The organism is Myxococcota bacterium, from assembly GCA_039030075.1.
GTDB lineage: Bacteria > Myxococcota_A > UBA9160 > UBA9160 > SMWR01 > JAHEJV01.
The window spans coordinates 56,782-106,795 of sequence record JBCCEW010000020.1; the positions used below are offsets into that span (position 1 = coordinate 56,782).

Below are 50,014 nucleotides of genomic sequence, written 5' to 3' on the forward strand. Positions count from 1 at the left end.
GCGCGTTCGAAGGGCTCGAGTTTCGCTAGGAGATCGACCCACCGTGATTCACCGAACCATCAGAGCGCTCGCGATGGCAGCCACGATGGGGATCGCAGCGACGGGCTGCATCTCCGACGGGGAGTCGGTGGTGCCCGAGGGGCAGGGCGTCCTTACCTTGGACGCCGGAACCTTCGAGGCCTTCCCCTTGCCGGCGTACGTCGCCGACGACGTCTCGGGCGCGTACAAGAGCTACTTCGTCGAGGTGGAGCCCGGAATCAAGGTGCACGTCCTCGAGGTGGGCTCCGGGTTCCCGATGTTCCTGCAGCACGGCAACCCGACCTCCGGCCTTCTGTATCGAAAGGTGGCAGCCGCCCTCCCGACGAATCGGGTGCGGGTGATCATGCCGACCCTCGTGGGCCTCGGCTTCTCGAGCAAGATCCCCGCAAGCCAGCACACCCTCGAGAACCACATTCGCTGGATCCAGGCAGTGCTCGAGCAGCTCGGGTTGACCGAGCTGGTCTATGCCGGCCAGGACTGGGGCGGGCCGATCGGCATGGGGGCGCTTGCGCGTTCGCCCGGCCTCTTGAGAGGGGCGGTGGTGATGAACACCGGGTTCAACGCACCCACGGAGGAGACGAGCCTCTCTCGTGCACATGATCTCGCGAAGACTCCGGTGGTGGGTGAGCTCCTGATCGAGGGCCTCGTCTCGATCTTCGATCGGCTTCCGGACATGCAGGGCGACCCCGACTCGATCCCGCCCGATGTGGTCGAGCTCTATGGCCGCCCGGTCGAGGAGAGCGGGAACGACAAGGCGCCGCTCGCGATGATGCGCATGGTGACGGACGGGCCCGAGCACCCGAGCGCCGCGGCCATGCGGGAGATCGAGGCCTACGTCCAGGGGTTGGAGATCCCCGTGGAGCTGGTGTGGGGAATGAACGACCCGATCCTCGCGAAGGGCCTGCCGCGCATGCAGGAGAACTTTCCGGAGGCACCGGTGACCGAAACCGAAGCCGGGCACTTCCTGCAAGAGGAGGTGCCGGAGGAGATCGCGGCGGCGCTCGTTCGGGTGATGGAGCGGGCAGGTGCGCCCAGGGGAGGCCCTTCGGGCTCGGCCGGAGGTCGCTAGCGACTCTGCCCAGGGGGCGAAATTCGTCATCTGCACCAAGGGTTTAGGGAGGTTCCCGTGGTGGTTCCGGGTGCCCTCGGTTGCCCCTGCGGTCGGCCTCAAGTATGAACTGAACTTCATGTCAGAAATGCCCCTCGCGCCCGAGGCCGCGGCCAACGGGCATACGACACGCCGTCTCGAGACCCGGCGCCGTTTGCTCGAGGCGGGCACCGAGCTCTTCGCGCGGGACGGCGTGCGCGCCGTCACCACGAGCGCGATCGCGCGCCAGGCCGGCGTCGCCACGGGGACCTTCTATCTCCACTTCCCGGACAAGCACGCGCTCTTCGAAGAGTTGGCCGACGCGGCGCTCGAAGAGATGCGACCGCAGCCCGATCGCGACCCGACCGGGCGCGTGAGCCCGAAGGCGCTGCGGCGTGAGCTCGCGCGGATGGTGGAAGTCGCGGAACGCCGCCGAAATCTCATCCGCGCGGTCTTCGATCGCGGCGAGGGGTCCGGGCTGGCCGAGCGGATCCAGGACCGGATTGCGCGCGGACTCGAAGAGACCTACACGCGGCGTTTTCGCGAGGAAGGCATCGATCTCCACGCCGTCGCCGCCGCCCAGGCACGCGCCGCCGTTCTGGTCCGCGTGATCGCGTGGTGGGCCGAAGACCCCACCCGCGCGTCCCGCGACGAAGTCGTCGACGTCTTGATGGAAATGACCCCCCGAAGGTTCCAGGAGGACTCCCCATGAGCGACCCCGCGATGCAGCCGATCCCGCCGGCTGGCCCGACCTATCGCACGCCCGAGCAAGAGCAGGCGGCGAAGGGCAAGGGCGTGGCCCCCGCCGACGAACTCGCGCTCGAAGTCGTCAACCCGCTCAACGCCCATCTGTTCCGCGAGAACCGCTGGCAGGGCTACTTCGAGCGCCTGCGCCGGGAAGATCCGATCCATTTGAGCGAGATCGAAACCGCGGGTCGCTACTGGTCGGTCACGAAGTACGACGACATCAAGACCGTCAGCACCCACTGGGAGACGTTCTCGTCGTCCTACGGGATCACCCTCGGCTTCAAGCCCGGGACCGACGCCAACTTCATGCAGCTCGGATCGGCCCCGGCGTTCATCCAGCAGGACCCGCCCACCCAGACCGAGCAGCGCAAGACGGTCCGGCCCTCGGTCGCCCCGCGCAACCTGGCGAAGCTCGAGCCGCTGATCCGGCAGCGCACGGTCGAAGTGCTCGACGCCTTGCCCGAGGGCGAGACCTTCGATTGGGTGGACACCGTGTCGATCGAGCTGACCACGCTGATGCTGGCGACGCTCTTCGACTTCCCGCTCGAAGATCGCCGGAAGCTGACGCGCTGGTCCGACATCGTGTTCGCGATTCCCGAGCCGGGCGGCGTCGTGGAATCCATGGAGCAGAAGCGGGAGGAGCTCTGGGAGTGCGTGCAGTATTTCGGCCAGCTCTTCGAGCGGCGGCGGCGCGACCCGGGGGACGACCTCGTCTCGATGCTCGCGACGGGCGCGGCCACGAAGGACATGACCGCCGTCGAGCACCTCGGCAACCTGCTGCTCCTGATCGTCGGCGGCAACGACACCACGCGGAACACGATGACGGGCAGCGTCTATTCCCTGACCCATCTGTTCCCGGACGAGCACCGAAAGCTCGCCGCCGACCCGAGCCTCATGCGCAACATGGTGTCGGAGGTGATCCGCTGGCAGACGCCACTCTCCTACATGCGGCGCACCGCGCAGCACGACACCGAGCTCGAGGGACGCCAGATCCGCAAACACGATCAGCTGCTGCTCTGGTACGTGTCGGGGAATCGCGACGAAGACGTCTTCGAGAACGGCGACGTCCTCGACATCGAACGCCCGAATGCATCGCGGCATCTCTCCTTCGGCTACGGCGTGCACTTCTGCATGGGGAGCCGCCTGGCCGAGATGCAGCTTCGCGTCCTGTGGGAGGAGATCTTGCAGCGTTCCCTGCGGATCGAGGTCCAGGAAGAGCCCAGCCGGACGTTCTCGTCCTTCGTGAAGGGCTACACGAAACTCCCGGTGGTGGTGACGCGCGGGTAGCGCGGCGGCGACGCTAGGCCGCGCGCAGCACCGAGATCTCGACCGCGTCCGGTAGATCGGTGTACTCGATCGTCGCCTGGCGGTGCTCCGAGTCGTAGCGCCCGCAGCTGCGTACGTACGCGAGGTACTCCCCCGGGTCGAAGAGGTCGCCCACGTTGTCGGCGACGACGATGCTGCCCGGGCGGATCAGGCCGCGCTCCTCGATTCGCTGGAGGTCCTGCTTGTAGAGGTCCTTCCAGTGGTCGAGGAACACGAGGTCGAAGGGGCCCTCGATGGAGTCGAGCATCTTCGTCGAAGGGCCGTGCACGAAGGTGATCTGGTCCTCGAGCCCGGCGAAGGCGACGTTTGCGCGAGAGCTCTGCACCGCGGCTTCGTCGATCTCGATCGAGGTGATGCGCGCTTCGGCACCGAAGGTGTCGGCGAGGAGGATCGAGGAGTAGCCGCAATACGCGCCGATCTCGAGGATGCGCGCGCCCGGCGGCAAACGATCGGCGAGCTCCTGGATGAGCGGCCCTTTGTCGGGCCCGATGTTCATCAGCCAGCGCTCTTCGCGTGCGAATCGATCGATCGTGCGCAGCACGTCCTTCGGGTCGCCCTTGCGCGCCTCACGCTCGACGTAGGCCGCGACCTGCACCGGTCGAGACGGAGCGCCCTTGACCTTGTCGACGAGGGCCTGTCGCAGGGTGCGGGAGGTGAACCCCCACATGTGGGGAGCCAGGAATCGCCAGAACTTCACGTCGTCGCCTCCGGGGCCATCGGGCGCGCGCCCCAGACTACGCTCCCAGCTCTCCGGAATCTATGCGCTCGACGCCATCGGAAAATCCGCCTCGACGCCGGCGCGAAGCGCCTCGAGCGTGCTGACGCGTGCGCGCAGCTTGCTGGCGTGGTGCGCGTCTCGATGGAGCGACGCCAGGCGTGTGGCGGTCTCGCGGCAGACGGCGGCGAGCGCGTCGGGCGGCACGACCTGGTCGAGGAACCCCGCCGCGAGGGCCTCGTCGGGCCTGAAGTCGGCGGCGGTGGCGATCGCGCGATCCGCTGCGGCCGGCGTGAGCTTGTACTGCAGCACCGCCACGGCGGGGAGCGGCATGGTGAGCCCGATGGCCACCTCGTTCGCCGACAACCGGTGCGCTCCTGCCGATCCGATGCGCACATCGCACGACAGCAGCAGGAACGCACCCATCGCGATCGCATGACCGCCGCAGGCGGCCACGGTGGGGATCGGGAAGGAGAGCAGGCGCTCGGCCAGCTCGAAGCCCCCGCGCAGCATGCCGAGTGCCGGGTCGCCGCCGGCGCGCAGGACGCCGAGATCGAAGCCGGCCGAGAAGAGACCTGATCGGCCCGTGAGGACCACGACCGCGGCCTCCTTCTCCGCGCGGTCGAGGGCAGCATTCAGCTCGGCGAGCATCGCCGGGGACATGGCGTTGGCTTTGCCGTCGTCCATCGCGATCGTCGCGATTCCGTTCGTTTGTGCGTAGTCGACGCGCTGCATGGGGAGTTCCTTTCGCGGCGGAGCGGTCCCGGGCGCGAGACCGCATGCAGCCGGTGGTGGGGGAGACGGTCTCGTTCGCGCTGGACGAAATAGACCGGTCGTCATAAAATAGACCGATCATCATAGTCGCACCAGGGGTCGACCCCGTTCGACCCGACCCGGTCCGACCCGACTCGATTCGACCTGGATCGAAGCAGGAGAAGAGCGCGTGGCGAACGCAGCGATGCATCGAGAAAGCCTCGTCCGCACGGCGATGCGCCTGTTTCGTCGCCAGGGCTACGCGTCGACCGGGCTCCAGCAGATCCTCGTCGAGAGCGGGGCGCCGCGCGGATCTCTCTATCACTACTTCCCCGACGGCAAGGAGGAGCTCGGCGCCGCCGCGGTGGAGCTGGCGGGAGCCCTCGTCGACGAGATGCTCAGCGACCTGGCGAAGCGCCACGCGTCGTCGGAAGCCTTCGTGCGCGCCTACGTGCGGGTGATGGCCGGGTGGATGGAGGAGTCCGCCTTCCGCTCGGGCTGTCCGATCGCGACGACGCTCCTCGAGTGCGCGCCCGAGTCTCCCGCCATCACCGAGGCGGGACGTGCGGCGTTCGATTGCTGGATCGGGACGATCGCCGCGGTCTTCGAGCGCGACGGCACGCCCCGTCGCGAGGCGCGACGGGAGGCCGAGCAGCTCATCGCCTCCGTGGAGGGCGCCCTCATCGTCAGTCGCATTCGCGGCGCGGGGCGCCCGATTCTCGACGTGGCGCGGCGGTACCGATCGGCGCGCAGCTAGGCGGGGCGACTGGCGGGTACCGGAGCGCGGGGTCCGCTCACCCCAGCGTGATCCCGCGGTAGCCGACGTCGGCCGCGTCCTGGATCAGTTCGGTGTACTTCGGCGCGCCGCCGAAGTAGGCGACGTGGCGGATGTTGCCGACCTCGTGGCCGGGCACGTTCGAGTTGTAGCCGGTGAACCAGCCCTGGCTGTTGCGAGCGAGCAGGCGCTCGTAGCAGCGGGCGACCTCCTCGCCCCATTCCTTCTCGGCCTGCGCTTCGGCCTCGAAGCGGGTCACGCCTCGCTCGCGTACGTGGGTGAGGAAGTGGGTGACCCAGTCCACGCCGGTCTCGATCGCACGCGGGAAGTTCGTCGAGCCCGAGACGCTCTGGGGGCCGGCGACCATCAAGAGGTTCGGGAAGCCGTGGGTGAAGAGGCCGAAATAGCTGCTCGGTCCGTCGTTCCACTTGTCGCGAAGGGAGGCGCCACCGACGCCGCGGATGTCCATGCGGTCCCAGGAGCCGGTCATCACGTCGAAGCCCGTGGCGTAGACGATCAGGTCGAGGTCGAAGTGCTCCCCGGTCGTCTGGATTCCCTTGGCGGTGATGCGCTCGACGGGCGTCTCCGAGAGGTCGACGAGGTGCACGTTGTCGCGGTTGTAGGCCTCGAAGTAGCGGGTCTCGAGGGGCAACCGCTGGGTGCCGAAGCCGTGGTCCTTCGGGATCAGCTTCTCGGCGAGCAGCGGGTCGTCGACCCGCTGTCGGATGCGCTCGGCGACGTAGTCCGAGATCTCCTGGTTGGCCGCTTCGTCCATGTAGATCTCGGGGAAGTTGCGGGCCAGGATCGCGAAACCCGGTGTGGCGTAGAGTTCGTCCCAGAGCGCCTTGCGCTCCTCCGGCGTCACGTTCCAGAAACCGCGGCGGTCGGGCAGGTGCTCGAAACCGCCGTTGGTGCGCGCGCAGGTGGCGAAGATCTCGTCGTAGCGTGCGCGGATCTCGTCCATCTCGATTTCCGAGATGGGCGCGTTGTTGAGCGGGGTGCTCCAGTTCGGTCGGCGCTGGAACACGAAGAGCTGATCGACCTTGTCCGCGATCTCGGCGATCACCTGGATGCCCGTGGCACCCGTGCCCACGACCCCGACGCGGCGACCCGCCAGCGCCACCGGCTCCTTCGGCCACCAGTAGGTGTGGAAGGAGTCGCCGCCGAACTCGTCCATGCCCGGGTAGCGTGGCAGGGTCGGCGCGCACAGGACGCCGATCCCGGTGATCACGAACCGGGCCGTGTAGGTCGACCCGTCGGCGACCTCGAGCTGCCAGAGCCGCGCGTCCTCGTCCCAGCGCATCGCTTCGACACGCGCCTCGAAGCGCATGAACCGGCGCAGGTCGAACTTGTCGGCGACGTAGTTCAGGTAGCGGAGGTTCTCTGGCTGGGAGGAGAAGCGCTCCTTCCAGTGCCACTCGTCCAGCAGCTCGCGCGAGAACGAGTAGCCGTAGGTGTAGCTCTCCGAGTCGAAGCGACAGCCCGGGTAGCGGTTGCGATACCAGGTGCCGCCGAGGTCCTCATCGGCCTCGAGGAGCAGCGCATCGAGCCCGAGATCGGCGAGGCGCTTGATCTGGTAGATCCCGGAAACGCCGGCTCCGATGACGATGACTTCGTGATGGCGGGGGTCGGTCATGGGGCCTCGGGATGCGGGGGCGTCAGCGCGGTGGGTGTCCTGCGCGGCGGGCGTCCAGGGTGCCGGTGCCTGGGGTGTCTGTCCAACCGGTGGGGCGGGGCCCAGGCTCTCGCGACCGCCGGGAGCATCGGGCGGAAACCCGGGGGTCGCGTTAGCCTGGCGACGCAACCATTTCGAGGACCCCCATGGCTTCCGTCTCCGTCGACATCGTTCCCGCCCCCCTGATCCTCTTCAAGACCCGCACCAACACCGAACTGGGCGCGGCGAGCGTTTCCTTCGAGGACGACGGCACGGTCGTCTTCAGCGCCGTGAGCAAGAAGGTGACCGAGGGCATGCTGACCTCGTACCCGCGCAGCGTCCTCGGCGAGTGGACGCCGAACCGGATCGCCCTGCGCTACCCGGCCGAAGAGATCGCCGATCGCAAGGTCCGCAAGTTCGACTCGGGCGAGCCGCTCGACGCCGAGGCGCTGAAGCAGCTGGCGAGCTGAACCCCGCAGACGCGGCGAGAGCGCGTCTAGATCACCGAGGCCCCGGACGGATCCGAGCCCAGCAGCAGGGCACCGACCGCTTCGAGCCCTTTCTGTTGGCCGCACAGGTGCTGACAGGCGGTCTGCATGTCGCGCATGTGTCGATCGAGCGGGCTCTTCTGCGCGTAGATCGCACTTCCGCCCACCGTGTCGTATAGGAGCGACACGGCCTTGCGGGCCGACTGGAATGCGTTCGTGCGCGCCGCCCAGACATCGGCGCGCGCCTCGACCGACGGCTCTTCGCCGGCCTCGATCTGCTGCCACTGCCGCTCGAGCGACGTGAAGACGTAGCTCCGCGCGGCACCGTAGAGTGTCTGCGCTTCGGCGGTCGCGAGCTGCACACGCGGGATATCCTTGTAGGCGACACCACTCATGCGATCGATCTTGTCGCCGAGCTGCGCGCGCGTGGTTTCGATGGCGTCGGCCATCACGCCGAGAGGGACCCCGGCCATCTTGCGCAGGAAGTGATCGGGCCGCGCCCAGATGGCGCCCTCGCGCCGCGGTTCGTCGAGGAGGCTGAAGGTGCGTTCCTCGGGGACGAACAGGTTCTCGGCGCGGTAGTCGTTGCTACCGGTACCCCGCAATCCGGTGGTGTACCAGTTGTCGAGAATCTCGTAGTCGTCGCGCGGGGCCATCATCACGCGCCAGATGGGGCGACCGTTCTCGTCCAGGACGGGCTCTCCGTTCTCGAACACGACGCAGCCCGCGACGAGCCAATCGCAGTGGTTGCTGCCGCTCCCGAACATCCACTGGCCGCTCTCGATGCGATACCCGTCCTTCTCCCGGTGCGCGGGCACCACCGGGTACACCCAGCCCGAGGTGGCCATGTCGAGTCGGGGGTACATCTCGCGGGCGACGCCGTCGTCGAGATAGCCCGAGTAGATCCCCGAGTCCGTCCAGATGAACGAGCACCAGGCGATCGAGGCATCGGCGCGCGCCAACGCTTCGATCACCTCGACCTGCTCCATCGGGTTCATCTCCGGGCCGCCCCAGATCTTCGGCATGTTCATCCGCATGACGCCGGCCGCCCGCACTTCCTCGACGATGTCGGCGGGGAGGCGCCGCAGGCGGTCGTACTCGGAGGCGAGGTCCTTGTCGTGGACGCGCGCGGCGAGTTCGCGTGCGTTGGCCAGGATTTCCGAACCGGAGAGGGGAGGGCCCTCTTGCGGGATTACGTCGGTGGCTGCGGTCATCGGAGGGCTCCTTTCGCCTTGGAGTCGCGCTCGCTCTCCGCGAGCAGGTGTTCGCCCGTGGCTCGAACGCCAGTCGCGATCAGCGCAAAGGCGCGCTTCAGGTCGGTGGTGTCGGGCTCGATCTGGCTGGCCACGAAAGCGCCGTCGAAGAGCATGAGGGTGAAGCGCGCGAGCTCTTGTGCGATGCGATCGCGTGTTTCGCCGTCGCGTGTGTCCAACACCGCTGCGTAACCCGCGGCGAGACTGTCGGCGGCCGTCGTGCGAACGCGTCGCGCGGCTTCGAGCACGGCAGGGTCGCCACTGCGGCGCTCGAGGGAGAGGACGAGCAGCAAACGCAAGAACTCGGGTCCGCCCTCGAAGAACTCGGACAGCGACGTCAAGGTGTTCCACGGGTTCTCTCGAGAAGCGGGCACGACGGACACCGCGTCGAAGAACTCGCTCGCGGCGTTCTCCATCACCGACGCCAGGAGCCCTTCCTTGTTCCCGAAGGCCCAGTAGATCGAGGCGGGTTGGGCGCCCGATTCCTTGCTGATCTGGGAGATCGACGTCGCGGCATAGCCCTGGGCGCCGATCAGCTTTGCCGCTGCCTGGAGCACCCGCTCTCGGGTGCGCGCACCTTCGGAATGGCGTCCGGGTCGGGCCATATTTCTATAATGACCGATCAAGAAAGGCAGTCAAGCCCCTCATTCCCGGATGTTTTCGCCGATCTCGTTGCCCAAGCCCGGGCGCCGCGCGCTGGCCTATCGTCCCGGCCGTTCCTTCTCGAGGGGCGCCAGGGAAACCGGGGGAGACCAGCCGTGCACGCGACGCCGTCATCACACCGATCGTCACGTCGTCGCGCCGCGGCGCTGACGCTCTCGCTCGCGCTGGTGTTCGCCTGCGCGTCGCCGCCCGCGCCTGCGCCGCCCGCGGTCGCCCCCGAAGCCGGAAGCGGCTTCGAGCCCGAGCGCGCGATGGCTCACTGGGCGGCGCTCCACGCGATGCGCGATCGGAGTCTGGGCAGCGCGGGCGCCGACGAGGCGCGGGCCTACCTGCGGGCTGAGCTCGAAGCACTGGGACTCTCTCTCGTCGAACAGCGCTTCCCGATCGAGCGCGTGAAGACGGGCAACGAGCGGCTGCTCCGGAACCTCGTGGCCGAGATCCCCGGCGCTTCGAGCGACGTCTTCCTGCTGGTGACCCCCTACGACACGCATGCGTCCCGAGACGTGCGTGCGCGCCCGGCCACGGATGCCTCGGGGGCGGCGGTGATGCTCGAGCTGGCGCGCGTGCTCTCCGAAAAGTCGTTCCCGTACACGGTGTGGCTCGCCTTCCTCGAAGGAGAGGCGCCACCCGAGGACGAAACCGAGAAGTCCCGCAGCGACCATGGGAGCCGCGCGCTGGCACGCCGTCTGCGGTTCCTCGAGGCCAACGCCGATGTGCGCCTGGTCGTCGCGACCGAACACGTCTGCGACGCCGGTCTGCGGATCGCGCGCGATCGACAATCCCACCGCAACACGCGGAGCGCGTTCTGGCGGGCCGCCCAGCGCGTGGGGCACGGGGAGACCTTCCCGCGGACTGCGCGCTACGAGTCTCCGCGGGCGAGCCACCGCGCCCTGCTCGACGCGGGGTTCCGGAACGCCGTCGCGCTGGTCGGATCGACGGCGGGTGACGCTGCGAGCAGCGTTTCCGACGATTGCTCCCCCGAGAGTCTGGCAGCCGTCGGGGACGTGACGCTCGCGGCGCTCGACCGCACCGGAAAGCGCTTCGCCAAGATCGACCGCTATGCCGATTCGGGGGGCGCGGGCGGGTTGGCGCTCGAACAGCTCCAGGTGCTGCGCGCGATGCGGTCATCGGAGTGGAACGGCATCGTGCGGGTCGAGGACGAGGGCGGCACGCGTCGTCTCATCACGGGTCCGGAAGAGAAACGCCTGCTCCAGAGTTCGATGGAGCTGGCCGAGCCGCATCGGCTCGTCGACAACTACACCCAGATCTCCTCGATTCTCGCGAGCCTGCATGCGGACCCCCGGCGGGTCTTCAACATCGGACTCGGCGGCGGCGTCCTGCCTCGCTTCCACCTGCATCGCTATCCCGAGAGCCAGGTGCAATCCGTCGAGATCGATCCGGTGGTGATCACCTTCGCCGAGCAGTTCTTCGGGGTCGTGGATCCGCGTCACGCGATCCTCGAAGGCGATGGGGCGGCCGCCCTGCGACGCAGTGAAGGCGGCTACGACATCATCGTCGTGGACGCGTACTCGGATACCGATGGCGTTCCCGGCGTGTTCAGGAAGCAGCCGTTCGTCGATGCTCTGCCCCGCAAGCTCGCCGACGAGGGAATCGTGGTGGCGAACCTGTGGGCGAGGGATCCGAGCGCCTTCGAGCGCCTGGTGTCCTCCTACAAGCGCAAGTTCTCCCGCGGCGTGCGCGTCACGATTCCGGAGGCGAAGAACCACATCGTGGCGGTCGGTGGCTCGTCCAACCTGACCTGCGCGGCTTTCGAAGCGGCCCTCGATGCGTGGATCGCCGAAGGGTCGGCGGACGTCGCCTGGCCCGAAGACGATCCCACCCCGCGCTGCCGCGACCTCTGAGCCGCCGCGGGGACCCCAGGAGAGGTCAGTCGACCGCGAGAATCGGCGGACCCGATTCCGCGGAACCCATTCGCATCAAGGCGTTTCCGGCGCCTCGGTCGTCGCCTCGGCGGCCCCGCCAATGCCCAACCAGGCGAGGTCCCAGGTGGGTCGCAACTCGATCGGCGTGGACATCGCGACGGCGGTCGCGAGGCCAGCCACTGCCGCGGCCGCCGCGATCCAGCGTCGCAGCCCGGCGCGCGGTTCGGGGGCGGTCGTCTCCGCCCGTCGAGTCCGGCCGCGGCCGGGGAGCAGCTTCGCGTCGGCGATCCACGCCGCGATCTCGGCGCGGGCCGCCGCGGGAGGGGTAGGGCCGAGAATCTGTTCGAGGGCCCGGACCGCGTCTGCCGTCGCGGCGGGCCGGCGCTTCGCCTTCGGCTGGAGACAGCGCGCGACGAACCGCGTGAGGGCGCGGGGAGTGCCGCGACGCGCGCGTCGCAGCGGGACGAAGTGCCCGCCCTCGATCCGCTGCAGCAGGGACCGTTCGTCGGCCGTCTCTTCGTCGTTGGGGTCGCGCGGGTCGAAGGGGACGCGTCCCGCGAGCGACTCGTAGAGCAGCACGCCCAGCGCGAAGAGGTCCGAGCGCGCGTCGACCTTCTCGCCGCGCAGCTGTTCCGGGGACATGTAGGCGGGCGTACCGAGCGATACGCCGCTCCGCGTGAGGGAGCGCGCGCGGGCATCGTGGGCGATCCCGAAGTCGGTGATCTTCACCTCGCCCCCGCGACCGAGGAGCACGTTGTCGGGCTTCAGATCCCGGTGCACCAGGGCGCGGCTGTGGAGCTCCTCGAGACCGCGCGTCACTTCGAGGGCAATGAGCGCGGCGATGCGCGGCGGCAAGCCGCCGCCCTTGGCGACGGCGCTCGCCAGGTCGAGGCCGTCGACGAACTCGCACACGATGTAGGGCTCGCCGCGCCAGGCGAAACAGTCGTAGACGCAGACCACGTTGGGGTGGTGGATCGCCGCCGCCGAGCGCGCCTCGCGGAAGAAGCGCGCCTCGGCCTCCTCGTTCTGCGCAAGCTCCCGGCGCATGCGCTTGAGCACGACCGGTCGGTCGAGGGAAGGCTGGCGGGCGACGTACACCACGCCCATCCCGCCTTCGGCGAGTTCTCGCTCGACCTCGTAGTTGCCGATCTTGCGCGGCTTCGGCGCGGTCATCCCCGCGCTCAGGCGTCGACCACCCAGGTCCGGGGTGGCTTCTCGCGCTTCTCGAGCACGAGCTCGAACACGTGGGCGCCGAGCTCGACCCGGTCGCCGTGGGCGAGGGCGCGGGTAGCAACGGTCTCACCGTTCACGCGCACGCCGTTGGTGCTCTCGAGGTCGGTCACCGAGAACACACCCCCGATCTGCTCGAAGGCCGCGTGCTGTGCCGACATGCGGTCGTCGGTGAAGGCGAGGTCGACATCCGGGCCGCGACCCACGACCACGCGTTCCGCGTCGAGGGGGTACTCGCTTCCCTCGGCCCCGCCCGCGATCTGGACGAGCGTCGCGGACCAGCCGCTCTGCTTCCCGCCTGCACTGGGGCTGCGCACCGTCTTGCCATCACGCATGAGAGACTCCTTCGCGGCGCGCGGGGGATGCGCGCGCTCGATGTCGTCTCGGCTGGCTCGGGTGTGACGCCCTGTGACACAAATCACCGCAACTCGTGTGCAGCAAGGCGGCAGGCGGGGGGCGCTCTCAGTCGGCTCGCGCGCGGGAACGCTCCCGTTCTTCGAGGAGTCGGAGCGTTTCGTCCGAGACCTCGGCACCGAGCACCCCCGAGACCAGATCGACCAGGTCGCTGACGAAAAGACGATGATCGCCGCGCCGGCGCGCGGCGGCCCGCCGGCCCAGTTCGGAGAAGCACAGGTGCATCGCCGAGAAGCGCCGGTGCAGGGGCAGGGTGGTGCCCGCACTGTGGCGCTTCGCCAGCTCGTGCCAGCGGTCGAGCTCGGTCCCGTCGAAGGGGCCGCGCCGGCGCAGGTTCGCCGGGTCGCCGATCAGCTCGGCGACGATCCGCAGGTAGTCGCGTCCCGGGGCGTCCTCGAGCAGCGCCGCTGCGGGTCGCACCAGCGCTCCCGCGAGCGCCCGGACCGACGGCGCGGGGTCGGCCTCGAGGGCGTCGAGGAGCGCGCCCCGTCCCGCGCCCACGCGTTCGTGGAAGGGCGTGAGCACGGCGAAGAGCAGGGCGTCGCGATCTCCGAAGTGGTACTGCACCGCATTGTTGTTGCGCTGCTCGGCCGCGCGGCCCACCTCGCGCATCGATACGCCGTCGATCCCGCGCTCGGCGAACAGCACCCGCGCCGTGTCGATCAGCGCCTGTCGGCCGCCCGAGGCGGCTTCTCGCTTGGCGGTCCCCATCGCGCCACTCGCTCCGCGAAGCCCGGCGCGTTCCTAGCGGCGGCCCCGCTTCTCGCGGTAGGCCTTCCAGCGTTCGGCGGCCTCGGCGAGCTCGGTGTTGACGTCGAAGATCGGCTGCATCTTCTTCCAGGCTTCGTCCCGCTTGTAGGGCAGGAACTCGCGCGGGAAGTTGCCTTCGTGGGCCTCGTATTCGCGGAGCAAGCGGCGTGCGACCGTCGCCTTGTGGACCTCGTCAGCACCGTCCGCGAGCCCCATGGTCGGCGCTGCCGCGTACATGTCCTGCAGCGGCGTGAGGTCGGTCGTGCCGAGCGAGCCGTGGATCTGCAGCGCATCGAAGGAGATCTCCCGCAGCACCCGGGACATGGTGAACTTCACGGTCGCGATCTCGGTGCGCGACTCCTGCCCCGAGGTACGGTCCATCTTCCAGGCGGTCTCGAGCACCAGCAGGCGCAGCATCTTCAGCTTGGCGTAGGACTCGGCGATCTTCTCCTGCACCATCTGGTGCTCGGCGATGATGGCGCCGTGCGACTCCCGCGAGAGCGCGCGCTCGCACATCATGTCGAAGGCCAGCTTGCACTGGGCAATCGTGCGCATCGCGTGGTGGATGCGACCGCCGCCGAGGCGGCGCTGAGCCAACACGTGGGCGCCGTTCTCGGGCCCGAGCAGATGGTCGAGGGGCACCCGCACGTCGCGGTAGAAGATGTGATTGTGGTTGCGCGGCTCGGGCATGATTTCGACGCCCGGCGACTCGCGCGGCACCACGAACATGCCGTTCGTGCACATCACGAAGAGGATGTCCGCGACGCGCCCGGCGGAGGTGAACCACTTCTCGCCGTTGATGACCCACTCGTCTCCGTCGCGGACGGCGGTCGTCTCGAAGAGCTTCGGGTCCGAGCCGCCCTGGGGCTCGGTCATCGAGTAGGCCGAGAACATCTCCTGGTTGAGCAGCGGCTCGAGCCAGCGCTTCTTCTGCTCCTCGGTGCCGTGGGCGGCAAGCATCTCCATGTTGCCCGTATCGGGAGCGGCGGCGCCAAAGAGCTGGGGCGCGGCCGGGTAGCGGCCGAGGATCTCGTTCACGAGGGCGAGCTTCAGCTGCCCGAAGCCGGGGCCGCCCAGCTCCTTGTCGAGGAACAGCGCCCACAGGCCCTGGTCCTTCACCTCCTGCTGGAGTTCGCGGACGTAGGCCTTCACGGCGGGGTCGGGCAGGCGGACGGCGTGCGGGAAGATGTGTCCGAGGGGTTCGACCCGCTCATCGCAGAACTGCTGGATCCAGTCGAGCTTCGCCTGGAATTCGGGCTCGGTCGAGAAGTCCCATGCCATCGGGGCGTCCTTTCGTGGCGCGGTCCGGAGCCGCGCGGAAGCGTTCGAATCGTGATTGCTGAAGGCGAGCATATCAAAAAATAAGACGATTGCCTCAATCGGGAGGAGGCTTGCGGTCGACGGAGGTTCGCTGTTTACTGAGTTGGACTCAGTAAGGAGTTCGACCGATGACCGACCCCCGGCCCCCGGGTCTCCCTGGCAAGGAAGCGGCGGCGTACTTCCAGACCGACCTCGCCCGCAAGTACCCGTTCACCCGGAGTGAAGCGGCGGCGCAGGTACCCGAGGCCGTCATCGCGGCAGACCTCGAGACCGTGCGCCGCGACGGGTACCTGGTGATTCCATCGCTGCTGAGCCACGACGAGCTCGGCGCGATCCGAGACGGCGTCGCGCCCTTGCTCGGGCATGCGGGCCGCAACGACTTCGAGGGCGTCCAGACCCAGCGGGTGTACGCGGTGCTCGAGAAGACCCGGGCGCTCGATGGGCTCGTGGCGCACCCGCGCATCCTGGCGCTCCTCGATCGGATGTTCCTGCCGAACTACCTGCTCTCGCAGGCGCAGGTCATCAACATTCAGCCCGGCGAGCAGGCGCAAGCGCTCCACACCGACGATGCCTTCTACGCCGTGCCGCGCCCCCGGCCGCCGCTCGGGGCCGCGACGGTCTGGGCGATCGATCCGTTCACGGCCGACAACGGTGCGACCGTGATCGTCCCCCGGAGCCACACCTGGGGCGACCAGCGCACGCCGCGGGTCGCCGACGGGCCGACCCCGGCGACGATGCCCGCAGGCTCCGTGGTGTTCTACCCGGGGACGCTGTGGCACGGGGGCGGTGAGAACCGAACGCCGGCACCGCGTCTCGCGATCACCTGTCAGTACTGCGAGCCCTGGGTCCGGACCCAGGAGAACTATTCGCTCTCGGTGAGCCGCGAGACGGTGCGGGTGCTCTCCGAAGATCTGAAGCGCCTGCTCGGCTACAGCATCCATCCGCCTTTCATGGGCATGGTGAACGGCATGCATCCGAAGCGTCTGCTCGAGGACGACGCCTCCTGAGCGCTCCCGCACGTCGTACGCGTCGACCGGCGAAGGTTGCGCGCCGCACCCTGATCGACGCCGCGCGTGACGTGCTGCTCGAAGGGGAGGGCAGCCTCGAGGTCGCGGCGGTGGCGCGGCGCGCCGGCGTGTCCGAGAGCCTGGCCTACTACCACTTCCAGAACAAAGCCGGCCTGCTCGATGCGATGGTCGAAGACTTCTACGAGCGCCTCGACGAGTCGATCACCGCGGTGCCGTTCGCGGGAGCGACCTGGCGCGAGCGCGAGCAGAGCCGCGTGGAGGCGATCATCGCGTTCATGTACGAGGACCCGGCGGCGCGGTTCGTGGCGAACGTGGTGGCGTCGGACCCCTCGCTTCTCGAGCGACAACGCGATCGCGAGCAGCGCCTCGACGCGCTCGGGGCGCGCAACATCGCCCAGGCCCAACGCGACGGCGAGATCGATCCGGCACTGGACCCGCACCTGTTGGTCTCGATGATCCTGGGCGGGGTGCTCGCGGGGGTGAATCGCGCATTGTCGAGCGATCCGCCGAAGCCGCGCCGCCGTGTCGAGCGCGAAGTGTGGTCGTTCGTCTCACGGGCCGCGGGGCTCGCCTCGCGCGGGGATCTCTCGAAACCCTAGCGGCGTCTCGCTCCAGGCCAGGGGCGATCTTCGCCCGAACGGGCCCTCCGACTCCACCGGCGTCGGCGATGTCCGGTGCGCTCGCAGAGTCGCGTCGTCTGACTATCCTAGGGCCGCGGGTTACCGGGGGGTGTCGTTGCCTGCCCCGTGCCCGCGCTTTGGATTCGCGAACAGGGAGACGAAAGACGATGGTTTCCGATCAGAAAGCGATGCGACGATCCGCGGGGTTGGGGGTGCTGCTGACGGCACTGTTGCTTGTCGCATGTGGGCAGGGAGGCTCGGACGGAGGCGGGAGCGCACCGGATCCCAGTCCCCCGCCGGCGACGACCCCGAGCGAGCCGCCGCCCGCGGCGATGGATCCGCCGGAGCCCGAGCCGGCACCCGAACCTGCGACGCCGCCCGCCCCGGAGGCGCCGAGCCCCGATGCCGCCGTGACCGACGACGGCACGACGGTGACGGTGGCGCTGACCGGGAACGACGCTCTCCAGTACAACCTCGACGAGATCCGGGTTCCCGCCGGGCGCCGGATCCGGCTGACGCTCACCCATGTCGGCCAGGGGCCGAAAGAGAGCATGGGACACAACTTCGTGCTGCTCGCGCCGGGCACCGACATGACGACCTTCGGTCTCGCGGCCGCGACCGCCGCAGCGACGGGTTACATCCCCGAGGACCAGCGGGACAAAATCCTCGCAAACACCGATGTCGTTGGCGGCGGCGAGTCGACCACGATCGAGTTCGACGCGCCGGCTCCCGGAACCTACGACTACCTCTGCTCGTTCGTCGGTCACTTCAGCGTGATGAACGGGAAGCTGATCGTCGAGTAGCTCCGCGCGATCGGTGCTCGCAGGCTCGAACCGGGCGGCGCCAGACGGCGTCGCCCGGAGCTCGCTCCTGCTAGCGGGATCGAAGGAAGCGCAGGCGATCGCGCCACCGCACGTACCAGGGGCGCGGCGGATTCCGGACGAGTTCCAGCTGGACGTCATCCATCGTTTGGATGGCGAGTCCGTGATCCTGCGCGCGCATCACCTGCAGCTCGAGCCGACAGCTGTCGCAGCCCGCCACGTGTTCCTTGACGTCGAAACCGCTCGCCGAGGTGTCGAGGGCTCCGAACTCGAAGGACTCCAGCTCCTCGGGGGTCGGATGCCGGTCGCCGCAGTGCTCTTCGGTCTTCCGCATTCCAATCACCATGCTCGTCCCTACCGACCTGGAACCGCGTACAAGCGCGAACTCCTCGAGGTTGGCGGGCGATTCATGTCTCCTCGGTGAGCCGGCCTCGGCGATGCGGCCCTACACGTGCGCCGAATGAGGTCGACGATGGGTGCGACGCGCTTCGAGGCTGGCGGCGGCGAGGCGATTCGAAATCGGTCGTCCCAACGAGCATAGGCGCTCTGCCGGGCATCGCTCGTCAGCTGGGGGTTCCCAGGCCGTAGGGTCTCCCCGCGCCTGCAGGCCCTGCCTGGAGCTGGGCTCCGTTGCACCCGACGGGCGAGATCCTATCCTGCGCCGTTCCGGCGGAGTTCCGCCGACGAGCGCCGTTTCGACGCGCCCGCCCTCCAGAAGAGACTCAGCCATGCGAACCCGAGCCGAACTCAACGAATTCATCGCAGGTCAGCGCCAGGCCCACTGTTTCGAAGGCCTGCCGCTGGAGGGAAAACGAGTCCTCGATATGTCGACGGTCGTCGCCGCGCCCTATGCCGCGTGCATGCTCGGAGACGCCGGCGCCGACATCATCAAGATCGAGAACCCGAAGATTCCGGATGCGTTGCGCGGCTGGAGCACACTCACGGAGCTCGGCATCGAGCCCTATCACTCGGTCGTGGGTCGAAACAAGTTTCCCGTCACGATCAACATGAAGGCCGACGAGGGCAAGGAGATCTTCACCGAGCTCATCAAGCAGAGCGACGTGTTGATCGAGAACATGCGGGTCGGCGCGATGGACCGGCTCGGTTTCTCCCACGAGCGGATCCTCGAGATCAATCCGGGGATCATCATCGGCAAGGTGTCGGGCTACGGGATGACCGGGCCGAAGAACCAGCAACCCGGCTTCGGCACCCTCGCCGAGGCGTACAGCGGCTTCTCCTACCTGAACGGAGACTCGGAGAAGGGCCCGCTCTCTCCGCCCCACGCCCTCGCCGACCTGACCACCGGCATCCACCTGGCCTACGCGATCTCTCTCGCGATGATGCGTCAGGAGCGCGGCGTGAGGGGCGGTCAGGTCATCGACATCTCCCTCTACGAGGCCCTCTTCGGCTACTTCGGCGGAGAGTTCGTCGGCTATAAGCTGACCGGCGAGAACCCGGAGCCGATCGGCAACGAACTCCGATCCGCCGCCCCGCGTAGCGTGTACCGGACGAAGGACGAGCGCTACATCGCGCTCTCCTGCTCGGCGCAGAAGCCGTGGGAGAACCTCGCGAAGGTCATGGGGCAACCCGAGCTGATCGAGGACGAACGTTTCAAGACGAACGTCGACCGGATCGGCAACCGCTACATCCTGAACGACATCATTCAGGAGTGGCACTCGACCAAGACCGAGGCCGACGTTCTCGAGATCTGCTCGAAGGAAGGCATCACCGCCGGCCCGATCCTCACGATGGCCGACATCGACGAGGACGAGCACTACGCGGAGCGCGGCAGCTTCTACTACGTGGAAGATCCGGCGACGGGGATCGACCTCAAGATGCCGAACGTTCCGTTCCGTCTACTCGGGAGTCAGGAGACGCGCATCCGGTTTCCCGGCCTTCCGCAAGCATCCGCGAACGACGTGGTCTACGCCGAGCTTCTCGGTTACGCGCAGGAGAAGGTCGACGCACTGCGCGAAGCGGGCGCGATCTAGCGCTTCATCGCTGGATCGGGACCGAAGGCGGCGAACGACCGATCTTCGACGACCCTCAAGCGCACTCCCTGGCCCACCTCGAGCCGCGGTTCCTGCGTGGATCGCACGGACACGCGCGTCTCGTCGCCGAGGGCGATCGCATAGAGACAGCTCTCTCCCTCGTACCGCGCCGCGACGATCCTCCCGTCGGCACCCTCGTCGGCTGCGGTCGCGATGAGGTCGCCGGGTCGGACGAGCACGTCGACGGCTCCGGAAGCGCCATCGACGAACCGGCAGGGCAACCGACCGAGCGCGGTCTCCGCCTCTGCGTCCACCCGCTTGCCGGACAGGAACGTCGCTTCCCCGAGGAAGCCCGCCACGAAGCGGTTCGCGGGTGCGCGGAAGCAGACCTCGGGCGTGTCCAACTGCTCCAACTGGCCGTCGCGAAGCACGCCGAGGCGATCTCCGATCGAAAGGGCCTCTTCCTGATCGTGGGTGACCCAGAGGGCGGGCACCTCTGCGCGCTTGAGGGCGGCGCGGATGTCCCAGCGCAGGGTGTCCTTGAGCGTGGCGTCGAGATTCGAGAGCGGTTCGTCGAGCAGGACCAGGGCCGGCCGGTGCGCGAGGGTGCGGGCCAGCGCGACGCGTTGCTTTTGTCCCCCCGAGAGCGTGAGGGGCTGGGCGTCGCGCAGAGAGCCGAGATCGAGCAGCTCGATCCACGGCTCCGCGTCCGCGACGTCGTCCAGGCGAAACGACACGTTCTGAAACACCGTGAGGTGGGGAAACAGGGCGAAGTCCTGAAACACCATGCCGACCTTGCGCCGTTCCGGCGGGACGGAGCTGCGAGCGGTGGCGGTCCAGTCTCCGAGCTGGACCTGGCCCTCGGCGATCGAGACGAGGCCCGCAATGGCGCGAAGCAAGGTGGACTTTCCACAGCCCGTGGGACCCACGAGCGTGACGATCTCACTGGCGTCGATCGAGAGATCGAAGGCTTCGATCACCCGGTGGGAGCCGTAGTCGACGCTCAGCTGGGAGACGGTGAGCAAGCACTAGCCTCGCGGGTTCCCGGACTGCCGAGACATCCCCTCTCCAGAGAACAGGAACGCCAAGCCTAGCGCCGAGAGGACGATCAGAAGCAGGCCTGGTACCGCGGCTCTCCCGAAGAGTCCCGCTTCGTAGACGCGCCAGAGGTAGGTGGCGAGGGTCTCGAAACCCGTCGGTGCGAGGAGCAGCGTGGCCGGTAACTCGCGCATCGCTTCCAGGAATACCAGTGCCGCGCCGGCCACGATGCCGCGGCTCGTGAGCGGGACGCTGACGCGCCGGAACGTCTCGAAGGAGCCTGCCCCCAGGAGTCGCGAGGCGCCGACCAGCTGCGCGTCCAGCACCTCGGCACTGCTCCGTATGCTGCCGACGGCGAGCGGGAGGAATCGAATCACGTAGGCCGCCACGAGCATCGCCAGGGATTGATAGAGCACAGGGACCCCGAGCCCCACATACACGAGGGCGGTGCCCATCACGATCCCGGGGATGCCGAACCCGAGGTACGTCACGCGCTCGAGCGTTCGTCCGAGCCGGCCGCGCAGTGCAGCGAAGGCCACGGGGAGCCCGGCCGCTGCGGCGACTCCGGCGGCGAGCAGCGAGGCCCGCGCCGAGTTCCAGGCGATCTTCGGGTCGAAGTGGGAAGCGCCCTCGCGCCAGAGCCAGAGCGAGAACACCCCGACGGGCAGCAAGAGTGCGAGCCCGACGATCGGGGCGACGCTGGCGCAGATCGCGGGCAGGATGCGAGCCGAGGGGTGCAACGTGGCGCCAGCGCCCGGCTGCTCGCGCGTGCTGGCCACGCGAGACTCGACGATCAGCACGACCCCGACGATGGCCATGAGCTGGAGTGACAGCAGCGCCGCCTGGCTCAAACCGAACGCGTTGTACTCGACGTAGATGGCCCGTGTGAAGGTGTCGAGATTCATGATCGCGGGCGTGCCGAAGTCCGAGAGCGCGTACAGGGCCGCCAGCAGCGCACCGGCGGCGATGCTGCTGGCCGCGCGGGGCAGGGCGATGCGCCGAAGGCTCTCGAGCCAGGGCATTCCCAGGGTGCGCGCGGCGTGGAGGAGGTTGGCGTCCTGTCCGAGGAGGGCGGCGCGGGTGGTCAGGAGCACGAACGGGTAGGTGTAGAGCACCAGCACCAGTGTCGCGCCGGGCAACCCGCTGACCGCCGGCAACCGCCATCCCGTCAGGCCCTCGATTTCTCCCCCGGGACCGAACGCCGCGACCATCGCGAACGCACCGAGGTAGCTGGGGAGCGCGAGCGGCGCCGCCAGGACCACCAGCCACGCGCGGTCCCACGGAAGCCGCACGAACGCGGTCAGCACCGCCAGCGGCACGCCGATCAAGGTGGCTCCCATGGCGGTCAGCGCAGCGAGCGCAACGGTATTGGCGAGCAGTGGCCACGCGCGCGCGTCGAACGTCGGTTCCTCGAAGGCGAGGCGCACCAACACCGTGAGCGGCAGCACCGCGAGCGCTGCCACCACGAGCGCCGGGAGGTAGACGCCCGGCCAGCGTCTCACAGCACTCCGACTCCGCGCATCAGGTCCAACGTGGGGCGCAGGTCGGCCAATCGGGTGAGATCGACCTTCGGGGGACGCACCGTGGTGAGGTCGGGCAGTCCTGCCGGGGGTGTTCCGCCGAGGATCAGGGGGATCTCGTAGGCCTCGGTCGCCAGGTACGCCTGGGCCTCGACGGTCAGGAGGTATCGAATGAAGTTCGCGGCGAGTTTCGACCCCGCCAGCGCCACGATACCCGAAGCGTTGACCAGGCAGCCGGCGTCGTTCTCGGTGAACGCGAGGGCGACCCGTGCATCGGGCTTCCCGGCGCGGAGTCGCAGCGTGTAGTAGTGGTTGGCGAGCCCGACGTCCACCTCGCCCCTCTCGACCCCGAGGACCACGCCCAGTTCACCGGCGTAGCGCTTCGCGACGCGGTTCATGCCCTCGAGCCACTGCGCGGTTGCGGCATCTCCCTGGAGCAGGCGCATCGCCGTGACGAACGACTGGAACGACGCGTAGGCCGGGGCCCAACCGATGCGCAAGCCGCTCTCGGGCAGCGCCATGATGCTTCGGGGCACGGCTTCCCGGGTCAGCTTGTCGCGGTTGTAGGGAAGGGTTCGAATGCGCCCCGAGATCGGGACCCAGTGTTCGTATTGGAAGCCGGGCTGGAGCTGAGCGGAGAGTTCCTTCGGCAGGGGTTGGGCCAGCCCCTGGTCGGCGACGAGGCCGATGGCGCCCGAGTCGACCGCCCAGAAGAGATCGGCACGCCGAACGCCCGCGCGCGCCTCGGCGACGATCGCATTGGCGAGGGCCGCGGTGGGGCCGCGCCGAATGGCGAGCTCGAGGGACGGATTGCGTGACTCGATGGCCTGCAGGATGTCCTCGTAGAGGCCGCCTTCGCCCCGCCCGAGGTAGAGCGTCAGCTTCCCCTCGAGACGCGGGAGGGCATCGACCGAGACCCCTGTCTCAGAGCCGGCCCAGGCACGCAGCGGCGGCGGCAGGCAGGCCCAGCCGGTCAGTGCCGCCGCGGTCTGGAGGAAACGGCGTCTGCGCACTAGAAGACGGGCTTGCGCTTCTTTTCGGCCGCGGCCAGCAGGCCGCGAGCGCGCTCGAGCTTCGTCTGCATCCCTTCGACGATCTCCCGCACCCGGTCGACACTTTCGCCCTTCTCGATCGCCTGGGGAAGCGTCACGTTGAAATCGACCTCCAGGGACTCCACGAGCTCGGCATCGAGTTCGATCAGTGCGCCTTCGACGCCCTCGAACTGGTCCTGGTACGTATCGAAGACGATCGACTTCGCCTCGTCATTCAGGCGCTCGGCGAACTTGGCGACGACGCGGTCGAGGCGCTGCTCCACCTGGACCAGAGTCGCGGTGGGCGTCGTGGGTTTCCCGGTCGTCGTCTGCGCAGCGCCGCCCTGCTTCTGGACCTTGGCGGCCATCTTGACCGCACCGAGGGCCTCCCAGAGCACCCGCTCCAGCTTGGCGTCCTCGGACCGCACTTCCGCGATCGGCGCTTCGCGTTCGATCGCGGTGCGTACCCCGAACAGGCCCTGCCAGATCGACGCGTAGATCGGGATGTAGCTGGTCTCGATGGCGGCGTGGAAGTCGACGCCTTCCCAGATGTCGATGACGCGCTCGGGCTTCGCGGCCTTCGCTCCCGACTTCTCGTAGGTGGAGACCATCTCGTCGATCTGCGCGAGGATCGAGTGAACCTCCTCCTCGTAGTGCGTGAGATGGGCCTGGAGATCCTTGACGTGCTCGCCCGGCACGCCGCTCGCGTACGCGGGTTGGGTGACGACGCCGAAAAGGCATACGAGGGTGAGCGTCCGAAGGAAGTTCGCTGAGAAGTAAGAAGAGAGTCGGGTGCGCTCGCATTCGATGCAGCGCACGCGGGTCTGATTCGATGCCTGCTCGATCGGTTCCATGGCTTCCACCTGTCTTGCCCGAAGAATGCGGGTTGGCTGGCAATGGCCTGCGGACGCGTCGGGCGAGAGGCTGGATGCGGGTGGCGCAGGGCGGTCGCGGCAGAGAATAGCAGCGGAGCCTCGGCCGCGAGGGTAGGGCGCAGGCGTGTGTCGCCGATCCACTCTGCGACACGATCTTGCCACGCCGGGCGGCCCGCCCTTAGGCTGCACGGGTGGTCCGCAGCCCCGCGATCGTGTTGATCGCCGCACTCGTCGGCATGCTTTCGAGCCTCTCGTCGTGCCGGCCGACCATTCTGGCGACGGGAGCGCGTCCCGCGGCCGAGCGGTCCGAAGACGGACGCGCGCCGGCCGCCGCCTTCTTTCGGAAACCCTTGCTCTCGCACGTCCGGATCTCACCGGACGGACGCCATGTCTCGGGCGTCCATTCGAGGGCCGGCCGAGAAATTCTGATGATCCGCGAAACCCGGGGCGGCGAGCTCGTGCCGCTCGCGGCCCTCGATCGCGACGACGCGGGCGCGAGCGCGACGCTGCGGAGGGTCGGCTGGGCGAGCGACGACCATCTGCTGCTGAGCGTCGAGTCCCCCTATCGGGAGTCGGGGGCGTTGCGGGTGCAAGCCCGCCAGAGTCGTTTGATCTTGGTCCCCACCGATGGGGGACGGATGCGCTACCTGGGGAAGCGGTGGGAGAATCAGGAGTACTTCCAGTACCAGGACGACATCATCCACTGGCTTCCGGACGATCCCGAGCACGTTCTGGTGAGCCTGCGCAAGCCGACCGAGAAAGGCGCCGGCGCGCGGCGTCTCCACATCCGAAGTGGCCGGATGCGGACGGTTGCGGCGCCCCGGACCGGCGTCTTCCGCTGGGCCGCGGATCATCTCGGCCGGGTCCGAGCGGGCTGGGGCGAACCCCGCCGTGATTCAGAGCGCTTCCTCTACGCGCGCACGAGCGGGGAGGGCTCCTTCGAAGAGATCCTGCGCTGGAATCCCTGGGAGGAGACGGGCTTCGATTTCGCCGGTTTCAGCGAGCGCGAAGAGCAGATCTACGTGTGGAAGCGCGACGAGCGCGGCCGCAGAGCGCTCTACCGCTACGACCTCGCCGAGCAGCGGCTGGAAGGCGTGGTCTACCAGCATCCCGAGGTCGACGTCGGCAGGCTCCTGCACTCGCGGGTCGACGGAAAGCTCCTGGCGGCCGAGGTCGTGACCGATCGACCGCGGCTGCAGTTCTTGGACGAGGATGCGCGTCTCCTCCACGCCTCGATCGACGAGGCGTTGCCGAATCGAACCAATCGCCTGATCAGCGCGAACCGGGATGAGACGCGCTTCATCGTGCGATCCAGCAGCGACATCGTGCCTCCCCAGTACTACGTCTTCGATCGAGAAGAGCGTTCCTTGTCGCTGTTGCTGTCCGCCTACCCCGAGCTCGAGGGATCGACGTTCTCGCCGATGCAAGCCATCGAGTACGAGGCGCGCGACGGCCTCGTGATCCCGGGGTACCTGACCGTCCCGGCGGACGCGGGCGACGCGCCCCTGCCGACGATCGTGATCCCGCACGGGGGCCCGTGGGCGCGGGACGTCTGGGGGTGGGATCCGGTCGTGCAGTTTCTCGCGAGTCGCGGATTCGCCGTCCTGCAGCCGAACTTCCGCGGTTCGAGCGGCTACGGACAAGCGTTCGAGTCCAAGGGCTACGGCGCCTGGGGCCTCGCGATGCAGGACGACATCACCGATGGCGTTGCCTGGCTGGTCGAGCGCGGGATCGCCGACCCCGATCGCGTCGGCATCTTCGGGGTGAGCTACGGCGGGTTCGCGGCTCTCTACGCGCTCGTGAAGGAGCCCGGGACGTTCCGAGCGGGCGCGAGCTTCGCCGGCGTGGCCGATCCGCTCACCTTGCTCGACGACGACCAGGAGTACTGGGGGTTGATCGACGACATGGAGCAACTGGTCGGACATCGCCGTCGCGATCGCGATGCCCTCGAGGCGATCTCACCGGTTCGGAATGCGCATCGGATCCGGGCGCCGGTCTTGCTTGCGCACGGCACGAAGGACCCGCGCGTTCATGTGCGACACGCGCACAAGCTGGCGAGCGCCCTCGAGCGGAACGAAGCCGATGTGGAGGTGCTGCTCTACGAGGGAGAGGTCCACGGCTTCCTCGACGAGCGCAACGAGATCGACTTCTACACCCGTCTCGCCGCGTTCTTCGAGCGCCACCTCGCTCCGCGACCCGCCGGGCCGCCCGCATCCGAACCGCTCGACGATGCAGGTCGCGCGCAAGCTCCGACGCCGGCCCGCTTCTAATTGAAATTGAAATTCAATTCTACTAGGATGCGGAGGCCAGCCACCGCTCGCTCCGATTGACGACGCGTCTTCGCTCGGCCCCGGCCGGGCCTGGGAAGGGGACGATCGACATGTGGATCCGAGCGTTCGTGGCTGTCTTCTTGCTGCTCGCTGCGACCGGTACGAGCGTGGCTCGAGCCGCCACGGTCGCCTTCGCGACCCCGAGTATCGACCGTTGGAACTCGGCGGTGAACCCGACGCCGGGCTACCGCGCGACGGCCTCGGCGTTCGCGGCGGCGGCGCCGGGTAGCTCCGGATTCGAAGACCTGTTCACGACTCAGTTGCTGGGCTTCGACACCACGGCTTCCGTCACGGCGGGTCTCGGGGACGCGAACTACCAGATCGTGTCCGCCACCCTGACGCTCGCGTTGGATCCGGCGACCTCCTACACGTACGACCCCACCTACGATGCACTCGGTACCTACACGAGCGGCGACCCCGACGATCCGGGGCGGCCGGTGGAGTTGTACGGGAACGGGTTCCGCGGGGGCTTCACGGGCGCGACCTATGTCGAGGGAAGCCCCTCCACGCCGGGGACGCCGTGGGGACCTCCGGGAGCGCCCTTCGCTGCGGGGACGCGCTTCGCCTATCCCACGGATGCCGCGGGGGGCGCACTACCGGACGTCTCCAACCACCTCACGGACGGCTTCGAAGCGACCCCGTTCGCCGTTGGGCAGGTCGCCGGCCTCGCTGCGGGTGATCTCGTCGCGGGACCGGGCGCGATGGTCTTCGACATGGTGCTGAGCGCCGACGTGATCGCCTATCTCCAGGCGGGCCTCGACGACGGCTTCCTCGGCTTTCACGTGGCGTCGAAGCTGGTGCCCGTCGGAAGCGGGAATTCGGACTTTCCCAGCTTCTACAACAGGGAGAGTGGGCTGGGTGCCTCGTCCCTCTCGCTCGACCTCGTCGTGGTCCCCGAGCCCGCGTCGGGCAGCCTCGTCGTGCTGGGTCTCCTGCTCGTCGCCGCAGCGCGCCGCGGGACACGACGCGACTAGCCGTCGCGGCTTTGACGAGCGCCGCCGTCAGATCTCGATGACGACCTTGCCGAAGACGCGCCGGTCGATCAGGGACTGGAGCGCCTGGGGGAGACCTTCGAGCGGGACCACCGAGTCGATGATCGGCTCGAGTTCTTTCTGGGCGACGAGATCCAGGACCTGGCGCTGCTCGTCGGGCGTCCAGCCGTTCGAGCCGAGGATGCGCTGTTCGTAGGTCCAGATGTAGCGGATGTCGGTGGGCGGGTTGAAGCCGATCGTGGCGCCGCAGGTGAGCATCCGTCCGTCGTGGCGCAGGCAACGCAGCGAGTCGGCCCAGGTGTCGCCGCCGATGTAGTTGATCGCGACGTCGACTCCGCTCGCGCCGAACATGCGCGGCCTTCCCGCGATGGCCTGCACCGCTTCGACCCAGTCGTCCGCGCGACTGTCGATGACATGGTCCGCACCGATCTCGCGCAGGGCCGCATGCTTCTCTTCGGAGCCGAGCGCGATCACCTCGGCGCCCACGGCCTTGGCGAGCTGTACGCAGCCCGTGCCGACCCCGCCGGTCGCGCCCAGCACGAGCACCTGCTCGTTCGCCCGCACCGCTCCGCGCGTGACCATCATGCGATAGGCGGTGCCGTAGGCGATGGGCAGGCTCGCCGCCTGCACGTCGGTGACCGCGTCGGGGATCGGCAGCAGGTTCGCGACCGGGATCCGCACGCGTTCGCAGGCGGCTCCCGTTCGCGTCTCGCCCGTCATGCCCTCGCCGAACACGAAGGGGTGGGGGCAGACCCGGTCGCCGATCTGCCAGCTGCCTTTGTCGGTGTCGTCAGCGAAGCCCGCGATGCGCCCGGCGAAGTCACCGCAGGGCACCATCGGCATCGGCGTCGCGAGCGAGGTGGTCCCGGCGAGCATCATCGGATCGAACCCGTTGAGCGACGTGGCGGCCACCTCGACCAGTGCGTCGCCGGGCCGGAGCTCGGGTTCGGGGAGATCCTCGACGTGGAGCTCGTCGATGGTTCCGTGGCGGTGGTAGACGACGGCCTTCATCGGGTTCACCAGCCGTTGCGGTGAGCGTAGTGGGCGACCGGCTGACGCTTCGCGGGTTGGAAGGTGTCGCCCTTGTGGAAGCCGACAGCCAGCATGACGGCCTGGGTGAAGTCGTCGGGCAGGCCGAGGACCTCGGCCGCGGCGTCTGCCTGTGCGAGGTGGAGCGTGGTCCACGTGGCGCCCAGTCCCTTCGTGCGCGCCGCCAGCATGAACGACCAGGCGGCGGGCAGGATCGACCCGTAGGCCGAGGCCTGCATGATCTGGGCCTGGGTCTCGTAGCGGCCCCGGACGCCGACGATCACCAGGGCGGGCATGCGGTGCATCTGGGCGCCGTGCCAGCGGAAGGTCTCGTGGGTGCGGCGGATCCCTTCGTGCTCCGCCGGGTCGGCGGCCGTCAGCGCCTTCGCTTCGATCTCGTCGATGTAGGGCAGATTCACCTGCTGGTAGAGCGTCCCGATCTGCTCCTTCTTCGCCGCGTCGTCGACGATCAGGAAATGGGGCTGCCATTCCTCGCCGCCGAGCGGTGCCTTCACCGCGATCTCGACGCACGCCTCGAGCGTCTCGTAGGGGACGGGCCGGTCGAAGTCGATTCGACGTCGCACGGCCTTGGTCGTGGTCAGGAGCTCGATCGCATCCATGTTCGGGTCCTCGGGCGGGCGCGAAGGTGGGGAAGGAAACGGGCGAACGCTCGATGGACGTCGGGTGGGTGATCCAATCCGCGAGACCGAGGGGCACGCCGGCACCTCCTGGGCACAGGGTAGGGCTCAGCCCCGGGCCGTGACGAGGGCCCGGATTGCGAGAAAAGAGACCTCGCTTCAGCCCAGCTCGCTGCGTTTGCGCGGCTGCTCCTCGCGCGGGGCCTGGCTGTAGTCCTGGAACGGACCATCGCGCCGGGTGATCACCTCGCGCACGCCCTCGGTGGCGGCGACGCGCACGAACTCACGGCCTTCGGGCGTGTTGCGCATGATGCCGTCGAGAATCGGACCCAGGGTCTGGGTGCTCTGCAGACCCTGGTTGTCGTAGGCCTGGTTCACGATCAGCTTCATCGTGGTGAGCTGGGTGAGCGGAATCGTCACGAGTTTCTCGGCGAGCCGCTGCACTTCGCCGTCGAGCTCCTCGAGCGGATGGGAGAAGTTGATCAGCTCGATCTTCGCCGCCTCCTTCCCGCTCACCCACTCCCCGGTCAGCGCGTAGTACTTCGCCTTCGCGAGGCCGAGCCGATGCACCCACATGCCGGTGAGATGGCACCCCCAGACGCGCGAGTAGGGCGTCCCGATGCGCGCGCAGTCCGAAGCCACGACCAGATCGGCACACAGGGCGAGCTCGGAGCCGCCGCCGACGCAGTAGCCGTGCACCTTCGCGATGGTGGGCTTGAGGCCGCGCCAGAGGCCCATGAACTGGGGGATGTAGCTGGTGTACCCGTTGGTGACCCCGTACACGTCCATGCCCGGGTCGTAGTTCGATTCCTGGATGCCGCCGTAGTGTTCGAGGCCTCCCGAAAAGTCGAAGCCACCACAGAAGTTGTCGCCGGCGCCTTCGAGCACGATCACCTTGATGTCGCGGTCGCGGTTGGCGTCGCGCAAGGCGTCGTCGAGGCCCTGAATCATCTCGATTCGCAGCGTGTTGGCCTTGTCCGGTCGGTTGAGAGTGATCGTCGCGATGCCGGAGTGCTTCGCGTACAGAACGACGGAATCGGTCATGGCGTTCTCCTGGCTCCGGACCGCGGTCCGGGGGTTGGGGCGTCGAGGACGAGTACCCCCGAGATCCGGGCGCACCGCAAATTTGGTCAGGAGAGGGTGCCGGGTTGACCGCGTGGATCGCGTCGCGGGGGCGCGAACGCGGTCCCTCTCTGTGGATCGCTCGCCCCGAAAAGCGCCTAGAATGGTCCGCACTGTCCCACGCAGAGGAGTCCCAGCATGCTCGACCTCAAGATCACCGGTGCCACGCTCGTCGACGGCACGGGCGCCCCGACCGAGACCGCCGACCTCGGCATTCGCGATGGCCAGATCGTCGCCCGCGGCAACCTGAGCGAGGCGTCGCGCGAGACGCTGGACGCCGACGGCGCCGTCGTCGCGCCGGGCTGGGTCGACGTGCACACCCACTACGACGGACAGGTCACCTGGGACGACACGATGGATCCGTCGGCCTCCCACGGCGTCACCACCGTGGTGATGGGCAACTGCGGGGTCGGGTTCGCGCCGGTGCCGAAGGGCGGTGAGCAAGAGCTGATCGAGTTGATGGAAGGCGTGGAGGACATCCCGGGCACGGCGCTCTACGAGGGCATGCCCTGGGGCCGCTGGGAGACCTTCCCCGAGTACCTCGACCTGTTGGCCGAGCGCGAGTACGCCCTCGACGTCGGCGCCCAGCTCGCCCACGGCTCGCTGCGCAACTACGTGATGGGCAAGCGCGGTCGCGACAACGAGGATCCCACCGCCGAAGACCTGCAGACGATGTGCGCGCTCGTCGAGGAGGCGATGCGCGCGGGCGCGATGGGCTTCTCGACCTCGCGCACGGTGGGGCACCGCTCGATCGGCGGCGACCCGGTGCCGGGCACCTTCGCCGAACGCGACGAGCTGGTCGCGCTCGCGCAGGCGATGCAGAAGGCGGGGAAGGGCGTGTTCGAGCTGATCCCCGCTAGCACCGTCGGCAAGCTCGAGAACCTCGGCGGCGAGAAGTACTCCCTCGAAGAAGAGTTCGACCTGATTCGCGCGATCGGACGCGTCGGTCGGCCGGTGACCTTCACGACGGTGCAGATCCCCGACTATCCCGACACCTGGCGCAACTACCTCGCCTGGTCGGCGGAAGAGAACGCGAAGGGCGCGAACCTGCGCCCCCAGGTGGCCGCGCGCCCGATCGGCTTCGTCACCGGGCTCCAGACCTACCACATGTTCCAGCGACGCCAGGCCTACCTCGCGATCGCGGAGCTTCCCCTCGAGCAGCGCGTCAAGGAGATGCGCCGCCCCGAGGTGCGACAGGCGATCCTCCAGGGCGAAGACGAGCCCGTCGAAGAGGCCGGCGCCATGGCGAACGTGCACGGGCTGCTGGGCCAGGTGGCGCCGTTCCTGTTCCCGATTCGGATGCCGATCGACTACGAACCCGATCCCAGCCAGATGCTCGGAAATCGGGCCGCGGAGACGGGTCAGCCGATCCACGAGGTGATGTACGACTTCCTGCTCGAGGACGAGGGGAGGTCGTTCGCGATCGTGCTCGGTTCCAACTACTGCGAGATGAACCACGACGTCATCCGCGAGATGCTTCTCGATCCCCACACGGTCACCGGGCTCTCGGACGCCGGCGCCCACGTCAACCTGATCTTCGACGCCGTCGCCCCGACCTACCAGCTGACCCACTGGGTGCGCGATCGCGCGCGCGGCGAGCGGCTGCCGATCGAGTGGCTGGTGAAGAAGCAGTCGGGAACGAACGCCGAGCTCTACGGGCTCACCGACCGCGGGACCCTCGAGGTCGGCAAGCGCGCCGACCTGAACGTGATCGATCTGGAACGCCTCGCGCTGGGCGGGCTCGAGCTGCACCGCGATCTGCCTGCGGGCGGCAGCCGCCTGCTCCAGCCGGCGAGCGGCTACGTCGCGACCTTCGTGAACGGCGTCCGCACCCGCGACCACGATCGCGACACCGGCGCGCGTCCTGGCCGGCTGGTCCGCCCGCTGGCCTAGGGCGCGCGGTCCCCGGAGCTTCACGACAGGCGGGCGTCGCGCGCGGAGGACCCCCATGTCGGCATCCACGGCCACGGAAGCCAGCCTCGACCCCGACGCCCTCGAAGCCCAGCAGCACGAGGGCATCAAGCGCTGGATCCGCGACGAGCTGGGCGGTGACGTGTCCGCGATCGAGCGTCTCGAACGCTGGCGACCCCAGTGGAAGGTCACCTACGAGAAGGACGGTCGCTCGCAGCACATCTTCGTGCGCGGCAATCGCCCCGTCTCCGGCCAGCACGCGCTGCGCTTCGAGATGGAGGTGATGGCGGCGCTCGAAGCCAACGGCATCAAGGTGCCCCACATCTACGGTTGGATGGATTCGCCGAAGGCCTTCGTGATGGACTGGATCGACACAGAGGATCGCGCACCCGGCATGCTCCATACCGCGATCGAGAATCCGTCGACGATGAGCGACGAGCGTTGGATGGCGATGCTCCACTACATGGAAGAGCTCGCGAAGATCCACGCCGTGCCGCTCGATGCGTTCTCCCACATCCGCGGACTCTCGGTGCCCGACTCACCGGCCGAGATCGCGCTCACCGCCACCGAGCGCATGTACCGCTACGGCGAGAAGGTCGGCGACATCGACGCGACCTTCGCGTTCCTGCAGGTCTGGCTGCGGCGCAACGTGCCCGCGCATCGCACCGAGCCGCGCTTCATCACGGGCGACGCGGGTCAGTTCATGGCGGCGGGAACCGAGGTGGCCGGGATCATCGATCTCGAGATCGCGACCATCGGCGATACGCATTGGGATCTGGCCTGCTTCCGCGGTCGCCACCCCTACGAGAACATGGGCGACATCCCGGCGCTCTATCGACGCTATGGCGAGGCGACCGGGGTGCCCGTGGATCTCCGCGTGGTGGGCTACCACACCGTGAACTTCCTGCAGCTATCGGCGATCGCGGCCAAGGCGTTCATGCACCCCGAGACCCAGGGTGCGAACTGGATCGAGGGCGTGCTCGAGTACGCGAGCATCACGCGCCGCGCGTTCGAGGCGATCGCCGAGCTCCAGGAGATCCCGCTGGACCACGACCTGCGTCTGCCCGAATCGAAGACCCAGTCCTGGGAGGACTCGGGTCTTCGCAAGCTGATCGTCGACATCGGGCGCTTGCCCACCTCGACCGCCTTCGAGCCCTGGGAGCGCGACCTGCTGGGCGACATTCCGCGCTTCCTCTTGAACTACTCGCGGTATCGCGACTGGTTCGAGACCGAAGCCGTGAACGACTTGCGCGACCTGGGGGATCGCACGACGGCAGATCTCCCGGCCGCGGATGCCGTGCTCTCGGAGCTGATCGCGGCGGACGACCCGGCCCACGACGCGCTGCTCGTACGGCTCCTCCACCGGCGTTCCCTGCGGCTGTCGATGATCGCGGCGGGCACCGATCCGGACCCGGCGAACCCGCTCTTCCACCGCCTGGATCCGATCCTCTCCTAGGCGGCGCGCGGCTTGCCGCGCAACGCCACTATTGCTGGGAGACGATCGTGCAGGGGTGGATCCCGGGGTAGTTGCCGAACACGTCCTGCAGCGTGAAGGTGCGCGGCCCGGTCAGGGTCACTTCGAGCACGGTCTCGCGGTTCAAGACGTTGCGATCGTAGAAGCGGAGGTAGGTGTTCTCACCGCTGATGGGAACGGTGCCTTGGACCGTGCGGAGGGTTCCACTCCAGTAGACCGTCGAGGTTCCGTCTGGGATCACGCCGGTGATGTCCGGGTTGGCGCCGGGGCCCACCGTGATGCCGTGGCTCGCGATGGCCTCGTACTGCAGGGCGAGGACGGCCGGTTGTCCGAAGATCTGGCACTCGGCGCGCACCTGTCCGGTGCGTCCGGCGACGGCCGGGAGCGGGTGCGCGATCGCGGCGAGGACGGAAACGAGGAGCAGGAGAGAGGTGCGCATGAGTGCCTCCAGGGAGTGGCATCGAATCTGCTCGATTCAGCGTGATCCACCCCGCGACGTGGTGGGTATGAAGCGCCTCACACCGGGGCGCAGCGGTGGATCGCGGACATACGCGTTAGGGTCGGGCGCCGGAGACCGGAGGCTTCGCTGTGACCACCCTCTACCTGTTCGCCATCTCCCACTACTGCGAGAAGGCGCGTTGGGGGCTCGACTACCTCGGAATCGACCACACGCTCCGCATCCTCGGGCCTGGGTTGCACTTCGTGCAGGCACAGGAACGGGGCTGGCCGTCGAGCGCGCTCCCCGTTCTCGAGACCGAGGCCGGCTTCATCCAGGGATCGAGCGCGATCCTCGACTGGGCCGAGGCGCAGGGTCCGGCGGAAGGTCGACTCGGGGCCGAATCGCCCGACGACACCGAAACGCGGCGGTCGATCGAGAAGCGTCTCGACGAGCGGGTCGGCGTCCACGCGCGTCGGTTGTACTACTCCGAGGCAATCGTGGAGTACCCGGAGACGGTCCTGCCGATCTTCACCCAGGATCTCGACCCGGAAGAGGCGGCGATCGTGGAGAGCGGGTGGTCGGGGATCCGCTCGAGGATGATGGCCATGATGGACCTGGGCCGGGCTCAGGCGGATGATTCTCAGGGTGTCATCGAAGCCGAACTCGACTGGCTCGATGGTCTCGTCTCTGATGGCCGTCGCTATCTGCTTGGCGACTCGTTCGGTCGCGCCGACCTGACCGTCGCGAGCCTGCTCGCGCCGCTGGGCTCTCCCGCGATGCGGCCGCGCGGAGGCATCCCTGCGCTGCCGCCACGCCTGGCGGCACTCTCTGCCGGCTGGGAAAAACGCCCGATCTTCGAACGAGTGCGCCAGAATTACCGCGAACACCGCCATCCGGGTCGCTGACGCGTCACGGCCCGACGCGAGAGGACTGTGGGAGACACTGGAATGCGTCGTTGGCCGCGCCGACTGGCGATCGGCCTGGGGGTCGTGGCCGCCGTGGGCCTGCTGGCCGTGGTCGGGATCCGGCAGGCCGACGGTCCCGTCTGGCTCTTCGGGGGCGGCCCGTTTCGCTCGGGCGATTGGGTGGAGTTCGACGCCCTCGATTGGAACACCCTCGACGCGCTGCACGAGCTCGAGTTCGAGATCGTGGCGGCGGGGAGTTCCCGGATCCTCTGGTTCAACGTGCACGATGGGGTGTCCTATCTGATCTGTGACCTCGACTGCATCGGTGGACGCTTGCCGCGCTGGCCCCAGCAGATCGAACGCGACAACCGGGTGGTGGTGCGCATCGAAGGGAAGCGCGTCGAGGGCAAGCTCGTGCACGTGCCCCACGGAACGGCGGAGTACAAGATCGTGCGGGCGATCCGCGCGGTGAAGTACGTCGGCGACGAAGGCAACCGCGAAGCGGCCGAGACGGCCGCCCACGGGCTGGTCGTGGACGTCGGAGAGAAGCTGACGGGACGCGATCAGCGCGAAGAGCCCGGCGACCGCATGTACCGGCTGGAGCCGCGCTGACTACACCAGCTCGGCGTCGCAGATCACCTCGACGAGCGAAGGCCCCGGGTGGGACAGGGCACGCTCGATGCCCGCGTCGAGTTCGTCTGCGCGCTCGATGCGAACGCCCAGGGCGCCACAGTCGTCGGCGAAGGCCGCGAAGCTCGGGTTGTGGAGCGACGTCTCCCAGACCTGCCACTGTCCCACCCGCTGCTCCTTCGAGATCTTGCCGAGCTCGCCGTTGTGGAGGAGCACGTGGGTGAGGTTCATCCCGTACTTCACGGCGGTGGTCAGCTCGAAGGGATACTGGCCGAAGCCGCCATCGCCCGAGATCGACACCACCTGGCGCCCGTGGAAGGGGGTGCCTTCCTCCTGGGTGGCGCACCAGGCGCCGAGGGACGCGGGGAACGCGAAGCCGATCGACCCGAGGTAGCCCGACATCAGCACCGCGTGGCGGTCGCACTCGAAGTAGCGGCCGAAGGAGTAGGTGTTGTTGCCGACGTCGACCGGAAGGATCGCGTCCGCTGGCACCCCGCGCGTGAGCGCGTCGAAGAGAACCGCCGAGTTGATGCCGCGACCCCGATCATCCTCGCGACGTCGCGCCTTCTCCGCACGCCAGATCGACCAGCGCGAAGCCACTTCCTCGGCGTGATCGTGGGAGGCATGGCGTCCGCGCACCCCGTCGAGGAGTTGGCGGGCCGTCACCCCGAGGTCACCGAGGACGGGCAGGTCGATGGCGTGGAACTTCGCCAAGGCCATCGGGTCGCGATCGACCTGAATGGTGGGCTTCTTCGGCGTGATGCCCGTGTGGTTGGAGAAGCTGGCACCCAGCACGAGCAGCAGGTCGGACTCGTTCATGAACCAGCTCGCGATCGGCGTGCCGCTGCGCCCGAGTACCCCGCAACCGAGGGGATGTTGGTCCGAGACGAGTCCCTTTCCCTTGAAGGTGGTGAGGACGGGAGCCCCGAGCGCTTCGGCGAGGGACATCACCGCGGGCATGTCGTAGCGCGCGCCGTGGCCGACGATCAGCACCGGTCGCTTCGCCGCGGCGAGCATCGTCGTGGCCTTCTCGAGGGCGTCCTGCGGCGGCGGGAACTGCTGGGACGCCAGCCGACCCTCGGGTGTCGCGGCCTTGGCGTCGCTGGCATGCCCCGCCACCTCGTCGGGGAAGATCAGCTGCGCCGGGCCGCGTTCGAGTACCGCCGTCTTCACCGCGCGACTCGCGAGTTCGGCGAACGGGGAGTCGGGGAGCACCGGCTGCGCGAAGGAGGCCACCTGGCCGAAGGCCGCTTTCAGGTCCAGCTCCTGGAAGTTGCCGGTCCCCAGGACCTGGGTCGCGACCTGGCCCGTGAGTGCGAGGACGGGCGCGCGATCGACGTGCGCATCCCAGAGTCCGGTGAGCAGGTTGGTCGCGCCGGGGCCCGCGATCGCGAGGCACGCCGCGGGCCGCCCGGTCAGCTTTCCGTACGCCGAGCACGCGAACGACGCTGCGCCCTCGTGCCGCACGCCGAAGTAGTGCATGCGGCCGGCTTCCTGCTGACGCCGGATTGCTTCGGCGACGTTCAGGTTGGAGTGTCCGACCATCCCGAATACCCAGCGCACACCCCAGTTCGTGAGCGTCTCGACCATCACGTCCGACACCGTGCGGTCGCGCACCAGCTCGGCCGGTAGCTCGACGTACACGCCGTCCTCGCGCACCTCGACCGGGTAGGTCGGGACGCCGTCGTCGTAGCCGCCATCGGGAGGCTGTCCCGTGAGCGGGCAGTAGTCCCAGCCGTGCCAGGGGCAGCGCAGGTGGCCCTTCTCGATCGATCCCTCGCCGAGGGGTCCGCCCTGGTGGGGGCACCGGTTGTCGAGCGCCCCGTACTGCCCGTCCCAGTGCGTCATGCACAGGGTCAGTTCGTCGAGGGTGACCGACTTCACGCGGCCTTCTTCGAGCTCGTCGAGTTCGAGGGCCTTCTTCCAGACCCGCTGATCAGAGGGGCGAACGGGGCTCATCGGAGGAACTCCTTGCTGTGGCGGATGGCGGCCTCGAGAAACGCGTGCAAGGTGGAGGACTGGGAGTCGGCGCTCGGCGCCTCGACCAGTTCGCTGGCGCGGAGCGTGGCGGCGATGAACCCGTCGGTGTGCCAGGAGCCCGCCGGCAGCGAACCGAAAGACAGGTCCCCGACCCCCCGGACCGGCCAGTGGTTCACGTACCAGTACGGCTCGGGAATCGCGCCGTCTCCAGGGGAGAGGCCGATGCCCACCGTCTTCGTCCCGCCTTCGGGCAGCGGGGCCACGCTCTGGAGGATCGCGAGGTCGAAGTGATGGGGCCAGCAGAGGATCGCTTCGTCCGGCGCGTAGTCCGCGAGTGCGAGGCGGGCGTTCGCGAACCAGCGGTCGAGCTCCGCGAGGCCGTCGCGCGGCGCTTCGAAGGGCGTTCCCTCGCGCACCGGATGCGGCTCGAGGTCGTAGGTCGGGAAGCGCAGCGCCCCTGCCAACTGGCCGTCGGAGCCGGCAGCGAGCGTGTCACGCAGCCATTCCGCTGCCTCCGCCAGGGTGCGTCCGTCGAGCGTCCGTTCGCCCACGGTTCCGGCCGGGCCCAGCACGTCGACCCGGAGTTCTGCCAGGTCGAGGACGGCCTGCAATCCGCCCGCGAGCGGGGCGGCGATCGCGAGGGCGCGAAGGTCGGGGCGATAGACGGTAGCCGTGTGGCTGGTGTCGGCGCGGTGCTCCGCGTGGGTCTCTCCGACGGCCGCGAGGAGCTGCACGGCCGCGTGGGCCTGCTCGCGCGCGCCGGTCAGTTGGTTCGGAGCGATCGCTCCCAGTCGTTCCCAGCTCACCGGGTTCCTCCCTGCACGAAGACCGGATGGGCACTGCCGACATGCACGGGAGCCGGAGCGGTCACGGCGACACCCCGGCGAACGGAACGCCCGCCAGCGCGTGCATGTCGCGCTTCCAGGTGGTCAGGTCTTCGAGCTGGAACTGATCGAGGTGGGTGTGGCCGCAGGCCCGGGCCATCACCCGCATCAGTTCGGTGGCCGATCCGAAGAACCGAGCGAGCCGCTTCGCGGCCAGGGCCACCGGCAGGCGGGAGCGCAGGTGTTCCTGCTGGGTGGCGATGCCCACCGGGCAGTTGTTGGTGTGGCAGGCGCGCATGCCGAGGCAGCCAATCGCCTGGAGCGCCGCGTTCGACAGCGCGATCCCGTCGGCGCCCAGCGCCAACGCTTTGACGAACTCCGACGGGACCCGCAGGCCGCCCGTCGCGATCAGCGTGACGTCCGGTCGGCGCAGGCGGTCGAGGGTACGGCGCGCCCGGGCGATCGCTGGGATCGTCGGCACGCTGATGTTGTTGCGGAAGATCAGCGGGGCGGCGCCCGTGCCGCCACCACGCCCGTCGAGGATGATGTAGTCCGCGCCCGCAGCGACTGCGGCTTCGACGTCGCGCTCGACGTGTTGTGCAGAGAGCTTGAAACCGATCGGAATGCCGCCGGTCGCTTCCCGCACTTCGTCCGCGACGCGGCGGAAGTCGGTGATCGATTCGAGGTCGGGGAAGCGCGCCGGCGAGATCGCGGACTGGCCCTCGGGAATCTCGCGCACTTCGGCGATGCGTCCGGTCACTTTGTGACCGGGCAGGTGCCCGCCCGTCCCGGTCTTGGCGCCCTGGCCGCACTTGAAGTGGAAGGCCTGGACGCGCTGGAGCTTCTCGAGCGCGAAGCCGAAGCGGCCCGACGCCAGCTCGTAGAGGTAGCGCCCGTTCTCCTGTTGCTCCTCGGGCAGCATGCCGCCTTCGCCGGAGCAGATGCCGGTCCCGGCTTCCTCGGCACCCATCGCCAGCGCCACCTTCGCTTCGAGCGAGAGCGCGCCGAAGCTCATGTCCGACACGAAGAGCGGCGTCTCCAGCTGCAGCGGACGCTTCGCCTCGGGGCCGATCACCAGGTCGCTCCCGACCTCGGCATCGTCGAGCAGGGGAACCCGGTGCAGCTGCGCCGTCAGGATCTGGATGTCCTCCCAGGCGGGGAGCTCGGCCCGGGGGACGCCCATCGCGTCCACGCGTCCGTGATGGCCGGCGCGTTCGAGCCCGTGCTCGGCCATCTCCTGGATCCAATGGTTGTAGGGCTCGTCGCCGGTGCCATGAGGGTCGGCGTAGGCGCCCTGGTAGGACGCGCGCGCATAGGGCTGGGGGTGACACCGCTCCCACTCGCGGATCTCGTCCTCGTCCACGAAGACGCCGTCGTCCTCGATCCAATGCGAGAAACGCTCGAGCTTCTCGTCGTTGCTGTAGGCGCTCACCCCAGTCCGGAACCGGTAGTCCCAATCGTGGACGCCGCAGATCAGGTCCTCGCCGCGGATCTCGCCATCGGCCAGCATGGCGCCGCGGTGGAGACAGCGGCCATAGAGGACGGACACCTCGGCCTGGTCGGGCCAGCGCACGACGACGAGGTCGACGTTCGCAAGCAGGGCGCCGAAGGGTTTCTCGGGGTCGAGTTCGCTGAACGTGGCGATGCGCACGCGATGCATCGTGGCGTCGGTCTCCGTGTGTCGGGTGAGCGGACTTCGGCACGGCCCCTTCGAGGCCGGGACTAGCCGTGGTAGAAGGTCTCCCGGATCACTTTGCCATCGCGCCACTGCTGCACGGCGACTTGTTTCTGCACGACGCGGTCTCCGCCGTGAGGCGTGAGGTCGAAGGCCCATTCGATGGCGGCGCGATGGCCGTCGACGAGGACCTCGCCGACCTCGGCCCCGTGGAAGGTGACGCCGTTCACGAAGGCCTCCTCGTAGGCGCGGTTCGCGGCCTTTCCCACACGCTCGTCCGCGCCGTTCTCGCTCATGACCACCTCGTCGGCGTAGAAGCGGTCGAAGGTCTCGAGGATCTCTCCCTCCAGGATGCCGTCGATCACGGCCTGGACGTCGTTGCGAATGCTCATGCCTTTCCTCCGATCGAATCGCGGCCATGCGGCCGGTCGAGGTCGAGCTCCGGGCCGATGGGCACCACGCCCGTCGGATTGATGGTCCCGTGACTCTCGTAGTAGTGACGCTTGATGTGTTCGACGCTCACCGTCTCCGCGACGCCGGGCACCTGGGTGAGCTCGCGCAGGTAGCCCGACAGGTGCGGGAAGTCGGCGATGCGCTGTCGGTTGCACTTGAAGTGGCCGACGTAGACGGCGTCGAAGCGGACCAGCGTGGTGAAGAGGCGCCAGTCGGCCTCGGTGCGGGTGTCGCCCACCAGCCAGCGCTGTTCGCCGAGCTTCGCGTCGAGGTGGTCGAGCGCGCCGAAGAGCTGCTCGAACGCCTCTGCGTAGGCTTCCTGGGAAGTCGCGAAGCCGCAGCGGTAGACGCCGTTGTTGATGTTCGGATAGACGAAGGCGTTGACCTCGTCGATCGCGTCGCGGAGCCCGCGCGGGTAGAGGTCGACGGACGGGTCGGCGATTGCGTCGAACTCCGCATTCAGCATGCGGATGATCTCGGAGGACTCGTTGTTCACGATCGTGCCGGTCTCGCGGTCCCACAGCACGGGGACGGTGACGCGACCCGAGTAGTGGGCGTCCGCCGTCGTGTAGACCTCGTGCAGGTAGCGCTTGCCGAGGAGCGCGTCCCCGGTGACGAGCGGGGTGTCGTCCGGGTTCTCGAAGGCCCAGCCGTGCTCGGCCATGAGCGGGTGCACGACCGATACCGAGATCGCGCTCTCGAGGCCTTTCAGCTTGCGCACGATCAGGGCGCGGTGCGCCCAGGGGCACGCGAGGGAGACGTAGAGGTGGTAGCGGCCGGCCTCGGGCGCGAACCGGGTCGAGCCGTCCGCCGCGATGCGATCGCGGAATGCGCTGTCCTTGCGGACGAAGCGACCGCCGGTGGATTTCGTGTCGTACCACGCGTCGCTCCAGCGTCCGTCGACCAGCTGTCCCATGTTTCCTCCTTCGCTCTCTCGGGGTAGCGGCCTGGCGGGGTCATGCCAGATCGAAGAGCAAGAACTCGGCGTCCTCGCGTGCCTGCACGGACACCGTGTCGATCGCCTCGATTCCGAGCGCGTCGCCGGCGTCGATCGTTCGATTCGCGACCGTCAGCGACCCCGCGAGTCCTTGCACCCACACGGCGCGTCCGGCGCCGACGGCGAATTCGAGGCCTTCGCCCGCTGCGAGGCGGCCCGCGTAGACCGACGCGTCGGCGTGGATCGGGAGCGATCCGTCACGCGCATCGGGCGAGGCCACCAGGGTGAGGCCGTGGTGCGCACGCCATCCCGGTGTCGCGTGCGCGAACGCGGGAGTCGCGACCGGCCGGTCGGGCAGCAGCCAGACCTGGACGAAGTGCACCGGTTCGCGATCCGAGGCGTTCCACTCGGCGTGAACGACGCCCGGGCCCGCGCTCATCGCCTGCACCTCACCCGCGTGGATCTCCGAGCGGGCACCCAGGCTGTCTTCGTGACGAAGCGCTCCCGCGAGCACGAACGAGAGGATCTCGGCGTGGCGGTGGGGGTGGGGCCCGAACCCGCGACCCGGGGCGACGACATCCTCGTTGAGGACCCGGAGCCCGCGGAAGCCCGGCCAGTCGGGGTCTCGGTAGTCGCCGAAGGCAAAGGCGTGCTGGGAGTCGAGCCAGGCCAGCCGGGTCTGGCCGCGCTCTTCGCTGGGTCGAGGGCTCACGTGCATGGGGCGGAAGGAAATCACGTGACGAGGAGAGAACAAGAGAGTTCACAGGCACATGACTATGTCCATTTTGGATACAATGACTTCACCCGAGGAGGTGTGATGGCCCAACTCGCTGAGATCGAGTCGTTTGTCGCGGTCGTCGAGGCCGGCGGCTTCCGCGCCGCAGCCGCGCGCGCCGGTCTGACCCCGTCTGCGGTGAGCAAGCGGGTCCGGGCGCTCGAGGACCGCCTCGGGGCGCGGCTCCTCAACCGGACCACGAGGCGTGTCGCACCGACCGACGTCGGGCGGGCCCTCTTCGAGCGGGCGCGGGCGATCCTGGCCGATCTCGAAGACGCCGAGTGTGCGATCACCGAGTTGCAGGCGGAGCCGCGCGGACCCCTGCGCATCGGGGCGCCGATGGACTTCGGTCGCCGCCATCTCGTCGAAGTGTTCGCCGAGTTCGCTGCCGAGCACCCGGCGGTGACTCTGGACGTGCATCTCACCGACCGCTTCGTCGACGTGGTGGGCGAGGGGTTCGACCTGGTCGTGCGGATCGGGACGCTGTCCGATTCGAGCCTGGTCGCGCGCCGCCTGGCTCCCTGCAAGCGGGCCCTGGTCGCCGCACCTGCCTACCTGCGCCGCGAGGGAACCCCGCAGCGCGTCGGGGACCTCCCCCACCACGCCTTGCTCGCCTACACCCTCGACAGCGCGCGGACCTGGCCCGTCGAGGGAGTGTCGCTGGCGGAGCAGGCGCACCACCGGGCCGACAACGGGGAGATGCTGCGTTCCCTCGCGCGGGCCGGCGCGGGGATCGCGCTGCTGCCGACGTTCCTGGTGGGCGACGACCTCCGCGATGGCTCGCTCGTCGAACTGCTGCCCGGCCAGCTGGCGGCCGAGCTGGCGATGCACGCAGTGACACCGCACCGCAAGCTCCTGTCCACGAAGGTGCAGCTCTTGATCGCGCGGCTGCGCGAGCGCTTCGGTGCCGACCCGTCCTGGGACGAGGGGCTTCCCGTCCCCGGGTGACGTCCTCAGGACCCCGACTTCCCGTCGGCCCCCGAGTTGCTGTGGAGCCGGATGGCGGGTCCCGGCGTCCCGCCCGTCGCCCGAGTCGGGTAGGGTATGCCCCGGGTCGACGACCCCCCGAGACCCCCCACCGCGAGCGCCCCGCGCGACCCCACCGACTGCGCGCAGCGCTTGCCCCTGCGCCGAAAGAGAGACCCATGGCACTGATCCTGACCGAAGACCAACTGATCTTGCGCGACATGGCGCGCACGTTCTTCGACGAGAAGTCGCCCGTCGAGCGGATGCGCAGTCTCCGCGACGAGAAGGACGCCACCGGCTTCCACCGTGCGCTCTGGAAGGAGATGGGTGAGCTCGGCTGGATCGGGATTCCCTTCCCGGAAGCCGTCGGCGGCGCCGACATGGGCTACGGCGAACTCGGCGCGGTGCTGGGGGAGTGTGGTCGCGTCCTCGCACCGGAACCCTTCGTGTCGACGGTGCTCCTCGGCGGCAACGCCATCCTGTTGGGCGCGCCGGAGCCGCTCCAGAAGGAGCTGCTTCCCGAGGTGTGCAGTGGGGAGCGATTGCTCGCCCTCGCGTTCCAGGAGCGCGGACGCTTCGCCCCCACCGAGGTCGAGACCACCGCGACCCGCGAGGGTGACGGCTTCTCGCTGCGCGGCGAGAAGACCTTCGTGCTCGATGGGCACGTGGCCGATCAGCTGGTGATCGTCGCGCGCACGTCGGGCGGCCGCGAGGACCGGGACGGTCTCTCGCTCTTCGTGGTCGACGCACAGGCGGCGGGCGTGGAGATCCAGCGCACCGAGATGGTCGACGGTCGCAACGCGGCGACCGTGCGTCTCGACGGTGTCACGGTCGGCGCCGACCGCGTCCTCGGTGACGTCGATGGCGGCTTCGCACTGCTCGACCGCGTCTTCGATCGCGCGACGATCGGACTCTGCGCCGAGATGGTCGGCACCTTCGAGGAGACCTTCGAGCGGACGCTGCAGTACCTGAAGGACCGCGAGCAGTTCGGCGTGAAGATCGGGACCTTCCAGGCGCTGCGTCACCGGGCCGCCCACATGTGGACCGAGCTCGAGTTCGCGCGGTCGGTGGTGCGCGACGCCCAGTCGGCCCTGGACGACGACCGCGACGACGCCTCGGCCTGTGCGAGCGCGGCGAAGGCCCGCTGCTCGGACGTCGCACATCTGATCGGCGGCGAAGCCATTCAGATGCACGGCGGTATCGGCATGACCGACGAGGAAGAGATCGGACTCTTCTTCAAGCGCTTGAAGGCCGCTGAGTTCACGCTCGGCGACGGCATCTACCACCGCGACCGGTTCGCCGGCCTGCGCGGCTACTGAGCGAGGAGCATCCCATGTCTGAATCTCTCGACGCATTCCGCCAGGAAGCCCGGGCTTGGATCCAGGAGTCGCTGCCCGAGGAGCTCAAGTCGGGTCCCCGCCGAGGCGCTCCGAAGGAAGCCCTCGACCGCTGGTTCCAGGCGCTCACCGGGAAGGGGTGGCTCACCCCAGATTGGCCCACCGAGTACGGCGGCGGCGGTCTCGACCGCAAGCAGACCCAGGTGGTGAAGCAGGAGCTGAAGAAGGCGCGCGCTCCGGTGCCGCCGGCCTCGGCGTTCGGCACGCGAATGCTCGGTCCGACCCTGCTCGAATTCGGGACCGAGGAGCAGAAGCTCGAGTTCCTGCCGCAGATCTCGCGCCACGAGGTCCAGTGGTGCCAGGGCTACAGCGAGCCCGGTGCCGGATCCGACCTGGCGAGCCTGCAGACGCGGGCCGTGCGCGAAGGCGATGAGTACGTCATCACCGGCCAGAAGATCTGGACGACCGGCGCGGACAAGGCCGATTGGATCTTCTGCCTGGTGCGCACCGACCCCGACGCGGCGAAGCACGACGGCATCAGCTTCGTCTTGTTCCCGATGCACCAACCCGGGGTCAAGGTGAGTCCGCTGACGCTGATCGATGGCAACGCCGACTTCTCCCAGGTGTTCTTCGACGGTGCGCGGGCGAAGGTGGCGCACCTGATCGGCCCCGAGAATGGCGGCTGGACGGTGGCGAAGCGGCTGCTTCAGCACGAGCGTACGACGGATGGCGGCAGCGAGGGCGGCATCACGGGAGCGATGAAGGAGACCTTCGTCGACCTCGTGAAGCGCGAAGTGGGCCTGCGGGACGGCGTGCTCGCCGACGCCACCCTGCGGCAGCGCACGGCGGCACAGGAGATGGAGGCGAACGCGCTCCGGCTCACGATGCGGCGCGCGGGCGAGGAGGCGCGGGCCGGTCAGTCGACCCGCGACATCGGATCCCTCGGCAAGTACCGCTGGGCCAACATGGTGAAGGCCGAGCAGGATCTCGCGATGCAGGCGCTCGGTGCCCAGGGTCTCGGCTGGGAAGGGCCCGGCTTCGAAGCCGTCGAGCTCCAGCGCACCAAGGCCTGGCTCACCACCCGCTCCGACTCGATCTGGGGCGGGACCAACGAGGTGCAGCTCAACGTGATCGCGAAGCGCGTGCTGGAGATTCCCGAGTAGGGACCGGCCCGGCGTCCGCGTGGAGCCGGGCTGCAAGCTCCACGCGGGAGTGCACACCCAATTTCTCGAAGATCGACGCGATCTGGTTCGCGATCGTCCGCACGCTCGTTCCGCGGCGCGACGCGATGTCCAACGAGGTGCTGCCGGCGAGCAGCGCGGACGTCACCTCGCGCTCGGCCGGCGACAACGCCTCGGCGGCGGCCTCGTCGAGCAGGGGATGCGCCCCGACCAGCAGCGTCTCCCCGTTCAGGCTCGCTTCCTCCAGCCGGGCACGGAGTCCCCCCGGCGCGAAGAAGCTCGCCAGTTCGGTGCGCGCGCCGAGCCCGAGCTTCCGACAGCCAGTCTTCACCGCCATGCTGACCGCCGAGAGTGAGACACCGAGCTCGTAGGCGATCTCCTTCGTCGAACGGCCCATCCCGACGAGTTCCGCGATCTGGCGCTCGCGTCGGGTCAGTCCGCGCGGATCGACGACCGAAGGCTCGTTCCGGTGCGCGACGACGAAGCGCTTTCCGTCGCGCTCGAAGCGGTCCACGAGGCTCCAGCGCCCTTCGACGAGGCCGCTCCAGCTCTCCATCGCGGCTTCCGGATCGCACCGACCCGCGTGAGAGCGCGCGCGGTCGATCCGCACGGCGGCGTCCCGCAAGGCGTCGCGGGCCGAGGCGTCGCGTGCAGGGCCCTCGGCGTGCTGGATGCGACCGTCGGGATCGAGGACTGCCTCGACGCCGCCGCCTTCCGCGTCGTCTGCGAACGCCGCACGCAGCCTCAAGCCGGCGCCTAGATGCGTCATGGCCAGGTGCCAGCGGCGACGCTCCGCCGGGGTCGTGGACATCGGGCGGGGGAGGGCGCCCAGGAGCAGGGCCATGCGCCCCGCGCTGGCGCGGCCGACGGTGCCGAGCATGTCCTCGGCCAGCCCTCGCATCGACTCGAGGAACACCCGCCTTGCCTCCGGGACCCTCGGGAAGACGCGCTCGCTGAGGGTCCCGGCCACAGGACCGTTTCGATACATCAGATCGATGACGGCCTCGGGGCCGGCTTCGTTCACGGCGACCGCGACGTCACGAATGGCCGTCGTCTCGGCCTCCACTTTTTCGAGATCGATCCGGCTGGGCGTGACGCGCGCGACGAAGAGGACGACCGTCGGACTGTGCACGAAGAACGCCGTGGCGCATTCGCGCACCTGTCGGAGCCAGTCGTCCGCAGGCGATGCGAGGTCGTAGCTGGCCTCGAGAAGTCCGATCCAGTCGTGGGTGCGCATGAGGGACGCCTAACCGGGTTCCCGATCACGCTAGCACTGCGCTCTTCGTCGAGTTCTCATCGACGACTGACAAATTGACCATGCCCCGTATGGCGAATTGACCATGGGAACCCACTGCGCGCGCTCATAGCCTGCGCCGAGCCTTCGCGATTCGGCGTGGGCGGCGACGGGAGTGGCTCTCATGCGCAGCTGGAACTGGGTCTTCTGGACACTCGCAACGCTGGTAGCTTCGGGTACAGCATCGGCGCAAACGCCCTACCGCGTGGCGGACCTGAACCCCGGTGCTGGTAACGGCGTCGACTCATTTCATCTCGACGGGTTCGGATTCGCCCTGGGCAACACGTTTCTGTTCGGCGGCACGGACGGCGCAGGTGACGAAGAGCTGTGGCGTTCCGACGGAACCCTGGCCGGAACCGTCCGGATCGCCGACCTCAACCCCGTCGCGAGTGCCTCTCCCAGCGTGTTCTTCGCCCTCGACGCGACGCGCGCGCTGTTTCGGGCCCAGCACGAGACTGAAGGCGTCGAACTCTTTGTCACTGACGGCACGGCGGCCGGAACGGCCTACGTGAAGGACATTCGGCCCGGCGCGAGCGGTTCCTTCCTGGGATTCGGCGCGGCCGTTGGGGGCGTGGCCTTCTTCCGAGCCACCGCCAACGACGGGAGCGAACTCTGGAAGTCCGATGGGACCGACGCGGGCACGGTCCAGGTGCGGGACATCCGGCCTGGAACGGGAGGCTCGACGCCCTTCGACTTCACGGTGGCCGGAGGTCAGCTGTTCTTCGCCGCCAATGACGGAAGCGCGGGTACCGAACTCTGGACGAGCGACGGCACCGAACTCGGCACCCAGATGGTGATCGATCTCAACCCGACCGGCAGCGGCAACGTCGGGGAACTCGCCGAGTTCGACGGTGAGGTCTATTTCCGCGGCAACGACGGAGCGACCGGTACCGAGCTATGGAAGAGCGACGGCACCACGACCGTACGGATCACCGACGTGAACCCGGGGGCCGGCGGCGCGGACGTGTCGAGCCTCTACGTCTACGACGGCTTTCTCTACTTTCTCGCCAACGACGGGACGACGGGTCGCGAGATCTGGCGGACAGATGGTACGCCCGGAAACGCTACCCGGTTGACCGACGTCAATCCGGGCGCCGGGGACGGGGTGTTCCCCAGCCAGTTCTGCGGCGTGAACGGGGTGCTCGTCTTCTCGGGGCAGGACGGCCTCAACGGGCGGGAGCTGTGGGCGACCGACGGAACGCCCGACACCGAGTTCCTGCTCGTGGAAGTGCAACCGGGCGCCCCGAACGGCGTCGAGTTCCAGTCGCTGCGCTGCCAGGCCGGTGCGGTCTACTTCGTCGGAGACGACGGGGTGGACGGACGCGAGCCGTGGACCAGCGACGGGACCGTCGCCGGGACCCGGCGGCTGTCCGACATCCAGGCGGGCGCCCCCGATGGCGTCGCCTTCGCCCCCGGCTTCACCGCCGCGGGCAGTCGCGTCTTCTTCCCCGCCAGCGACGGGGCGACGGGCAACGAGCTCTGGGCTGTCGGACCCAGCGCCGCGCCGGTGCCGGCGCTTTCCCTCCTCGGAGCGGCCGGGCTCGTCGCACTCTTGCTCGGACTCGGCATGCGCCGCTCGGCGCGGTCGCGACGCGGGTCGTTGCGGTCGGGCTTGCTGTCTTGGCGAAAGGAAGGAGCCTCGACGCCCTCGACCGGCGCGGCTCACGCGCCGACGAACTGATACCCCAGCATTCCCGCTGCGATCAGCGTGACGAGGAAGGTGACGCCGGCGCCGATGCCGCGAAGGGGACTCTGGATCGTGTCGGCCTTCAGGCCGATCGCGTGGCAGATCCGCGCCACCACCATCGCGAGGCCGATGCCGTGGAGGAAGCCGGCAGAGGCGCCGTTCAGCTCGAGTGCTGCGAACATCAGCATGAAGTAGGGCACGAACTCGACGAAGTTCGCGTGGCGCCGCATCGCCAGCAGCAGATCCGGACGTCCGCCGTCTCCGATCGAGATGCCTTCGCTCCCACGGATCCTGCCGGGGAAGAAGGACAGCACGGCCGCGAACACGGCGAAGATGGCGAGATACAAGGCGCTGATGGGAAGGGGCATGGGGTCTCCTGGTCCGAGGCGTGGGTGCCCATCATACCGGTGGAGCGCGGCCGAAAGACACCCGGCTGTGTTCGCAGTCGCCCAGCGTCCGCCGCTCTTCTGCTACGCCCGCTAGCCGAGGGGGACGCCACGCCCCGTGCCCTCAGGCGGCTCGTGTGGCGGGGTTCCGGCCCGCGCCGCTCACGGGCAGGCGCCCCCCGGAGTTCTCGGCGCGGGCGAGTATCCTGTCCGGATCCGGCGGACCAGGTGCGGTGTCGATGCGAAGTGGCTCTCGTGGCTCCAGATGGCTGAAGGAAGGAAGGCGCAACTGGCGCGGCGCCGCGGTCTCGACCGCACTCCTGACCTGCGCCATCGCGTCCGCGGCCCAGGGCGAGCAGTGCATCGCGGCGGCGAACTTCAACTGGAGCGGCCCCAGCCAGGGCGGCTGGATCGGGTGCATCCCCGACGCCTCCGACGACTTCTCGATGAACGGGTTCACCGTGACCCTCGCCGCCGATCTGAGCATCGCGGGCAGCCTCGCCGTGACGGCAGGGGGGCGGTTGGTGGTGCCGGCGGGGGTGACGTTGACCGCGACGGGGGGCGTCCGCGTCGATGACGGCGGGACCCTCGAACTCTCCGGGGCGACGCTCCACACCGGCCGGGTGGCGTCGGTCGTCTGGTCGGGTTCGACCGCCACGCTCAGCGTCGACGACCTGCCGCCCGCGACGCTGGCGCCGGGCGACTACGTGCACTTCACGGACGACTACGGCGCGCCCGGCGCGGTGCTCGCGGAGCCACTCCAGAGCTTCGCCGACCCGCCGCTTCCCGGGACGACGCGACCGGCCTATGCGCGCGGTTGGATGTTTCGGGTCGTGACCGTGGTCGGGACGGCGGTCACCGTCTCTCTCGACGACTGGGCCGGAGTCGGGTTCCGTACATCGGCACGCGGGGCGCTGCCGGGTCGGCGATCGATCTCGCCAGCGCGACGGCGGCCGCGGGCTTTCACGGCAGCGTGACCGAACTGCAGGTGTCTTCCGCGGCCCTCGACATCCAGGCTTCGGGCGACC

48 protein-coding genes (1 of these 48 cut by a window edge) are annotated in these 50,014 nt (G+C 68.7%); 22 read left to right on the forward strand and 26 right to left on the reverse strand.

Going from position 1 to position 50,014, the window contains the following annotated elements; all coding sequences use genetic code 11:
- The 4 genes from AAF430_19440 to AAF430_19455 form a co-directional block, all read left to right on the forward strand.
- Window positions 1–29: the 3' portion of an NAD(P)/FAD-dependent oxidoreductase gene (locus tag AAF430_19440; protein MEM7412412.1), read on the forward strand. 1,783 nt of this gene lie to the left of the window's left edge; only the last 29 of its 1,812 coding nucleotides appear in the window; its start codon lies beyond the left edge, outside the window; it ends in the stop codon at window positions 27–29.
- A gap of 14 nt (window positions 30–43) precedes the next feature.
- Complete coding sequence (locus AAF430_19445; GenBank protein MEM7412413.1) at window positions 44–1,108, forward strand: alpha/beta fold hydrolase; 1,065 nt, start codon at window positions 44–46, stop codon at window positions 1,106–1,108.
- 118 nt (window positions 1,109–1,226) lie between these two features.
- Complete coding sequence (locus AAF430_19450) at window positions 1,227–1,838, forward strand: helix-turn-helix domain-containing protein (GenBank protein MEM7412414.1); 612 nt, start codon at window positions 1,227–1,229, stop codon at window positions 1,836–1,838.
- Window positions 1,835–3,160 (forward strand): cytochrome P450, encoded by a 1,326-nt coding sequence (locus AAF430_19455; GenBank protein MEM7412415.1) that lies wholly within the window; start codon window positions 1,835–1,837, stop codon window positions 3,158–3,160. Before AAF430_19450 ends, AAF430_19455 begins: the two co-directional genes overlap by 4 nt.
- A 13-nt stretch (window positions 3,161–3,173) precedes the next feature.
- Here AAF430_19455 and AAF430_19460 read toward each other — a convergent pair whose 3' ends face one another.
- Window positions 3,174–3,896 (reverse strand): class I SAM-dependent methyltransferase, encoded by a 723-nt coding sequence (locus tag AAF430_19460; GenBank protein ID MEM7412416.1) that lies wholly within the window; start codon window positions 3,894–3,896, stop codon window positions 3,174–3,176.
- Window positions 3,897–3,956: 60 nt separating this feature from the next.
- On the reverse strand, window positions 3,957–4,649 hold the full coding sequence (locus tag AAF430_19465; GenBank protein ID MEM7412417.1) for a crotonase/enoyl-CoA hydratase family protein: 693 nt from the start codon (window positions 4,647–4,649) through the stop codon (window positions 3,957–3,959).
- Between the two features lie 208 nt (window positions 4,650–4,857).
- Here AAF430_19465 and AAF430_19470 point away from each other — a divergent pair, with 208 nt between their 5' ends.
- Window positions 4,858–5,424, forward strand: coding sequence for a TetR/AcrR family transcriptional regulator (locus AAF430_19470; protein MEM7412418.1), 567 nt, complete (start codon window positions 4,858–4,860; stop codon window positions 5,422–5,424).
- A 37-nt stretch (window positions 5,425–5,461) separates the two neighbouring features.
- On the opposite strand, the gene AAF430_19475 is transcribed toward AAF430_19470, so the two are convergent.
- Complete coding sequence (locus AAF430_19475; protein ID MEM7412419.1) at window positions 5,462–7,078, reverse strand: NAD(P)/FAD-dependent oxidoreductase; 1,617 nt, start codon at window positions 7,076–7,078, stop codon at window positions 5,462–5,464.
- 185 nt (window positions 7,079–7,263) lie between these two features.
- Here AAF430_19475 and AAF430_19480 point away from each other — a divergent pair, with 185 nt between their 5' ends.
- Complete coding sequence (locus AAF430_19480) at window positions 7,264–7,566, forward strand: hypothetical protein (GenBank protein MEM7412420.1); 303 nt, start codon at window positions 7,264–7,266, stop codon at window positions 7,564–7,566.
- A 26-nt stretch (window positions 7,567–7,592) separates the two neighbouring features.
- On the opposite strand, the gene AAF430_19485 is transcribed toward AAF430_19480, so the two are convergent.
- Window positions 7,593–8,798: an acyl-CoA dehydrogenase family protein gene (locus AAF430_19485; GenBank protein ID MEM7412421.1), complete on the reverse strand. Its 1,206-nt coding sequence runs from the start codon at window positions 8,796–8,798 to the stop codon at window positions 7,593–7,595.
- A complete protein-coding gene (locus AAF430_19490) occupies window positions 8,795–9,442 on the reverse strand; it encodes a TetR/AcrR family transcriptional regulator (GenBank protein ID MEM7412422.1) in 648 nt (215 codons plus the stop codon). The genes AAF430_19485 and AAF430_19490 overlap by 4 nt, the downstream gene beginning before the upstream one ends.
- A 153-nt stretch (window positions 9,443–9,595) precedes the next feature.
- On the opposite strand from AAF430_19490, the gene AAF430_19495 reads away from it, so the two are divergent.
- Window positions 9,596–11,362: a fused MFS/spermidine synthase gene (locus AAF430_19495; GenBank protein MEM7412423.1), complete on the forward strand. Its 1,767-nt coding sequence runs from the start codon at window positions 9,596–9,598 to the stop codon at window positions 11,360–11,362.
- A gap of 75 nt (window positions 11,363–11,437) precedes the next feature.
- On the opposite strand, the gene AAF430_19500 is transcribed toward AAF430_19495, so the two are convergent.
- The 4 genes from AAF430_19500 to AAF430_19515 all read right to left on the reverse strand — a co-directional run bounded on the left by AAF430_19500 (window position 11,438) and on the right by AAF430_19515 (window position 15,058).
- A complete protein-coding gene (locus AAF430_19500; GenBank protein MEM7412424.1) occupies window positions 11,438–12,556 on the reverse strand; it encodes a serine/threonine-protein kinase in 1,119 nt (372 codons plus the stop codon).
- An 8-nt stretch (window positions 12,557–12,564) separates the two neighbouring features.
- Window positions 12,565–12,948, reverse strand: a complete 384-nt coding sequence (locus tag AAF430_19505; GenBank protein ID MEM7412425.1) for an FHA domain-containing protein — start codon at window positions 12,946–12,948, stop codon at window positions 12,565–12,567.
- 127 nt (window positions 12,949–13,075) lie between these two features.
- Window positions 13,076–13,738: a helix-turn-helix domain-containing protein gene (locus AAF430_19510; protein MEM7412426.1), complete on the reverse strand. Its 663-nt coding sequence runs from the start codon at window positions 13,736–13,738 to the stop codon at window positions 13,076–13,078.
- 33 nt (window positions 13,739–13,771) lie between these two features.
- Entirely contained in the window at window positions 13,772–15,058 is a 1,287-nt protein-coding gene (locus AAF430_19515; GenBank protein ID MEM7412427.1) for an acyl-CoA dehydrogenase family protein, read from the reverse strand.
- Window positions 15,059–15,225: 167 nt separating this feature from the next.
- Here AAF430_19515 and AAF430_19520 point away from each other — a divergent pair, with 167 nt between their 5' ends.
- The 3 genes from AAF430_19520 (at window position 15,226) to AAF430_19530 (ending at window position 17,548) form a co-directional block, all read left to right on the forward strand.
- The gene (locus tag AAF430_19520) at window positions 15,226–16,104 is read left to right on the forward strand and encodes a phytanoyl-CoA dioxygenase family protein (protein ID MEM7412428.1); all 879 of its coding nucleotides are present in this window, start codon (window positions 15,226–15,228) and stop codon (window positions 16,102–16,104) included.
- Between the two features lie 53 nt (window positions 16,105–16,157).
- A complete protein-coding gene (locus AAF430_19525; protein MEM7412429.1) occupies window positions 16,158–16,724 on the forward strand; it encodes a TetR/AcrR family transcriptional regulator in 567 nt (188 codons plus the stop codon).
- A 209-nt stretch (window positions 16,725–16,933) separates the two neighbouring features.
- A complete protein-coding gene (locus AAF430_19530) occupies window positions 16,934–17,548 on the forward strand; it encodes a plastocyanin/azurin family copper-binding protein (GenBank protein ID MEM7412430.1) in 615 nt (204 codons plus the stop codon).
- A gap of 70 nt (window positions 17,549–17,618) precedes the next feature.
- On the opposite strand, the gene AAF430_19535 is transcribed toward AAF430_19530, so the two are convergent.
- Complete coding sequence (locus AAF430_19535) at window positions 17,619–17,900, reverse strand: hypothetical protein (protein ID MEM7412431.1); 282 nt, start codon at window positions 17,898–17,900, stop codon at window positions 17,619–17,621.
- A 394-nt stretch (window positions 17,901–18,294) separates the two neighbouring features.
- Here AAF430_19535 and AAF430_19540 point away from each other — a divergent pair, with 394 nt between their 5' ends.
- The gene (locus tag AAF430_19540; protein ID MEM7412432.1) at window positions 18,295–19,557 is read left to right on the forward strand and encodes a CoA transferase; all 1,263 of its coding nucleotides are present in this window, start codon (window positions 18,295–18,297) and stop codon (window positions 19,555–19,557) included.
- On the opposite strand, the gene AAF430_19545 is transcribed toward AAF430_19540, so the two are convergent.
- The 4 genes from AAF430_19545 to AAF430_19560 are packed head-to-tail and all read right to left on the reverse strand — an operon-like array spanning window position 19,554 to window position 24,000.
- Window positions 19,554–20,582 carry an ABC transporter ATP-binding protein gene (locus tag AAF430_19545; GenBank protein ID MEM7412433.1) on the reverse strand — a complete coding sequence of 343 codons (1,029 nt, stop codon included), beginning with the start codon at window positions 20,580–20,582 and terminating at the stop codon, window positions 19,554–19,556. The two genes, AAF430_19540 and AAF430_19545, sit on opposite strands and share 4 nt — an antisense overlap.
- 3 nt (window positions 20,583–20,585) lie before the next feature.
- On the reverse strand, window positions 20,586–22,097 hold the full coding sequence (locus AAF430_19550) for an iron ABC transporter permease (protein ID MEM7412434.1): 1,512 nt from the start codon (window positions 22,095–22,097) through the stop codon (window positions 20,586–20,588).
- On the reverse strand, window positions 22,094–23,128 hold the full coding sequence (locus AAF430_19555; GenBank protein MEM7412435.1) for an extracellular solute-binding protein: 1,035 nt from the start codon (window positions 23,126–23,128) through the stop codon (window positions 22,094–22,096). Before AAF430_19555 ends, AAF430_19550 begins: the two co-directional genes overlap by 4 nt.
- Entirely contained in the window at window positions 23,128–24,000 is an 873-nt protein-coding gene (locus AAF430_19560; GenBank protein MEM7412436.1) for a hypothetical protein, read from the reverse strand. Before AAF430_19560 ends, AAF430_19555 begins: the two co-directional genes overlap by 1 nt.
- A gap of 212 nt (window positions 24,001–24,212) precedes the next feature.
- On the opposite strand from AAF430_19560, the gene AAF430_19565 reads away from it, so the two are divergent.
- Window positions 24,213–26,291 (forward strand): S9 family peptidase, encoded by a 2,079-nt coding sequence (locus tag AAF430_19565; protein ID MEM7412437.1) that lies wholly within the window; start codon window positions 24,213–24,215, stop codon window positions 26,289–26,291.
- Between the two features lie 110 nt (window positions 26,292–26,401).
- Entirely contained in the window at window positions 26,402–27,325 is a 924-nt protein-coding gene (locus tag AAF430_19570) for a hypothetical protein (protein MEM7412438.1), read from the forward strand.
- A 27-nt stretch (window positions 27,326–27,352) separates the two neighbouring features.
- Here the strand turns inward: AAF430_19570 and AAF430_19575 are convergent, their stop codons facing one another.
- From AAF430_19575 to AAF430_19585, 3 genes are all read right to left on the reverse strand, one after another.
- The gene (locus AAF430_19575; protein MEM7412439.1) at window positions 27,353–28,354 is read right to left on the reverse strand and encodes a zinc-binding dehydrogenase; all 1,002 of its coding nucleotides are present in this window, start codon (window positions 28,352–28,354) and stop codon (window positions 27,353–27,355) included.
- 5 nt (window positions 28,355–28,359) lie between these two features.
- Window positions 28,360–28,992: a nitroreductase family protein gene (locus AAF430_19580; protein ID MEM7412440.1), complete on the reverse strand. Its 633-nt coding sequence runs from the start codon at window positions 28,990–28,992 to the stop codon at window positions 28,360–28,362.
- A gap of 177 nt (window positions 28,993–29,169) precedes the next feature.
- A complete protein-coding gene (locus AAF430_19585; GenBank protein MEM7412441.1) occupies window positions 29,170–30,054 on the reverse strand; it encodes a crotonase/enoyl-CoA hydratase family protein in 885 nt (294 codons plus the stop codon).
- A 216-nt stretch (window positions 30,055–30,270) separates the two neighbouring features.
- On the opposite strand from AAF430_19585, the gene AAF430_19590 reads away from it, so the two are divergent.
- On the forward strand, window positions 30,271–32,025 hold the full coding sequence (locus AAF430_19590) for an amidohydrolase family protein (protein MEM7412442.1): 1,755 nt from the start codon (window positions 30,271–30,273) through the stop codon (window positions 32,023–32,025).
- A 55-nt stretch (window positions 32,026–32,080) separates the two neighbouring features.
- Window positions 32,081–33,499, forward strand: coding sequence for a phosphotransferase (locus tag AAF430_19595; GenBank protein ID MEM7412443.1), 1,419 nt, complete (start codon window positions 32,081–32,083; stop codon window positions 33,497–33,499).
- Window positions 33,500–33,527: 28 nt separating this feature from the next.
- On the opposite strand, the gene AAF430_19600 is transcribed toward AAF430_19595, so the two are convergent.
- On the reverse strand, window positions 33,528–33,956 hold the full coding sequence (locus AAF430_19600) for a hypothetical protein (GenBank protein ID MEM7412444.1): 429 nt from the start codon (window positions 33,954–33,956) through the stop codon (window positions 33,528–33,530).
- Between the two features lie 149 nt (window positions 33,957–34,105).
- Between AAF430_19600 and AAF430_19605 the strand changes: the two genes are divergently transcribed.
- Together AAF430_19605 and AAF430_19610 are read left to right on the forward strand one after the other, a co-directional pair.
- On the forward strand, window positions 34,106–34,861 hold the full coding sequence (locus AAF430_19605; GenBank protein ID MEM7412445.1) for a glutathione S-transferase: 756 nt from the start codon (window positions 34,106–34,108) through the stop codon (window positions 34,859–34,861).
- A 42-nt stretch (window positions 34,862–34,903) separates the two neighbouring features.
- Window positions 34,904–35,473 carry a hypothetical protein gene (locus AAF430_19610; protein MEM7412446.1) on the forward strand — a complete coding sequence of 190 codons (570 nt, stop codon included), beginning with the start codon at window positions 34,904–34,906 and terminating at the stop codon, window positions 35,471–35,473.
- Here the strand turns inward: AAF430_19610 and AAF430_19615 are convergent, their stop codons facing one another.
- The 6 genes from AAF430_19615 to AAF430_19640 form a co-directional block, all read right to left on the reverse strand.
- Window positions 35,474–37,450, reverse strand: coding sequence for a thiamine pyrophosphate-binding protein (locus AAF430_19615; protein ID MEM7412447.1), 1,977 nt, complete (start codon window positions 37,448–37,450; stop codon window positions 35,474–35,476). It lies immediately after the preceding gene.
- Complete coding sequence (locus AAF430_19620; protein MEM7412448.1) at window positions 37,447–38,277, reverse strand: hypothetical protein; 831 nt, start codon at window positions 38,275–38,277, stop codon at window positions 37,447–37,449. Before AAF430_19620 ends, AAF430_19615 begins: the two co-directional genes overlap by 4 nt.
- Window positions 38,278–38,338: 61 nt before the next feature.
- The gene (locus AAF430_19625) at window positions 38,339–39,955 is read right to left on the reverse strand and encodes a glutamate synthase-related protein (GenBank protein MEM7412449.1); all 1,617 of its coding nucleotides are present in this window, start codon (window positions 39,953–39,955) and stop codon (window positions 38,339–38,341) included.
- Window positions 39,956–40,017: 62 nt separating this feature from the next.
- Complete coding sequence (locus tag AAF430_19630; protein ID MEM7412450.1) at window positions 40,018–40,362, reverse strand: nuclear transport factor 2 family protein; 345 nt, start codon at window positions 40,360–40,362, stop codon at window positions 40,018–40,020.
- Window positions 40,359–41,339 carry a glutathione S-transferase family protein gene (locus tag AAF430_19635; protein MEM7412451.1) on the reverse strand — a complete coding sequence of 327 codons (981 nt, stop codon included), beginning with the start codon at window positions 41,337–41,339 and terminating at the stop codon, window positions 40,359–40,361. Before AAF430_19635 ends, AAF430_19630 begins: the two co-directional genes overlap by 4 nt.
- Window positions 41,340–41,379: 40 nt before the next feature.
- A complete protein-coding gene (locus tag AAF430_19640; protein ID MEM7412452.1) occupies window positions 41,380–42,096 on the reverse strand; it encodes a pirin family protein in 717 nt (238 codons plus the stop codon).
- An 81-nt stretch (window positions 42,097–42,177) separates the two neighbouring features.
- On the opposite strand from AAF430_19640, the gene AAF430_19645 reads away from it, so the two are divergent.
- The 3 genes from AAF430_19645 (at window position 42,178) to AAF430_19655 (ending at window position 45,601) form a co-directional block, all read left to right on the forward strand.
- Window positions 42,178–43,083: a LysR substrate-binding domain-containing protein gene (locus AAF430_19645; GenBank protein MEM7412453.1), complete on the forward strand. Its 906-nt coding sequence runs from the start codon at window positions 42,178–42,180 to the stop codon at window positions 43,081–43,083.
- Between the two features lie 197 nt (window positions 43,084–43,280).
- Window positions 43,281–44,420, forward strand: a complete 1,140-nt coding sequence (locus AAF430_19650; protein MEM7412454.1) for an acyl-CoA dehydrogenase family protein — start codon at window positions 43,281–43,283, stop codon at window positions 44,418–44,420.
- Window positions 44,421–44,434: 14 nt separating this feature from the next.
- Window positions 44,435–45,601, forward strand: coding sequence for an acyl-CoA dehydrogenase family protein (locus AAF430_19655; GenBank protein ID MEM7412455.1), 1,167 nt, complete (start codon window positions 44,435–44,437; stop codon window positions 45,599–45,601).
- On the opposite strand, the gene AAF430_19660 is transcribed toward AAF430_19655, so the two are convergent.
- Window positions 45,561–46,856, reverse strand: coding sequence for a helix-turn-helix transcriptional regulator (locus AAF430_19660; protein ID MEM7412456.1), 1,296 nt, complete (start codon window positions 46,854–46,856; stop codon window positions 45,561–45,563). The genes AAF430_19655 and AAF430_19660 overlap by 41 nt on opposite strands.
- Window positions 46,857–47,037: 181 nt before the next feature.
- Between AAF430_19660 and AAF430_19665 the strand changes: the two genes are divergently transcribed.
- Window positions 47,038–48,594, forward strand: a complete 1,557-nt coding sequence (locus AAF430_19665; protein ID MEM7412457.1) for a hypothetical protein — start codon at window positions 47,038–47,040, stop codon at window positions 48,592–48,594.
- Here the strand turns inward: AAF430_19665 and AAF430_19670 are convergent.
- Window positions 48,576–48,968: an MAPEG family protein gene (locus AAF430_19670; GenBank protein MEM7412458.1), complete on the reverse strand. Its 393-nt coding sequence runs from the start codon at window positions 48,966–48,968 to the stop codon at window positions 48,576–48,578. The two genes, AAF430_19665 and AAF430_19670, sit on opposite strands and share 19 nt — an antisense overlap.
- A 257-nt stretch (window positions 48,969–49,225) precedes the next feature.
- On the opposite strand from AAF430_19670, the gene AAF430_19675 reads away from it, so the two are divergent.
- The gene (locus AAF430_19675) at window positions 49,226–49,963 is read left to right on the forward strand and encodes a hypothetical protein (GenBank protein MEM7412459.1); all 738 of its coding nucleotides are present in this window, start codon (window positions 49,226–49,228) and stop codon (window positions 49,961–49,963) included.
- Window positions 49,964–50,014: the final 51 nt, after the last annotated feature.

Coding starts and splice junctions, on each gene's coding strand:
- AAF430_19590 (MEM7412442.1), top strand. CDS start 30,271: ATGCTCGACCTCAAGATCACCGGTGCCACGCTCGTCGACGGCACGGGC.
- AAF430_19450 (MEM7412414.1), top strand. CDS start 1,227: ATGTCAGAAATGCCCCTCGCGCCCGAGGCCGCGGCCAACGGGCATACG.
- AAF430_19530 (MEM7412430.1), top strand. CDS start 16,934: ATGCGACGATCCGCGGGGTTGGGGGTGCTGCTGACGGCACTGTTGCTT.
- AAF430_19570 (MEM7412438.1), top strand. CDS start 26,402: ATGTGGATCCGAGCGTTCGTGGCTGTCTTCTTGCTGCTCGCTGCGACC.
- AAF430_19610 (MEM7412446.1), top strand. CDS start 34,904: ATGCGTCGTTGGCCGCGCCGACTGGCGATCGGCCTGGGGGTCGTGGCC.
- AAF430_19485 (MEM7412421.1), bottom strand. CDS start 8,798: ATGACCGCAGCCACCGACGTAATCCCGCAAGAGGGCCCTCCCCTCTCC.
- AAF430_19465 (MEM7412417.1), bottom strand. CDS start 4,649: ATGCAGCGCGTCGACTACGCACAAACGAACGGAATCGCGACGATCGCG.
- AAF430_19665 (MEM7412457.1), top strand. CDS start 47,038: ATGCGCAGCTGGAACTGGGTCTTCTGGACACTCGCAACGCTGGTAGCT.
- AAF430_19660 (MEM7412456.1), bottom strand. CDS start 46,856: ATGCGCACCCACGACTGGATCGGACTTCTCGAGGCCAGCTACGACCTC.
- AAF430_19625 (MEM7412449.1), bottom strand. CDS start 39,955: ATGCATCGCGTGCGCATCGCCACGTTCAGCGAACTCGACCCCGAGAAA.
- AAF430_19595 (MEM7412443.1), top strand. CDS start 32,081: ATGTCGGCATCCACGGCCACGGAAGCCAGCCTCGACCCCGACGCCCTC.
- AAF430_19560 (MEM7412436.1), bottom strand. CDS start 24,000: ATGGAACCGATCGAGCAGGCATCGAATCAGACCCGCGTGCGCTGCATC.
- AAF430_19585 (MEM7412441.1), bottom strand. CDS start 30,054: ATGACCGATTCCGTCGTTCTGTACGCGAAGCACTCCGGCATCGCGACG.
- AAF430_19575 (MEM7412439.1), bottom strand. CDS start 28,354: ATGAAGGCCGTCGTCTACCACCGCCACGGAACCATCGACGAGCTCCAC.
- AAF430_19630 (MEM7412450.1), bottom strand. CDS start 40,362: ATGAGCATTCGCAACGACGTCCAGGCCGTGATCGACGGCATCCTGGAG.
- AAF430_19540 (MEM7412432.1), top strand. CDS start 18,295: ATGCGAACCCGAGCCGAACTCAACGAATTCATCGCAGGTCAGCGCCAG.
- AAF430_19475 (MEM7412419.1), bottom strand. CDS start 7,078: ATGACCGACCCCCGCCATCACGAAGTCATCGTCATCGGAGCCGGCGTT.
- AAF430_19675 (MEM7412459.1), top strand. CDS start 49,226: ATGCGAAGTGGCTCTCGTGGCTCCAGATGGCTGAAGGAAGGAAGGCGC.
- AAF430_19635 (MEM7412451.1), bottom strand. CDS start 41,339: ATGGGACAGCTGGTCGACGGACGCTGGAGCGACGCGTGGTACGACACG.
- AAF430_19670 (MEM7412458.1), bottom strand. CDS start 48,968: ATGCCCCTTCCCATCAGCGCCTTGTATCTCGCCATCTTCGCCGTGTTC.
- AAF430_19535 (MEM7412431.1), bottom strand. CDS start 17,900: ATGCGGAAGACCGAAGAGCACTGCGGCGACCGGCATCCGACCCCCGAG.
- AAF430_19510 (MEM7412426.1), bottom strand. CDS start 13,738: ATGGGGACCGCCAAGCGAGAAGCCGCCTCGGGCGGCCGACAGGCGCTG.
- AAF430_19490 (MEM7412422.1), bottom strand. CDS start 9,442: ATGGCCCGACCCGGACGCCATTCCGAAGGTGCGCGCACCCGAGAGCGG.
- AAF430_19645 (MEM7412453.1), top strand. CDS start 42,178: ATGGCCCAACTCGCTGAGATCGAGTCGTTTGTCGCGGTCGTCGAGGCC.
- AAF430_19480 (MEM7412420.1), top strand. CDS start 7,264: ATGGCTTCCGTCTCCGTCGACATCGTTCCCGCCCCCCTGATCCTCTTC.
- AAF430_19650 (MEM7412454.1), top strand. CDS start 43,281: ATGGCACTGATCCTGACCGAAGACCAACTGATCTTGCGCGACATGGCG.
- AAF430_19455 (MEM7412415.1), top strand. CDS start 1,835: ATGAGCGACCCCGCGATGCAGCCGATCCCGCCGGCTGGCCCGACCTAT.
- AAF430_19515 (MEM7412427.1), bottom strand. CDS start 15,058: ATGGCATGGGACTTCTCGACCGAGCCCGAATTCCAGGCGAAGCTCGAC.
- AAF430_19600 (MEM7412444.1), bottom strand. CDS start 33,956: ATGCGCACCTCTCTCCTGCTCCTCGTTTCCGTCCTCGCCGCGATCGCG.
- AAF430_19580 (MEM7412440.1), bottom strand. CDS start 28,992: ATGGATGCGATCGAGCTCCTGACCACGACCAAGGCCGTGCGACGTCGA.
- AAF430_19505 (MEM7412425.1), bottom strand. CDS start 12,948: ATGCGTGATGGCAAGACGGTGCGCAGCCCCAGTGCAGGCGGGAAGCAG.
- AAF430_19520 (MEM7412428.1), top strand. CDS start 15,226: ATGACCGACCCCCGGCCCCCGGGTCTCCCTGGCAAGGAAGCGGCGGCG.
- AAF430_19655 (MEM7412455.1), top strand. CDS start 44,435: ATGTCTGAATCTCTCGACGCATTCCGCCAGGAAGCCCGGGCTTGGATC.
- AAF430_19500 (MEM7412424.1), bottom strand. CDS start 12,556: ATGACCGCGCCGAAGCCGCGCAAGATCGGCAACTACGAGGTCGAGCGA.
- AAF430_19615 (MEM7412447.1), bottom strand. CDS start 37,450: ATGAGCCCCGTTCGCCCCTCTGATCAGCGGGTCTGGAAGAAGGCCCTC.